Raw genomic sequence first — 57671 nt, 5'->3', positions numbered from 1 at the left:
TGGAAGAAAAATATCGCCAGCGCAATCTCAACAATGCCGCCCCATAAAGCAGGCCGCCAGCGTCGGTAGCGAACCACCACGGCAGAAGCAATTTGCAGTGCGCCATCAAATAAAAACAACAAACCAAAGATCATGGATAAAACGAAGTTACCGTGATGATGGCCCGCCAGAATCAATAGCGAAGCGACAGTAAATGCCCCGCCTTTTACGTAGCGCAGCACGCGTTGCCCGCCCATACCGCTGTGCGCCACCATCAATGTTGCAACACCTTCAAACAACAACAGGCAGGCAAAGGGTTGGATAGGGAAATAGAGCGAGCCATCCAAAGCATCAACAATAATCACCACTCCGGCAATAAGCGTGATCCAGCCAAAACGGCGTAGCCCGCGCCAGTGGGAGCGCAGGAAATCAACACCAAGCAGGATCATTGTTAGTCGCATCATGGATGTTATTCCGAGAATCAGTTCAACACATATATAGCCCACAAGACCGTGAAATGCGTGATTGGCGCTTCTGTAAGTCAGTTTTTTTGTGATTTTCACCGGAACTGGAAGATGTCTCTCAACACGATAATGCTCTGGATGACCGTTCATTAGGCGATACGTTATTAGTCGCGTGCTACAAGTTTGAAATCGACAGGCAACGACATTGTGGTCGAAAGGGAATCGCTAAAGAGAATGGTCTGTTTTGACGTTAGAAGCGAAGAAGTGACTTCAGAGGCGCAAACCCCAGAAAGCAAAAACCAGCCCTTAGACTGGTTTCTTTAAATAGTGGTGCCCGGACTCGGACAAAAACGTCGGGAACGTTTTTGAACAGCGCTTGCGCTGGCCCGCAGGGCGAGTCGCACGGAGGCGACGAGTAATCGAACGCAGTTCGATGGAGAGTCCGAATCCCAGAAAGCAAAAAACCAGCCCTTAGGCTGGTTTCTTTAAATAGTGGTGCCCGGACTCGGAATCGAACCAAGGACACGGGGATTTTCAATCCCCTGCTCTACCGACTGAGCTATCCGGGCAACGGGGCGCATTAAACCGTAAAGGCCGTTTGGCGTCAACGCTTTTGTGTTAATAAGCCGTGCGTTTGCACGAATAATGTGCTCTGCGTGGCAACTCGGGTTGAACGACAGGGCAGAAGGTGCCATGATTGCGCGAAATTTCACACATCTGCAACGGGGCGCTTATTGATGTTTATAGTCAATGTTCACCGGCATCTCTCGATGGCGCTCGTTCACCTTTCTACTATATCCCGAAGACCCTTGCTCACCATGCGGTGAGGGCAACGCACGCTCACTGCAGGACATCAGTAAAATTAGGCGATGCCTGGTTTTACTGATGTCTGGCGGTCGGAGTGGGTATCATCCTTCAGACCATCAAGACACATTCGCCGGGGAATGCTCCCTTTGCTGTGCCATAAGGCACTCACTCATCCTTGGCCTCTGGGATTTGTGCATATGAAATCTTTAAAAATTGCCGCCAGCCACGATGTGGTTGCAACTCTGTCCACGCATCGTGAAGTGGTTGCGCTTGATAGCACAGACTTCACCGATATTGCCGCTGTTGTTCTTTCTGAAGCCGATAGCCGCAGCGGTATTCTTGCGTTGCTTAAACGGACTGGTTTTTCGATACCCGTTTTTCTAGCGGCTGATACCTGCTCAGGCGAGCAGGAAGGTATTACGGGGTTGATCACCGGCAAAGCTCAGGACTATCTGGAGCTTGAAACCGCTGCTGTAGATTATGAAGAAAGCTTGCTCCCTCCGTTTTTCGATACATTGACGAAATATGTCGCGATGGAAAACAGCACTTTTGCCTGTCCTGGTCACCAACATGGTGAGTTTTTTAAAAAGCATCCAGCAGGGCGCCAGTTTTATGATTTCTTCGGTGAGAATCTATTCCGCGCTGATATGTGCAATGCGGACGTTAAACTCGGGGATTTGCTGATCCATGAAGGGTCGGCCAAACATGCGCAGAAGTTTGCCGCCAAAGTATTTAATGCCGATAAAACTTACTTTGTTTTAAACGGTACCTCGGCTGCAAATAAAGTCGTGACCAATGCGTTGCTGACTCGTGGCGATTTGGTCCTATTCGATCGCAATAACCATAAATCAAACCATCACGGTGCATTGATTCAGGCGGGGGCCACGCCGGTATATCTGGAGGCATCTCGCAACCCATTTGGTTTTATCGGCGGAATCGATGCGCACTGCTTTGATGAAAAGTATCTGCGTGAATTGATTGCAGAAGTTGCACCAGAACGTGCTCAGCAAAAACGCCCGTTCCGCCTTGCAATTATCCAGCTCGGTACTTATGACGGCACGGTTTATAACGCACGCCAGGTAGTGGATAACATCGGCCATCTTTGCGATTACATTCTGTTTGATTCAGCTTGGGTCGGTTATGAGCAATTCATCCCGATGATGGCTGATTGCTCGCCGTTGTTATTGGATCTTAATGAAAATGATCCTGGCATTTTTGTTACGCAATCGGTGCATAAACAGCAGGCTGGATTCTCGCAAACTTCGCAGATCCACAAGAAAGATAACCACCTGCGTGGGCAGGATCGTTTTTGCCCGCATAAGCGGTTGAACAATGCTTTCATGCTGCATGCTTCAACCAGCCCGTTCTACCCGCTGTTTGCGGCACTCGATGTGAATGCGAAAATTCACGAAGGGGAGAGCGGCCGCCGTTTGTGGGCTGAGTGTGTCGATCTGGGGATTGAAGCGCGTAAAGCGATCATCGCTAATTGCAAGATGATCAAACCGTTTATTCCACCGGTAGTTGCGGGCAGGCCGTGGCAGGATCACCCAACTACAGCAATTGCCCAGGAACGCCGTTTCTTTAGCTTTGAGCCGGGTGAAAAGTGGCATGGTTTTGAAGGCTATGCGCAGGATGAATATTTTGTCGATCCTTGCAAGCTGCTGCTGACTACGCCGGGGATCGATCCGCAAACTGGGCAATATACGGACTTCGGTGTACCTGCGGCGATTCTCGCAAACTACCTGCGTGAAAACGGTATTGTCCCCGAAAAAGCAGATCTCAACTCGATTCTATTCCTGCTCACGCCTGCGGAAAGCGCGGAGAAGATGGCTCATTTGGTAGCGATGCTGGCGCAATTTGAACAGCATATTGAAGACGATACGCCGCTGGTGGATGTGTTGCCGACGATCTATCAGAAGTATTCCCAACGCTATAAAGGCTACACGCTGCGTCAACTTTGCCAGGAGATGCACGATCTGTACGTCAGTTTTGAAGTGAAGGATCTGCAAAAAGCGATGTTCCGCAAAGCCAGTTTCCCTGCCGTTGCCATGAACCCGCAGGATGCCAACAGCGAGTTTATTCGCGGCAATGTGGAACTGGTACGCCTTAGTCAGTCAGAAGGGCGTATTGCAGCGGAGGGAGCGTTACCGTACCCGCCGGGCGTGCTTTGTGTGGTGCCAGGCGAAGTCTGGGGCAGTGCCGCGTTGCGTTATTTCCTGGCGCTTGAAGAGGGCGTGAATATGCTGCCGGGCTTCTCGCCGGAGTTGCAGGGCGTGTATAGCGAAACGGATGCTGATGGAATTAAGCGTTTGTACGGTTATATGATTCAGGCGTAAGAACAATGTCTCCCGTTTCTGAATGAAACGGGAGACATTGATTATCAGACTGCTGGCTGAACGGCCGCTGGCGTCCTGACATGTTTATATTTGAACAGTGCGACGAAGGCGAAGGCCAGCACCAGTGAATAACCGGCGAAAATCAGCCACACGCTTTGCCAGTCAGTAATACCTTGTAGCGTGAAGTGCTCTACCACTTTACCGCTGACAATCCCGCCAAGGATGCAACCAAAACCGTTTGTCATCATCAGGAACATGCCCTGTGCACTGGCACGGATTTCTGGTCTCACCTCTTTTTCAACGAATACTGAACCGGAAATGTTGAAGAAGTCGAAGGCGCACCCGTAGACGATCATCGACATCACCAGTAATACGGTACCCATTGGTGATGGGTCGCCAAAGGCAAACAGACCAAAGCGCAGCATCCACGCTACGATACTGATAAGCATCACGTTTTTAATGCCGTAACGAATCAGGAAGAACGGAATCGTCAGGATAAATACGGTTTCGGAAATCTGAGAAATCGACATCAGCACCGACGCGTGTTCGACGATAAAGCTGCTGGCGAACAGCGGGTTCTGGTCAAAGCTGTGCAGGAAGGTGTTACCGAACATATTGGTAATTTGCAGTTCGGCGCCCAACAGCATGGAGAAGATGAAGAAAATAGCCATGCGCTTGTTTTTGAATAACGCAAAAGCATCCAGGCCAAGCATTGAAGTCCAGCTCTGGTTTTTCTGCGCGTTGGCGACCGGGATGTGCGGCAGCGTCAGAGTGAACAGCGCTAAAACGACGGACAGTGTTGCGCCGATATAAAGCTGCATATGGCTTAATTCAAAGCCTGAGAAGCTAACGCCCCACATGGCGAAGATAAAGCCAATGGTTCCCCAGATACGAATTGGTGGGAAGTCCCTCACGATATCCATCCCCGCTGATTGCAGGCGATAGTAAGAGATGGTGTTCACCAACCCAAGCGTTGGCATATAGGCCAGAGAGTTCAGCAGAATGACGATAAACATCGCGCTTGGCGTTGTGACCTGTGCGGCGAAATACAAGGTTATGGCACCGACAATGTGGCAAGCCGCGTAGAGCCAGCGCGCACTAATCCATTTGTCCGCAATAATGCCGAGTAACGTCGGCATGAATACCGCAGCAATACCCAAAGAACTGTACACCGCGCCGATAGCTGCGCCATCGAACTTGAGGGTGACGAACATATAGGAGCCGAGCGTAGTGAGCCAACTCCCCCACAGGCAGAACTGCAGAAACGAAAGTATTTTTAGCTGCAGCTTAAGGTTCATGTAAATTTCCTCACAGGATTTTGGTGTTGAATGTTTCATTTCTAACATATGACATGAAATATGTTGTGAAAGTAACATTAGCAGTGCCGTGAAGTAATTTTTGGTACATTCAGCAAATAAATGAAAACATCCTCAAATTGCATTCGAGAATAGTGATTTGGGTTACACTTTTTGCGCAATCAGGCGATAAAACGGGAGAGGAGAGAGATATCTCCCACCGTAGAAACGGCTGGTGGGAGATAGGACAAGCATCAGAAGTTAGCGTCGGCGGTAACTCTTCTGTGCGGTATTCACTTTGTATAGATAGTTGCGTGATTCCGCTGAAGGGTGGCGTGTAGTAAGAGTCTGATACACATCGCCCGGATCCATACTGTTGATAATGTTGTAGGCACGGTTCTTGTCGTTGTTGAACACGCGCAGAACACTACCCGCACCGCCGTTATAAGCAGTTATCACAGCGTAGCGACGTGATGTTGGGTTATCAATTCCACTCAGGTAGCTGTTTTGCAGAATGGCCAGATAAGCAGTACCCGTATCGATATTGCTTTCAGGATCAAACAAATAGCTGCGGCTTGGCTTGCCCCATTTCCCCTGAGATTTAAATACATCAACCCCTGCGCTGTGCTGTACAACTTGCATCAAACCGAGCGCGTCGGCGTGGCTTACTGCGTAGGGGTTGAAGCTTGATTCCGTCTGCATAATGGCCAGAATCAACGATTCATCGACACCGTATTTCTTCGATGCTTTACGCACCATGCCGATATATTTATGTGCACGTTTATCAAGGTGGTTTGGTACCAGATTGATAGTCACGCTATAAACAATTTTAAGCCCGGTACTACGGCTTTTCAGGCGAGTTTGCAGCAGATAGTCAGCAAATTTGGCAGCGCGACCTTCCCAACGAATTGCCTGGCCGGTGTTATCGACAACCTGGCCATACAGGAATGGTTGTTTGGAGATCAACACATCGTTGGCATCGGAATAAAGATCGATAGAACCAGGATCGTCACCCATCAGCAAAGTCGTAATGATCGCCTGGCGCAGGTGCGCCGCAGGATCGGTACCAGCAATGGTTTCAATGGTAATCGTACCGTCGTCAAAGTTGATGTGGCTACGTGTCAGGTACTGGTCAGTATATTTTACGTAGTCTTTTGGACCCGCAATCAACACTTCCTTCATACCCCAGATATTTTCGATGTTGTGAGCAAATTGCCCCATCAAAATATCAAAACCATTAGTGTCCTTAACAAAAGCTTCGTTATAGGAATCATCTTTTTTGCTCGAACAGGAGATGAGCAACGGGACAACCAGAGCTAGCGCGAGAAATTTTTTCATCGTTCCGTGTATACGTATGCTTGTGCTTGTTGGTTTGCATAAGGGCCGATGGCCCTCGTATTGTTATTTTTCTGGCGGCGTGTAGCCTTCGATGTGGACTTCTTTGCCTTCGAACAGGAAATTGACCATTTCAGCTTCCAGCTCTTTGCGATGTTCTGGATTCATCATGCTCATTTTACGTTCGTTAATCAGCATGGTTTGTTTGGCCTGCCACAAAGCCCATGCTTCTTTAGATATTTCGTTATAAATACGTTTGCCTAGCTCGCCCGGGTACAGCTGGAAATCCTGGCCTTCGGCATCACGTTGCAGGTAGGTACAAAAAATAGTTCTGCTCATTTTTAATCCTCATTCTTCTTCAACAGCTCGCGCTGATTTAATCACTACCGGCTCGGCGTGTAATTGCTGTAATAAACGCTCTACAGGGGCGGCCAGTCCTACGGATGGTGGCTGCGCTAAGTTATACCAGAGAGCTGTCCCTTCATCCATGCACCCGCTGAATGAAGGCACGGGGAGCCACATTGGGACGATGTCCAAATGGAAGTGGCTGAATGTATGGCGGAAGGCGGTTAATTGCGTGAGATTATCTGCTGGAATCTGGTGTTGTGCCAGCCAGTCGCGTAGTTCATTTTCGGTATCGAATTGTGGGAAACAGTACAAGCCACCCCACAGACCAACCGGTGGACGCTGGGCAAGTAGTACGCTGTCCTGGTGCTGCATCATCAATAAATAGCCGGTGCGTTCCGGTATTGTAACTTTAGGCTTCTTACCTGGATAACTGGCCCAACTGTTATTGGCATAGGCCACGCAGATATTATTCACCGGGCAAAGTTCGCATTTTGGCTTCGAGCGGGTACAAACCATCGCTCCAAGATCCATCATTGCCTGGTTAAACTGGCTTACACCTTGCGCGGGCGTGACTTGCTCACTGATATCCCAAAGTTTCTTTTCAACATCTTTTTTACCGGGCCAGCCTCCAATGGCATAACAACGTGCAAGCACGCGTTTTACGTTGCCATCGAGAATCGGGAAGTGTTTACCAAGCGACAGAGAAAGAATAGCGCCCGCAGTCGAGCGCCCAACACCTGGCAATGCGGCCACTTCTTCAAAGGTTTCTGGAAACACGCCCATGTGAAGATTCGCCACCATTTGAGCAGCTTTATGCAGGTTTCGGGCGCGAGCGTAATAACCCAGCCCAGTCCACAGGTGTAGCACTTCATCAAGGGGGGCGTTGGCGAGATCTGTGATAGTCGGGAAGCGCTCCATAAAACGCTCAAAGTAAGGAATGACCGTGGCAACTTGCGTTTGTTGCAACATCACCTCAGACAGCCATACTTTATAAGGCGTTTTTTCGAGTTGCCATGGCAGTGTTTTGCGCCCGTATTTTTGGTACCAGTCGAGAACCTGGTGGGAGAATTGCGGCGCATGTGTCATTGTTACCCGGCATCCGATAAATAATAAGTGTGTGATTTAGGGGGCTGATTCCAGCACAGACGACTCTGTGCTGTAAACCGGAACTTTCTGGTGCTTGCTTCTCACCATTAACTTTGGATAATGCCCGTTTCCCGAAAACTAACTTAAGCCTGAACACCATGAAAAATGACGTCATCTCACCGGAATTTAATGAAGAAGGCCGCGCAATGCGCCGGATTCGTAGTTTTGTGCGCCGTCAGGGCCGCCTGACTAAGGGCCAGGAGTTCGCTCTGGAAAACTATTGGCCGGTGATGGGCGTTGAATATCAAGACGCGCCTGTTGATTTTACCGAGCTGTTTGGCCGCGAAGCGCCAGTCACGCTGGAAATCGGTTTCGGCATGGGTACGTCGCTGGTGGCAATGGCAAAGGCTAATCCACAGCAGAATTTTTTGGGCATAGAAGTGCATTCACCGGGTGTGGGTGCATGTCTCGCGACGGCTCACGAAGAAGGTGTCGAGAACCTGCGTGTGATGTGCCACGATGCGGTCGAAGTGCTGCAAAAAATGGTTCCTGACAATTCTTTATCCATGGTTCAGCTCTTTTTCCCTGATCCGTGGCACAAAGCGCGTCATAATAAGCGCCGTATCGTTCAAGTGCCGTTTGCCGAGTTCGTGAAAAGCAAACTGAAACTGGGTGGTGTGTTCCATATGGCAACCGACTGGGAACCTTATGCGGAACACATGCTCGAAGTGATGTCCTCTGTTGATGGTTATAAAAACCAGTCAGAGACTAACGACTACGTACCGCGCCCGGATTCACGTCCGGTGACCAAATTTGAACAACGTGGCCATCGTCTTGGTCACGGCGTATGGGACTTAATGTTCGAGAGGGTAAAGTAATGGCAATTAATCGTAGCCGTCGTTTGCGTAAGAAAATGCACATCGACGAATTCCAGGAAGTGGGGTTCTCTGTTGCATGGCGTTTCCCAGAAGGCACCTCCGAAGAACAAATCGATAAAATCGTTGATGAATTCATCGATGAAGTTATCGATAAAAATGGTCTGGCTTTTGATGGCGGCGGCCACCTTTCCTGGGAAGGCTTAATCTGCCTGCAGGAAATCGGCAAATGTACCGAAGAGCATCAGGCTCTGGTGCGCAAATGGCTTGAGGATCACAAGGCAGAAGACGTTCGCACTAGCGAGCTGTTTGATGTCTGGTGGGATTGATATATACCCTAATCTTTCAAGCTGCACGTGCGTTGGCTTTCCTCGCTCACCCCAGTCACTTACTTAAGTAAGCTCCTGGGGATTCACTGCGTCGCCGCCTTCCTGCAACTCGAAATCTGTGGGTATATGCAGAATAATCAGGTCGGTGAAAACCGGCCTTTTTTTTCTTAAATTTTTAGATGTTCAGGAGTCACTATGATTCGTAAGGCACTGATGGGCGTTCTGCTGCTAACTGCGATGCAGGCGCAGGCCGACTATAAATGCAGCGTCACGCCTCGCGATGACGTGGTAATCAACCCGCAATCCGTTCAGGTTGTTGGTGAGAATGGCAATCTGGTTATTGCCCCCGATGGCAGCCTGAAATTTAACGGCAAGCCACACACATTAAACGCAACGCAGCGCCAGTTGGCCCTGGATTACCAGAAAGCGTTGCGCACCGATCTCCCTTGGATCAACAACGGTGCACTGACACGTGTTGAAAAGGGTCGTGTCGCGCTGGATAAAATCATCGCTAAAGAAGTGGGTGAGAGCAGCAATATGCGTGGCCGTCTGACTAAACTCGACGCGCAGCTTAAAGAGCAGATGAACCGTATTATTGAAACCCGCCCGGATGGTTTAACCTTCCACTATAAAGCGATTGATCAAGTGCGCTCCGAAGGGCAACAGTTGGTGAATCAGGCGATGGGCGGCATCTTGCAGGACAGCATTAACGAAATGGGTGCTAAAGCGGTTCTGAAAGGTGGCGGCAATCCGCTGCAAGGCGTACTGGGAAGCCTTGGTGGCTTACAGACCTCGATTCAGAATGAGTGGAAAAATCAGGAAAAAGATTTCGAGCAGTTTGGCCGCGATGTGTGTAGCAAAGTGGTGACGCTGGAAGGGCAACGTAAAGGGCTGGTTGAGACACTTAAGTAATACCCTTCATACTTTAAGCTGACTCTTTGTTGGCTTCGTGCTCTCGCCCAGGTCACTTACTCATGTAAGCTCCCTGGGCCTCGAACACTTGCCGCCGCGATGCAGCTCGAATTATTTTGGGTATAAGACTTGCTGCTTATTAACGCATAAACGCCGGTTGTTTCTGCTCGTAAGCTGAAATTGAACCTTCGTGCTGTAACGTCAGACCGATACTATCGAGCCCTTCTAACATGCAGTGGCGGCGGAAAGTATCGATATTAAACGAATAGCTTTTCTCTCCCGCAATCACAGTTTGTGCTTCCAGGTCGACCACGAATTTAATCCCCGGATTTGCCGCGACCAGCTTAAACAGCTCATCGACTTCTGCTTCGCTCAGCGTAACCGGCAGCAACTGATTATTGAATGAGTTGCCGTAGAAGATATCCGCAAAACTTGGCGCGATAACCACCTTGAAGCCGTAATCAGTTAATGCCCACGGCGCATGCTCACGCGAAGAACCACAGCCGAAGTTTTCACGCGCCAGTAAAATTGAAGCGCCTTTAAATTCCGGGAAGTTCAGCACGAACTCTGGGTTTGGCTGCTGGCCGGCATCGTCCAGAAAACGCCAGTCGTTAAACAAGTGAGCACCAAAACCAGTGCGGGTCACCTTCTGCAAAAACTGCTTAGGAATAATTGCGTCGGTATCAACGTTTGCGGCATCCAGCGGAACGACCAGGCCGGTGTGTTGAACAAATTTCTCTGCCATGGTGTTTCCCTTATTTCAATGTACGGATGTCAGCAAAATGACCAGAAACAGCGGCGGCTGCTGCCATTGCCGGGCTAACCAGGTGCGTACGACCACCGCGGCCCTGACGGCCTTCAAAGTTACGGTTGCTGGTGGATGCACAGCGTTCACCCGGCTCCAGGCGGTCGTTGTTCATCGCCAGACACATGGAGCAACCAGGTAAGCGCCATTCAAAGCCAGCTTCAATAAAGATCTTATCCAGACCTTCTGCTTCGGCCTGCGCTTTAACCGGACCGGAACCTGGAACTACCAACGCCTGCACGCCTGGTGCAACTTTACGGCCTTTGGCAATTTCTGCCGCAGCGCGCAAATCTTCAATGCGTGAGTTGGTGCATGAACCGATAAACACTTTATCGATAGCGACTTCGGTTAATGGAATGCCTGGTTTCAGGCCCATGTATGCCAGAGCTTTTTCAGCAGAGGCACGTTCAACCGGATCAGCGAAAGATTCAGGATTCGGGATGTTTTCGGTGACGGAAATGACCTGACCTGGGTTGGTGCCCCAGGTGACTTGCGGTGCAATGTCAGCCGCATCCAGGGTCACAATGCTGTCGAACTTAGCGCCTTCATCAGTGCTAAAGGTTTTCCAGTAGGTGACGGCGTCATCCCAGCTTTCTGCTTTCGGTGCGTGCAGACGGCCTTTCACGTAGTTAAACGTGGTTTCGTCTGGTGCAACGATGCCCGCTTTGGCACCCATTTCGATTGCCATGTTGCACAATGTCATGCGGCCTTCCATCGACAGCGCCTGAATCGCACTACCACAGAATTCCACTACATGACCGGTGCCACCCGCACTGCCGGTTTTGCCAATGATTGCCAGCACGATATCTTTCGCGGTAATGCCCGGTGCAGCGGTGCCAGTCACTTCAATCTTCATAGTTTTGGCGCGGCCCTGTTTCAGGGTTTGCGTTGCCAGAACATGTTCAACTTCCGAAGTACCGATACCGAACGCCAATGCGCCAAATGCGCCGTGGGTTGCGGTGTGCGAGTCGCCACAAACGATGGTCATGCCAGGCAAAGTAATACCCTGCTCTGGGCCCATCACGTGGACGATGCCCTGGAACGGGTGGTTCAGGTCATATAATTCAACGCCGAACTCTTTGCAGTTTTTCATCAATTCCTGCATCTGAATGCGGGCCATTTCGCCGGAAGCGTTGATGTCTTTAGTCTGCGTAGAAACGTTGTGGTCCATGGTGGCAAATGTTTTACCTGGCTGACGCACCGGGCGCTTATGCGCACGCAAACCATCGAACGCCTGCGGGGAGGTCACTTCGTGCACCAGATGACGGTCGATGTACAACAGTGGTGTTTCATCGACTGCTTCGTAGACGACGTGGGCATCGTACAACTTTTGATATAACGTCTTCGCCATGATTATTTCCCCTCTGCCACGAAGCGAGCAATGGTATCGCCCATTTCGTCGGTGCTGATTGCATTGCCATCACGAGCCAAATCGCCGGTACGGAAACCTTCTTCCAGCGCAAGGTTGATAGCGTTTTCGATGGCCAAAGCGGCCTCTTCAGCATCCAGGCTGTAGCGCAGTAACAGAGCCAGAGAAAGGATCTGCGCAATTGGGTTAGCAATATTTTTACCGGCGATATCAGGCGCGGAACCGCCCGCAGGTTCGTACAGGCCGAAACCTTGCTCGTTCAGGCTTGCGGAAGGCAGCATGCCCATAGAACCGGTGATCATCGCGCATTCGTCAGACAGAATGTCACCAAACAGGTTGGAGCACAGCAGCACGTCAAACTGGGACGGATCTTTAATCAGCTGCATGGTGGCGTTGTCGATATACATGTGTGACAGCGCAACGTCCGGGTATTCTTTCGCGATTTCACCAACGATTTCGCGCCACATCACCGACGATTGCAACACGTTCGCTTTATCAATTGAGGTGACGATGCTGCGACGTTTACGAGCAGATTCAAAAGCGATGCGCGCAATACGCTCGATCTCAAAACGGTAATACACTTCGGTATCAAATGCTTTCTCGTGCATACCGGAACCTTCACGGCCTTTCGGCTGGCCGAAGTAGATCCCGCCAGTCAGTTCACGCACACACAGAATGTCAAAACCGTTCGCGGCGATGTCAGCACGCAGTGGGCAAAACTCTTCCAGACCCTGGTACAGGCGAGCAGGGCGCAGGTTACTGAACAACTTAAAGTGCTTACGCAGCGGCAATAATGCGCCACGCTCTGGCTGCTCGGCCGGAGGCAGGTGTTCCCACTTAGGGCCGCCCACGGAGCCGAACAGAATTGCGTCTGCTTGCTCGCAGCCTTCAACGGTAACGGGTGGCAGCGGGTTGCCGTGGCGGTCGATAGCAATGCCACCCACGTCATATTGACTGGTGGTAATGCGCATATCGAAGCGCGTACGAACTGCATCCAGCACTTTCAGCGCCTGAGCCATAACTTCTGGGCCAATGCCGTCACCCGGCAATACTGCTATATGATGAGTTTTTGACATGTCACACGGTTTCCTGATTATTTTCTTTATTATGAGCTTTGCGTTGCAATTCTTTTTCAACGATACCTGCACGCCAGATGTTGTTCAGCACGTTAATCATCGCTTTTGCCGAAGATTCAACGATATCAGTCGCCAGACCAACGCCATGGAAACGGCGGCCTTTATGGGTCACAACAATATCTACCTGACCCAACGCATCTTTACCCTGACCTTTCGCAGACAATTGGTATTTCACCAGTTCGACATCGTAATTGGTGATGCGGTTAATCGCCTGGTAAACCGCATCGACCGGGCCGTTACCTGTTGCTGCTTCAGACTGCGTTTCTTCACCGCACTGCAACTGGACAGAAGCGGTAGAAATCACGCTTGAGCCGGACTGCACGTTGAAGTATTCCATGCGGAAATGTTCTGGTTCTTCTTGCTGTTTGCCGATAAAGGCCAGTGCTTCCAAATCGTAATCAAAGACCTGACCTTTTTTGTCGGCCAGTTTCAGGAAGGCGTCGTACAAAGAATCCAGGTTGTAATCTTCTTCTTTATAGCCCATCTCTTCCATGCGGTGTTTCACCGCCGCACGGCCAGAACGGGATGTCAGGTTCAACTGCACCTGATTCAGACCGATAGTTTCCGGGGTCATGATTTCGTAGTTTTCGCGGTTTTTCAGCACGCCATCCTGGTGAATACCGGAGGAGTGTGCGAAAGCATTGGAGCCGACGATTGCTTTGTTGGCAGGGATTGGCATGTTGCACAGCTGGCTGACAATCTGGCTGGTGCGGTAGATTTCATGGTGATTAATATTGGTATGCACGTCTAACATTTGGCCGCGTACTTTAATCGCCATGATGACTTCTTCCAGCGCAGTGTTACCTGCACGTTCGCCTATACCGTTCAGTGTGCCTTCAACCTGACGGGCACCGGCCTGAATCGCAGCGATAGAGTTGCCGGTCGCCATGCCTAAATCGTCGTGGCAGTGCACAGAGATAATTGCTTTATCAATGTTAGGGACGCGGTTATACAAAGTCTGAATAATGCCGCCGAACTGCACTGGCGTGGTGTAACCCACAGTATCAGGGATGTTGATGGTTGTAGCACCTGCGCCAATAGCGGCTTCAACAATACGGCACAGGTTATCGATTGGAGTACGGCCAGCATCTTCACATGAGAACTCTACGTCATCGGTGTAGTTACGGGCGCGTTTAACAGAATTGACTGCACGAGCTAAAACATCATCGAAGGTACTGCGTAATTTGGTTTCGATGTGCATGGTGGAAGTGGCCAAAAACACATGAATACGGAATGCTTCGGCAATCTTCAGCGCCTCGGCGGCAACATCGATATCTTTATCTACACAGCGAGCGAGGCCACATACACGGCTATTTTTGATATTGCGAGCGATGGTCTGTACAGATTCGAAGTCGCCAGGAGAGGAAACCGGGAAACCAACTTCCATTACGTCAACACCCATACGTTCCAGTGCCATCGCAATTTGCAGCTTCTCTTTTACACTCAGGCTTGCCTGTAATGCCTGCTCACCATCACGCAAAGTGGTATCGAAAATAATGACTTGTTGGCTCATGTTATGGTCCTTTCTCGTCTTAGGGGCCCTTGCTACGAGCATAAAAAAACCCGCGCAGTGGCGCGGGTTTTTTCTGTCTGATGGCTTGAATCAACGCTCGATTTCGCCCACCAGCCTACCGCGCAAAGAAGTTGCGTTTAGTAGTAGACCTAGTAGGCGAATGGTGCGAATCATGTTTTCAAGCCCCAAGTGAATTCGTTATGCATTTATTGGTACTTGATCTGCCTTGCTGTGTCAACAATCGATTCTCTCAGGCACAGTTTTGGCGATAGTAAGGTGGGTGTGACGGTCAGTTATTTATGCTGGTATATCAATTTTTCATAATATTTATAAAAGGTATGAAAAAGGACTGTTTACCGTTTTATGTAAAAATGAAATCGTCAGAAACAATTAAAAATAATATGTTTATTACCAGTATCATTCATCATGATTATGATTTACGAGGGTTAAAAAAGGCAAGAATCCAATTTTAGGAATTTATCTCCTTTCCTTATCACTCGATTATCAGTAGAAGTATTGTTTCAGACCCGCGATGTCATCCAAGATTGATATATAATTCATTGGGCGAATCATTGTGCGCTAAGTCATTTTGTGATTTCATTAGCATGTTCAGGAAATCAACTGACACAAAAAGTTATACACATCTTTATAGTTATAGCAGACTTGTCAGTAGCTGAAGCCGTATTGGCGTGTCAGGAAGCGTGAATTAAAAATTCTATTTTTAAATAATGTTTTCAATTGTATTGATCAGCATGCTCTGCTTAGCAAGTGATAATAGGGATAGCCCGCAGAGTTAATCTGTGAAAAAGGACGAACCATCTTAGTGGAGTTTGCCATGCCTGATAATTATGTAGAACAACCAACAGTACATGATGGGTTAAAACCTCAACTACGCTCTGTTGATTTAAATTTATTAACTGTATTCGATGCTGTTATGCAAGAGCAGAATATTACCCGTGCTGCTCAAACCCTGGGGATGTCTCAGCCCGCAGTGAGTAATGCGGTAGCCCGATTGAAAATAATGTTCAATGATGAGCTATTCGTACGTTATGGCCGAGGTATACAGCCTACGGCTCGCGCCTTCCAACTGTTTGGCGCCATTCGCCAGGCATTGCAGCTGGTACAGAATGAGTTACCAGGAGCAGGTTTTGACCCGAGCAGCAGTGAAAGGGTGTTTAACATTTGTGTCAGCAGCCCTTTAGATAATTTTTTAACCTCTGTTATCTTTAATAATGTGAAACGGTTTGCGCCAGGTATTCAGTTACTCTTTAAGTCGTCTTTAAATAAAGATATTGAACATCAATTACGTTATCAGGAAACAGAGTTTGTTATTAGCTATTCTGAATTTCGTCGTCCTGAGTTTACATGTATTCCACTATTTGAAGATGAAATGGTTCTGGTGGCGAGTAAGAAAAACCCACGCTTAGTTAACCCATTAACTGAAGAAGACGTTTATAACGAAAAACATGCGGTTGTTTCCCTGGATCGCTTTGCATCATTCAGTTCACCATGGTATCAAACAGCAGATAAACTAGCCTGTATTGCTTATCAAGGGATGGCAATGATCAGCGTTTTAAATATTGTGTCGCAGACTCAACTGGTTGCGATAGCTCCACGCTGGTTAGCTGAGGAGTTTTCTGAGTCACTTAATTTACAAACATTTCCACTGCCGCTTAAAGATAATACAGCTACTTGTTATTTATCGTGGCATGAAGCAGCAGGGCGCGATAAAGGGCATCAATGGATGGAAAAATTACTGACTACAGTGTGCAGTAAGTAGATTTAGAGTACCTGTCTGAGTAAGCCGGATGGTTAAAACTATCCGGTTATCCTTCATTTATTAGCCTTTGTAGTATTTTCCTCTTTAGTTGGTTTTGTTCCTTCTCTCCAGAACATATGATAAATCGTCCGCTAATTAGATTTATCCTGCAAAGCCATCATCCATAATATTTTCATTCATAGTTTCCGCTTATGGTCAGAGCATAACTCTGTCAGCAGAGGGTTTTGTAGTGTTCGTAAGAAAATCCTTGTTTGAGACTTGAAGATTGGCAATTGATTGCCTGATTTTCAACGGTTATGTTAGGCAACTATCAATAATAAAAAGACATATGCAGGGCGCAATAACCTGCCTCAACGACTTAGCTGAAATGATTTCGGTGGTCGGTCAAACACGTAAGCCTGGAGGCAAACCATGGAGATGTTGTCAGGAGCCGAGATGGTCGTCCGATCGCTTATCGATCAGGGCGTTAAACATGTATTCGGTTACCCAGGAGGCGCAGTACTCGATATTTATGATGCGCTTCATACTATTGGCGGCATTGATCACGTGCTGGTACGCCATGAACAAGCGGCAGTGCATATGGCTGATGGCCTGGCACGTGCAACCGGTGAAGTGGGGGTCGTGCTGGTGACATCCGGTCCCGGTGCTACAAACGCAATCACCGGCATTGCTACGGCTTACATGGACTCCATTCCAATGGTGGTGCTTTCTGGTCAGGTTGCAACATCGCTGATTGGCTATGATGCATTCCAGGAATGCGACATGGTGGGGATTTCTCGCCCGGTCGTGAAACACAGCTTTTTAGTCAAACAAGCAGAAGACATTCCTGGCATCATCAAGAAAGCCTTCTGGCTTGCAGCAAGTGGCCGCCCAGGTCCGGTTGTGGTCGATTTGCCAAAAGACATTATGAGTCCGGCAAATAAGTTCCCTTATAGTTATCCCGAAACCGTCAGTATGCGTTCTTATAACCCGACCACTCAAGGTCACAAGGGGCAGATTAAGCGCGCATTGCAAACCTTGCTGGCGGCGAAAAAACCGGTCATGTATGTCGGTGGCGGTGCGATCACTTCTGCCTGTCATGATGAACTGCTTGAACTAGCCCAGAAGCTGAATATTCCGGTCGTATCCTCGTTAATGGGTCTTGGTGTGTTTCCAGGGACTCATCGGCAGGCTTTAGGCATGCTGGGGATGCACGGAACCTACGAAGCTAACATGGTGATGCACAACTCCGACGTGATTTTCGGGGTAGGTGTGCGCTTTGATGACCGTACCACCAACAATCTCGCGAAGTACTGTCCGAATGCGACGGTGCTGCATATTGATATCGACCCAACTTCTATTTCTAAAACTGTCGGTGCGGATATTCCTATTGTTGGCGATGCGCGCCAGGTTTTACAGCAAATGCTGGAGCTGATGGCGCAGGAAGATACGTCGCAGTCCTGCGATGATATCCGTGACTGGTGGCAACAGATTGAGCAATGGCGTGCGCGCCAGTGTCTGGAGTTTGACAGAACAAGCAATAAGATTAAGCCACAGGCGGTGATTGAAACTATCTACCGTTTGACCAAAGGCGAGGCCTACGTCACTTCAGATGTCGGTCAACACCAAATGTTTGCTGCACTTTATTACACCTTTGATAAACCTCGCCGTTGGATTAACTCTGGCGGCCTCGGCACTATGGGCTTTGGTTTGCCAGCCGCACTGGGTGTGAAGCTGGCATTGCCAGACGAGACCGTGGTTTGCGTTACGGGTGATGGCAGTATTCAAATGAATATCCAGGAACTCTCTACCGCGCTGCAATATGGTTTGCCGGTATTGGTGCTTAACCTCAACAACCGCTATCTCGGTATGGTGAAACAGTGGCAGGACATGATTTATTCTGGCCGCCATTCTCAATCCTATATGGAGTCGTTACCTGATTTTGTGCGCGTTGCGGAAGCTTATGGGCATGTAGGTATCAACATTAACCAGCCGCATGAGTTGGAAAGCAAGTTGATCGAAGCGCTGGAGGCCGTGCGTAACCAGCGTCTGGTATTTGTCGACGTCGCAGTTGATGGCACTGAGCATGTGTACCCAATGCAGATCCGTGGCGGTGGTATGGATGAGATGTGGTTAAGCAAAACGGAGAGAACCTGATTATGCGCCGGATATTATCTGTATTACTCGAAAATGAGTCCGGGGCGCTGTCCCGTGTAATAGGCTTATTTGCTCAGCGCGGTTACAACATTGAAAGTCTGACCGTGGCTCCGACTGATGATCCCACACTGTCTCGCATGACTATCCAAACGGTTGGTGATGCGAAAGTGCTGGAGCAGATTGAAAAACAGCTGCATAAACTGGTGGATGTCCTGCGTGTCAGCGAACTGGTGCAAGGGGCGCATGTCGAACGTGAAATCATGCTGGTAAAAGTGCAGGCGAGTGGTTACGGGCGTGAAGAAGTGAAGCGCAACGCGGAAATCTTCCGTGGGCAAATCATTGATGTCACACCAACGCTCTACACTGTTCAACTTGCTGGAACTAGCGACAAACTGGACGCATTCCTGAATACCATTCGTGAAGTGGCTAAGATTGTCGAAGTAGCACGCTCAGGTATTGTAGGCGTGTCGCGTGGCGATAAGATTATGCGCTAGCCTGTAATGGCGGCTAAATAATAAACCCGGTAAAACACGTACCGGGTTTTTTTTTGCAAATAGCGCAGCAACTGCCAGCAAAAGCGGTTGCCCGAGGTATTATTCTGCGCTTAGATGATAAAAATGAAACCATGACCAGGGTATGGTTATGGAAATCCTAAATAAGGGGCTACTGTGAAATTGGATGAAATCGCGCGCCTGGCTGGAGTTTCGCGCACTACGGCGAGCTACGTCATCAACGGTAAGGCAAAACAGTATCGCGTTAGCGATAAGACCGTTGAGAAAGTCATGGCAGTTGTACGCGAACATAACTACCACCCGAATGCTGTGGCTGCAGGATTGCGTGCCGGGCGCACGCGTTCTATCGGATTAGTTATTCCAGACCTTGAAAACACAAGCTATACCCGTATCGCCAACTATCTGGAGCGCCAGGCTCGTCAGCGTGGATATCAGTTGCTTATCGCATGCTCGGAAGATCAGCCTGACAATGAAATGCGTTGTATTGAGCACCTGCTACAACGCCAGGTTGATGCGATCATTGTTTCAACGTCACTGCCGCCTGAACATCCATTCTATCAACGCTGGGCGAACGATCCTTTTCCCATCATCGCGCTCGATCGTGCATTAGATCGCGAAAATTTCATAAGCGTAGTCGGTGCAGACCAGGAAGATGCGGAAATGCTGGCCAGTGAGCTGCGTACTTTCCCTGCAGAAACGGTTCTTTATCTTGGCGCGTTGCCGGAGCTGTCAGTGAGCTACTTGCGCGAACAAGGTTTCCGTACCGCGTGGAAAGATGATCCACGTGAAGTGCACTTCTTATATGCCAACAGTTATGAGCGTGAAGCCGCAGCGCAGCTTTTTGACAAGTGGTTGGAAACGCACCCAATGCCACAGGCGCTCTATACCACCTCATTTGCATTATTGCAGGGTGTGATGGATGTAACTTTACGACGTGAAGGTCATTTGCCGTCAGAACTGGCTATTGCCACTTTCGGGGACAATGAATTGCTCGATTTCCTGCAATGTCCAGTCTTGGCTGTTGCGCAGCGCCACCGTGATGTAGCTGAGCGAGTACTGGAATTGGTATTGGCAAGCCTCGATGAGCCACGTAAACCTAAGCCTGGATTAACCCGTATTCGTCGTAATCTATATCGCCGTGGCAGTTTAAGTCGGCACTAACAAGAGATGGCAGTTACGGCTGCCATTCTTAATTAAGAATAATCCCGTTTTATATCCCATAGTTATTCAGGTAATTATTTTTCATTGATAATAGACACTTCTCTTAATTCCAGAATCGATATAATTCCTTCTTCTGAATTATTTTGTTACATAGCAGTGTGTAAAAGTGCCCGATAATTAAACAATAGTTCTCAGTGACCATTCAAACTAACCCGCAGCCCGCGTTTCGCCTACATCTGGCGCTGTTATCCTGCAGAGAAATACCTTAAAATGCCGACCGCGTCGCAAACTGAACACTTCATATTTTACCTTGCAGGTTTTCAGTCGATTTAACGATATTTATGCTTATTGATCTTTTTTCTTTCAAATATTCATAACGTTAATTTTGCATCGTGGATGTAGCGCCTTTTCACGCCAGTCATTTATCAATCGCTTAGGAGATGAAAATTATTTCCATTAGCGTTGTAGCTTGCTTGACAAGGTTTTCCTCCGCTCCGTAAACTCCTTTAGGTGGGATTTTGTGGGTCAAAGTGGTGGAAAGGGGAATTTAAGGGTGAGGCTGGCATGTTCCGTGGGGCAACATTAGTCAATCTCGACAGCAAAGGGCGGCTTGCCGTACCTACCCGTTACCGGGATGCGCTTGTCGAAACCTCTGAAGGTCAGATGGTTTGTACCATCGACATCCATCACCCATGCCTGCTGCTTTATACCCTTCCCGAGTGGGAAATTATTGAACAAAAGCTAGCTCGTCTGTCGAGCATGAACCCTGTTGAACGTCGCGTGCAGCGATTATTACTGGGGCATGCCAGTGAATGTCAGATGGATAGCGCCGGGCGATTATTGCTAGCACCTGTTTTGCGCCAATACGCCGGGCTAACCAAAGAAGTGATGCTGGTTGGGCAGTTCAATAAGTTTGAACTGTGGGATGAAACGACCTGGCATCAACAGGTCAAGGAAGACATCGACGCTGAGCAGGCTACGACAACCACCTTGTCGGACCGTCTGCAGGACTTGTCACTATAAATAATGATGGAAAATTTTAAACATACTTCAGTCCTGCTTGATGAGGCCGTGAATGGTCTCAACATTCGTCAGGATGGCATCTACATAGATGGCACTTTTGGCCGCGGTGGCCACTCTCGCTTGATTCTTTCCCAACTGGGACCAGAAGGGCGCCTGTTGGCAATTGACCGTGATCCTCAAGCGATTGAGGCTGCCCGGGCAATTGATGATCCGCGCTTCTCTATCATTCATGGGCCCTTCTCTGAATTAGCTGAATACGCACGCGAACGCGACTTGCTGGGCAAAATTGACGGCATACTGTTGGATCTTGGCGTTTCTTCCCCGCAACTCGATGATGCAGAACGCGGCTTCTCGTTTATGCGTGATGGCCCGTTGGATATGCGTATGGACCCGACTCGTGGTCAGTCAGCTGCCGAATGGTTGCTCAGTGCTGAAGAAGCAGATATCGCCTGGGTGATTAAAACCTTCGGCGAAGAAAAGTTCGGCAAACGTATTGCGCGCGCCATTATCGAGCGCAACCGCGAACAGCCAATGACACGTACTAAAGAACTTGCGACGGTTGTAGCAGCAGCAATGCCGGTTAAAGACAAATTCAAACACCCGGCCACGCGTACTTTCCAGGCAATTCGTATCTGGATCAACAGTGAACTTGATGAGATCGAGAAGGCACTGAAAGGCTCGATTGAAACGCTCGCAACGGGTGGCCGCCTGTCAATTATCAGTTTCCACTCTCTGGAAGACCGAATTGTTAAGCGCTTTATGCGTGAAAACACCCGTGGACCACAGGTTCCGGCCGGTATCCCAATGACTGAAGCCCAGTTGAATAAGCTTGGTGGCAGATATTTAAAATCAATTGGCAAAATGATGCCAGGCGATGAAGAAGTGGCGGAAAACCCGCGCGCGCGTAGTTCGGTTCTGCGCATCGCTGAAAGGACGAACGCATGATCAGCAGAGTGGCAGAAGCCCTGAATAAAGTTACTGGCCAGTTGAGCAGTGGCGAGCGGCATGCATTACCAACAGTGATTGGTGGTGATTTGCTGCGTCATGGGAAACTACCGCTGATCTTGTTCACCGCCATTATCGTTACCGCCATTTTTGTTGTGACAACCGCTCACCACACCCGTCTGCTTACCGCTCAGCGTGAGCAAATGGTTGTGGAACGTGATGCGCTGGATATCGAATGGCGAAATCTGATTTTGGAAGAAAATGCACTGGGCGATCATAGCCGGGTGGAGCGGGTCGCAACGGAAAAGCTGCAATTGCAGCATGTTGACCCATCGCAGGAAAACATTGTAGTTCAGCAATAAGGAATCGCGTGGCAGATGAGAGCAGCGGCAAAAACGCTTAAACCGAAACGCCAGGAAGAACAGGCCAACTTTGTAAGTTGGCGTTTTGCGTTGCTTTGCGGTTGCATTTTGCTGGCGCTGGTTTTCTTGCTGGGGCGCGTTGCCTGGCTGCAAATCATTGCGCCAGATATGCTGGTTCGCCAGGGAGACATGCGCTCTTTGCGTGTGCAGGAAGTCTCTACTTCTCGTGGCATGATTAGCGATCGCGCTGGTCGCCCATTGGCAGTAAGCGTGCCGGTGAATGCGATTTGGGCCGACCCGAAAGAGCTGCATGATGCAGGTGGTATTACGCTGGACAACCGCTGGAAAGCGCTGGCGGATGCTCTGAAAATCCCTCTTGACCAACTAGCTTCCCGTGTTAACAGCAACCCGAAAGGCCGATTTATTTATCTCGCTCGTCAGGTAAACCCTGATATTGGCGATTACATCAAAAAACTGAAACTTCCCGGCATTCATTTACGCCAGGAATCTCGTCGTTACTACCCTTCAGGCGAAGTAACCGCTCACCTCATTGGCTTCACTAACGTAGATAGCCAGGGTATCGAGGGCGTTGAAAAAAGCTTCGACAAATGGCTGACCGGCCAACCGGGCGAGCGCGTCGTGCGTAAAGACCGTTTCGGGCGTGTTATTGAAGATATTTCTTCAACCGATAGCCAGGCTGCTCATAACCTGGCTTTGAGCATTGACGAACGCTTGCAGGCTCTGGTTTATCGCGAACTCAACAACGCGGTGGCTTTCAACAAAGCAGAATCAGGTAGTGCGGTGTTGGTGGATGTCAGCACGGGTGAAGTATTAGCGATGGCAAACAGCCCATCCTATAACCCAAATAATTTAAGCGGAACCCCGAAAGACGTGATGCGTAACCGTACCATTACGGACGTTTTCGAGCCGGGTTCGACAGTGAAACCTATGGTGGTCATGACTGCGCTGCAACGTGGCGTGGTACGTGAGAATACCGTTCTGAATACCGTGCCGTACCGCATTAATGGTCATGAGATCAAAGATGTGGCGCGCTACAGCGAATTGACCCTTACCGGGGTGCTACAGAAGTCGAGTAACGTCGGGGTTTCTAAACTGGCGTTAGCGATGCCCTCCTCAGCGTTGGTAGATACTTACTCGCGTTTTGGATTGGGAAAAGCGACCAACTTGGGGCTGGTCGGAGAACGCAGTGGCTTATATCCGCAAAAACAACGGTGGTCTGACATAGAGAGGGCCACCTTCTCTTTCGGCTACGGGCTAATGGTAACCCCGTTACAGTTAGCGCGAGTCTACGCAACGATTGGCAGCTACGGTGTGTATCGCCCACTGTCGATTACGAAGGTTGATCCACCGGTTCCAGGTGAACGTATTTTCCCTGAACAGTTGGTTCGTACCGTCGTTCATATGATGGAAAGTGTGGCATTGCCTGGTGGTGGTGGTGTTAAAGCCGCCATCAAAGGCTACCGCATTGCAATTAAGACCGGTACGGCGAAAAAAGTCGGTCCGGACGGAAAATACGTCAACAAATACATTGCTTACACCGCAGGCGTAGCGCCAGCAAGTAACCCTCGATTTGCGCTGGTTGTGGTGATTAACGACCCACAAGCAGGGAAATATTACGGTGGTGCCGTCTCTGCACCTGTGTTCGGTGCCATTATGGGCGGCGTTCTGCGCACCATGAATATCGAACCGGATGCTCTGGCGACAGGTGAAAAAAGTGAATTTGTAATCAATCAAAATGAGGGATCAGGTGGCAGATCGTAATTTGCGCGACCTTCTTGCTCCGTGGGTGCCACAAGCGCCAGAGAGAGCTCTGCGAGAAATGACACTCGATAGCCGCGTGGCGGCATCGGGCGACCTTTTTGTGGCTATAGTCGGTCATCAGGCGGACGGGCGTCGATATATCCCGCAGGCAATAGCGCAAGGTGTAGCCGCTATCGTTGCTGAAGCTGAAGGCGAAGCAGTAGATGGCGAAATCCGTGAAATGCACGGTGTGCCGGTTATTTATTTGAGCCAATTGCATCAACGACTTTCTGCTTTGGCCGGGCGTTTTTACAACGAACCCTCAAGTGCATTACGCCTGGTTGGCGTAACGGGCACAAATGGCAAAACCACGACCGCTCAGTTGCTCGCGCAGTGGAGCCAGCTGTTGGGCGAAACCAGTGCCGTTATGGGTACTGTGGGTAACGGTTTACTCGGAAATGTGAAACCTACCGAAAACACCACTGGTTCTGCAGTCGACGTGCAGCACGTGCTGGCGGCCCTGGCTGATGAAGGCGCGAGCTTTGCAGCGATGGAAGTTTCCTCACACGGGTTGGTTCAGCATCGTGTTTCCGCATTGAAATTTGCCGCCAGCGTATTCACCAATCTCAGCCGCGATCATCTTGATTACCACGGTGATATGGCAGGCTATGAAGCCGCCAAATGGCTGCTGTTCTCAGAACATGATTACGGGCATGCGGTTATCAATGCTGATGATGAAGTCGGACGCAATTGGTTAGCGCGTTTGCCTGACGCTGTTGCCGTTACGATGGAAGATAATTTACAGCCTGGCTGTCGTGGCCGTTGGTTGAAAGCAACCAACGTGCATTATCACGATGGCGGGGCCACTATCCAGTTCAGCTCTTCATGGGGCGATGGTGAAATCGAAAGTCGCCTGATGGGGGCTTTCAACGTCAGCAACTTGTTGTTAGCGCTGGCCACTCTGTTAGTGCTGGATTACTCACTCGAAGAATTGCTGAAAACGGCTCCGAGCCTGCAACCTGTTTGCGGTCGCATGGAAGTTTTCGCAGCTCCTGGTAAGCCGACGGTTGTAGTGGATTATGCCCATACGCCAGATGCGCTGGAAAAAGCCCTGCAGGCAGCTCGTTTACATTGTAGCGGCAAGCTGTGGTGTGTCTTCGGCTGCGGCGGTGACCGTGATAAAGGTAAGCGCCCAATTATGGGTGGTATCGCTGAACAGTATGCCGATGTTGTTGTTGTTACCGATGACAACCCTCGCACTGAAGAGCCAAAAGCGATCGTTGCCGATATTCTTGTCGGTATGCTGGATGCTGGTCGTGTACATGTGGTTTCAGGCCGTGCCGAAGCTGTCACTAACGCAGTTATGCAAGCGCAAGAGAATGATGTGGTTCTGGTGGCCGGGAAAGGTCATGAGGATTATCAAATTGTGGGTGTACGCCGTCTGGACTACTCCGACCGTGTCACTGTCGCCCGTCTGTTGGGGGTTGTGGCATGATCCGCGTTTCCTTGAGCCAACTTGCCACTGTCCTGAAGGGAGAGTTGCATGGTGCTGACGCTGATATCATTGATGTCACTACCGACACGCGCAAATTAACGCAGGGCTGTCTGTTCGTCGCACTGAAAGGTGAGCGTTTTGATGCTCATGATTTTGCGCAAGATGCCGTGAATGGTGGGGCAGGGGCGTTATTGGTTAGCCGCAAGTTAGCTATCAATGTTCCACAGCTAGTAGTGGCCGATACGCATCAGGCATTTGGCGAGCTCGGAGCCTGGGTGCGTCAGCAAGTTCCAACACGTATTGTCGCGCTGACCGGTTCTTCCGGTAAAACCTCTGTAAAAGAGATGACCGCATCTATTTTGCGTGAGTGCGGTAACACCTTATATACCGCTGGCAATCTGAATAACGATATTGGCGTGCCAATGACGTTGTTACGCCTGACGCCAGAACATGAATATGCGGTTATTGAGCTCGGTGCGAATCACCAGGGTGAAATCGCCTGGACTGTGAACCTCACACGCCCGGAAGCTGCGTTGGTCAATAACCTGGCAGCTGCACACCTGGAAGGGTTTGGGTCGCTTGCCGGTGTGGCGAAAGCAAAAGGTGAAATCTTCACTGGTTTGCCTGAGAACGGCATCGCTATTCTCAACGCAGATAACAATGATTGGCTGAACTGGCAGGAAGTGATTGGTGAGCGCAAAGTATGGCGCTTCTCGCCTAATGCCACAGGCAGTGATTTTACTGCAACCAATGTGCACATTACTGCGCATGGCACCGATTTCACCATCAAAACACCAATGGGTGACGTTGATGTTACGCTCCCACTTCCTGGTCGCCATAACATTGCTAATGCGCTGGCTGCGGCCTCACTTGCGATGTCAGTGGGCGCTTCTCTGGAAGCGGTTAAAACCGGCCTGGCAGGTCTTAAAGCCGTTCCCGGGCGTCTGTTCCCGATTCAACTTTCTGAAAACCAATTGCTCCTCGACGACAGTTACAACGCCAATGTGGGGTCGATGACCGCTGCAGCACAGGTGCTGTCTGAAATGCCGGGTTACCGCGTGATGGTGGTCGGTGATATAGGGGAGTTGGGTGCAGAGTCTGTTGAATGCCATCGTCAGGTGGGTGAAGCAGCAAAAGCGTCAGGCATTGATTGCGTACTAAGTGTGGGCACACTGAGCGAAACAATCAGTACCGCCTCTGAAGTTGGCGAACATTTTACCGATAAGCCTTCTTTAATTATGCGCCTGAGGGCGCTACTCGCTGAGCATTCAATGATTACCATTTTAGTGAAGGGTTCACGTAGTGCCGCCATGGAACAGGTAGTACACGCATTACAGGAGAATGGAACATGTTAGTTTGGCTGGCCGAACACTTGGTCAAATATTATTCCGGCTTTAACGTCTTTTCCTATCTGACGTTTCGCGCCATTGTCAGCCTGCTGACCGCTCTGTTCATCTCGTTATGGATGGGGCCGCGTATGATTGCTCGTTTGCAGCAACTCTCCTTCGGCCAGGTTGTGCGTAACGACGGCCCGGAATCTCACTTCAGCAAACGCGGTACACCAACGATGGGCGGGATTATGATCCTGACTTCTATCGTTATCTCCGTGTTGATGTGGGCATATCCATCAAATCCTTATGTCTGGTGTGTGTTGTTCGTGCTGATCGGTTACGGGGTGATTGGCTTTATCGATGACTACCGCAAAGTGGTGCGTAAAGACACTAAAGGTCTGATTGCACGATGGAAATACTTCTGGATGTCGGTCATCGCGCTGGCTGTAGCTTTCACGATGTACAGCGTAGGAAAAGGAACGCCAGCCACCGAGCTGGTTGTGCCGTTCTTTAAAGATGTAATGCCGCAGCTTGGTCTTTTCTACGTGCTGTTGGCGTACTTTGTTATTGTCGGCACTGGTAACGCAGTAAACCTGACTGATGGCCTGGATGGGTTGGCGATTATGCCAACCGTGCTGGTGGCATCAGGTTTTGCGCTGGTTGCCTGGGCGACCGGTAACATTAAGTTTGCAGAGTATCTGCATATTCCTTATCTACGTCATGCCGGGGAACTGGTCATCGTCTGTACGGCGATTGTTGGTGCGGGGCTTGGTTTCTTATGGTTCAACACCTACCCGGCGCAAGTATTTATGGGCGATGTGGGTTCATTAGCTCTGGGCGGTGCGCTCGGAACAATCGCTGTACTGTTGCGTCAGGAATTCCTGCTGGTAATCATGGGCGGCGTGTTTGTGGTTGAAACGCTATCGGTCATCTTGCAAGTCGGCTCCTTCAAATTGCGCGGGCAGCGCATTTTCCGCATGGCCCCAATTCATCACCATTATGAATTGAAAGGTTGGCCGGAGCCGCGAGTCATTGTGCGCTTCTGGATTATTTCGCTGATGCTGGTCCTGATTGGCCTGGCTACCCTGAAGGTACGTTAACTATGACTGATTACCAGGGTAAAAATGTCGTCATTATCGGATTAGGCCTCACGGGCCTGTCCTGCGTGGACTTTTTCCTTGCGCGTGGTGTTACACCACGTGTGATGGACACCCGCATTTCACCGCCGGGTCTTGAGAAATTGCCTGAATCGGTGGCGCGACATACTGGCTCACTCAACGAAGACTGGTTGTTAGCGGCTGACTTGATTATTGCCAGCCCTGGTATCGCCGTAGCCCATCCTGCTTTGACCCGTGCGGCAGATGCCGGTGTTGAAATTGTGGGTGATATCGAACTCTTTTGCCGCGAAGCACAAGCTCCGATTGTGGCGATTACTGGCTCGAATGGTAAAAGCACTGTCACCACTTTAGTCGGTGAAATGGCTAAAGCAGCTGGTGTGAATGTGGGTGTCGGTGGAAATATCGGCCTGCCCGCGTTAATGCTGCTGGAGCCAAATCGTGAGCTTTACGTGCTTGAGTTATCCAGCTTTCAGTTAGAAACCACCTTTAGCCTGAAAGCTGCTGCAGCGACGATTCTTAACGTCACTGAAGACCATATGGACAGGTATCCGTTTGGTCTGCAGCAGTATCGTGCAGCCAAATTACGTGTTTATGAAAACGCCGCTGTCTGTGTAGTCAACGCCGATGATGCGCTGACGATGCCTGTGCGTGGTGCAGATGAACGCTGCATCAGCTTTGGCGTAGACGTAGGTGACTATCACCTTAATCACCAGCAAGGCGATACCTGGCTGCGGGTGAAAGGCGAGAAAATACTGAACACCAAAGAAATGAAAGTGGTTGGTCGTCATAACTACACCAACGCACTTGCTGCACTTGCGCTGGCTGATGCAGTAAAACTTCCGCGCTCCAGCAGCCTAAAAGCACTTACAACATTTACCGGCCTTGCTCATCGCTTCCAGCTTGCCTGGGAACGTAACGGCGTGCGCTGGATTAACGATTCTAAAGCAACCAATGTTGGCAGCACTGAAGCGGCGCTAAATGGCTTGAAAGTTGAAGGTACGCTGCATCTGTTGTTAGGGGGTGACGGCAAATCTGCTGATTTCTCTTCACTTGCTCAATACCTGCAAGGCTCTGCAATTCGTCTTTACTGTTTTGGCCGCGATGGTGCTGAACTTGCTGCATTGCGTCCGGATGTTGCTGAGCAAACTGAAACGATGGAACAGGCGATGAAATTAATCGCTTCTCGTGTCAAGACAGGTGATATGGTTCTGCTTTCCCCTGCTTGTGCAAGCCTCGATCAGTTCAAAAACTTTGAGCAACGTGGTGACCAATTCACCTTACTTGCGAAGGAGCTTGGCTGATGCGCTTATCTCTCCCTCGCCTGCGTATGCCTCGCGTGCCTGGATTTGCCATCCTGGCCTGGTTGGGTTCGGCGCTTAAAGGCTGGGTGATGGGCACCAAGGAAGCAGATTCCAATAACATCGTGATGTATGACCGCACGTTGTTATGGCTGACTTTCGGGTTAGCAGCTGTCGGTTTCATTATGGTGACATCTGCATCTATGCCAGTAGGGCAGCGCCTGGCCAATGATCCCTTCCTGTTTGCGAAACGCGACGGGTTGTACATCATTCTGGCGTTTGCTCTGGCAATGGTGACATTGCGCCTGCCGATGGATTTCTGGCAGCGTCACAGTACCGCAATGCTGTTGCTCTCTATCGCTATGCTATTGATTGTACTGGTTGTCGGTAGCTCGGTTAACGGTGCATCACGTTGGATTGCTTTCGGCCCGTTGCGTATTCAGCCAGCTGAGTTCACTAAGCTGTCGTTGTTCTGTTATCTCGCCAACTATCTGGTTCGTAAGGTTGATGAAGTGCGTAATAACCTGCGCGGCTTCCTCAAACCGATGGGCGTGATTCTGGTATTAGCCGTGCTGCTGCTGGCGCAGCCTGACCTTGGTACGGTGGTTGTGCTGTTTGTTACTACGCTTGCGATGCTGTTCCTGGCGGGAGCCAAACTCTGGCAGTTCCTGGCGATTATCGGTATGGGTATCTCAGCCGTTATTTTGCTGATCCTTGCTGAACCGTATCGTATCCGCCGCGTAACGTCATTCTGGAATCCATGGGATGACCCATTTGGTAGTGGTTACCAGCTAACACAGTCTCTGATGGCATTTGGCCGCGGCGAATTGTGGGGGCAGGGCTTAGGTAACTCGGTTCAAAAACTTGAATATTTACCAGAAGCACATACCGACTTCATCTTCTCGATTATCGGAGAAGAGCTGGGATATATCGGTGTGGTACTAGCTTTATTGATGGTATTCTTCGTGGCTTTTCGTGCGATGTCCATTGGCAAACGTGCATTAGAAATGGACCAGCGTTTTGCGGGCTTCTTAGGTTGCTCAATTGGAGTCTGGTTTAGTTTCCAGGCACTGGTAAACGTGGGTGCAGCAGCGGGTATGCTGCCAACGAAAGGCCTGACATTACCACTGATCAGTTACGGTGGTTCGAGTCTATTAATTATGTCTACAGCAATCATGATGTTGCTGCGTATCGATCATGAAACACGTCTGGCCAAAGCGCAGGCGTTTACGAAGGGTGTGCGATGAGTAATCAAACCCGGCGGTTAATGGTGATGGCAGGCGGGACCGGTGGGCATGTGTTCCCGGGTCTTGCAGTGGCTCATCATTTAATGGCTCAGGGCTGGCAAGTACGCTGGCTCGGAACCGCCGATCGTATGGAAGCTGACTTAGTTCCTAAGCATGGGATTGAGATCGATTTTATTCGTATTTCAGGCTTGCGTGGTAAAGGCCTGAAAGCAATGTTGCTGGCGCCGGTTCGTATTTTCAATGCCTGGCGTCAAGCGCGGGCCATCATGAAAGCCTATCGTCCGGACGTGGTTCTGGGGATGGGTGGTTATGTGTCAGGTCCTGGTGGTCTGGCGGCATGGTCACTGGGTATTCCGGTGGTGTTGCATGAGCAAAACGGTATTGCCGGGTTAACCAACAAATGGCTGTCAAAGATCGCTAAAAAAGTGATGCAGGCGTTTCCGGGTGCATTCCCAAATGCTGACGTAGTGGGCAACCCGGTACGTACCGATGTGCTGGCTTTACCATTGCCACAAGAACGTTTTGCCGGGCGCGAAGGCCCTGTGCGGGTATTAGTTGTTGGTGGTTCTCAGGGCGCGCGCGTGCTGAACCAGACCATCCCGCAAGTTGCCGGTCGCCTGGGCGATGCTGTCACCATTTGGCACCAGAGTGGCAAAGGTGGCGAAGAGTTTGTTACGCAAGGTTATGCAGATGCAGGACAGCCTCAGCATAAAGTAACCGAGTTTATTGATGATATGGCCGCCGCCTACGCGTGGGCCGATGTCGTGGTCTGCCGCTCCGGTGCATTAACCGTTAGCGAAGTCGCGGCCGCAGGGTTACCTGCACTGTTTGTTCCCTTCCAGCACAAAGACCGGCAGCAATACTGGAATGCGCTGCCGTTGGAAAAAGCTGGAGCGGCAAAAATACTGGAGCAACCGCAGTTTACCGTGGATGCCGTTACCCAAACTCTCGCCGGATGGGACAGAGCAACGTTATTGGCAATGGCTGAGCGTGCGCGTGCTGTATCCATTCCTGATGCCACAGAGCGGGTAGCAAAAGAAGTGAGCGCCGCAGCACTGGCGTAATCATTGTGGGCGGCTGTGTTGCCCATGAATATTTGAAGTAATGGCGTTCGACGCTGCAGGTTAGAGAATGAATACACAACAACTGGCGAAACTGCGTTCTATCGTGCCCGAGATGCGTCGCGTCCGGCACATTCACTTTGTTGGCATCGGCGGCGCCGGTATGGGCGGTATTGCCGAAGTTTTAGCTAACGAAGGTTACCAGATTAGTGGGTCTGATCTGGCTCCGAACCCGGTCACTCAACAGTTGTCGGCGCTGGGCGCCACGATTTATTTCAACCATCGCCCGGAAAACGTGCTGGATGCGAGCGTTGTGGTGGTTTCGACCGCAATCTCTATGGATAACCCGGAAATTGTTGCGGCTCATGAAGCCCGTATCCCGGTTATCCGCCGTGCTGAAATGTTGGCTGAGTTGATGCGCTTCCGTCACGGCATTGCGATTGCCGGTACGCACGGCAAAACAACCACCACGGCGATGGTTTCCAGCATCTATGCAGAAGCAGGCCTGGATCCTACTTTTGTGAACGGTGGCTTGGTGAAAGCCGCAGGAACCCACGCGCGTTTAGGTCACAGTCGTTACCTGATTGCAGAAGCAGATGAGAGTGATGCGTCATTCCTCCACCTGCAACCGATGGTTTCTGTGGTGACGAATATCGAAGCAGATCACATGGATACTTACCAGGGTGACTTCGAGAATTTAAAGCAGACATTTATTAACTTCCTGCACAACTTACCGTTCTACGGCCTGGCCGTAATGTGTGTCGATGATCCAGTTATTCGCGAGTTGTTGCCGCGCGTAGGTCGCAAAATCACTACGTACGGTTTTAGCGAAGATGCGGACGTGCGCATTGAAAGCTATCAGCAGAAAGGCCCGCAGGGGCATTTTACGATTGTGCGCCAGGACAAACCTGCTCTGCATGTCACGCTGAACGCACCAGGTCGTCACAACGCGTTAAATGCGGCTGCGGCGGTTTCTGTTGCAACAGAAGAAGGCATTGATGATGCAGACATTCTGCGTGCTCTGGAAAGCTTCCAGGGGACAGGTCGCCGGTTTGATTTCTTAGGCGAATATCCGCTTGCAGCGGTCAACGGCAAAGAGGGCACCGCAATGCTGGTGGATGACTACGGTCACCATCCGACAGAGGTCGATGCAACCATTAAAGCGGCGCGCGCGGGCTGGCCGGATAAAAACCTGGTCATGATTTTCCAGCCACACCGTTTCACTCGTACCCGTGATTTGTACGATGACTTTGCTAACGTATTGTCGCAAGTGGATTCATTGCTGATGCTGGACGTTTATTCTGCTGGTGAAGCTGCGATTCCCGGTGCTGATAGTCGTTCACTTTGCCGCACCATTCGTGGACGCGGAAAAGTGGACCCGATTCTGGTCCCAGATGCCAGCCAGATTGCTGACGTTTTAGCACCAGTTTTGTCGGGAAATGACTTGATCCTGGTGCAAGGTGCAGGAAATGTCGGGAAAGTTGCCAGAAACCTGGCTGAATTTAAATTGCAGTCCCACACTAAGGAAGGAGACCAACATGGCTGATAAAATCGCTGTCCTGCTGGGCGGTACTTCCGCTGAACGTGAGGTGTCATTGCAATCAGGCGCTGCAGTACTTGCGGGTCTTCGAGAAGCAGGAATTGATGCGCACGAAGTTGATCCTAAAAACACGCCAGTGACTGAGCTAAAAGCGCAGGGGTTCGACAAAGTATTTATTGCCTTACATGGTCGTGGTGGGGAAGACGGAACGCTGCAAGGATTGCTGGAATTCTTAAAGTTGCCTTACACCGGTAGTAGCGTGATGGCTTCTGCTGTCACTATGGATAAATTGCGTACCAAATTGCTGTGGAAAGGTGCTGATTTACCGGTTGCTCCGTGGGTTGCGCTAACTCGTCGTGACGTTGAAGCGGGCATTAGTGCAACCACAGTTGAACGCATCGCAAGCTTAGGGTTGCCTGTCATCGTTAAGCCAAGCCGTGAAGGCTCAAGCGTTGGTATGTCTAAGGTTGATAACGTTTCAGCACTGCCTGCAGCGCTTGAATTAGCCTTTGAGCATGACGAAGAAGTGCTAATTGAAAAATGGTTAAGTGGCCCTGAGTACACGGTTGCGATTCTTGGCGAAGAAATATTACCGTCAATTCGTATCCAACCCGCTGGAATTTTCTATGATTATGAGGCGAAGTATCTCTCTGATGAGACACAATATTTCTGCCCGAGCGGTTTAATTGAGCAGCGCGAACAAGAATTGCAGGCTTTAGTGCTGCAAGCCTGGCAAGTTTTGGGCTGCAGTGGCTGGGGGCGCGTAGACGTCATGCTAGATAGCGACGGCCAGTTTTATCTGCTGGAGGTTAATACCTCTCCAGGTATGACCAGCCATAGCCTGGTGCCAATGGCGGCACGTCAGGCTGGGATGACCTTCTCTCAACTGGTAGTGCGTATTCTGGAGTTGGCAGACTGATATGTCGCAAGCAGCTCTGAATACGCGTAATCGCCAGGAAGAAGAAGAAACCAGTACTCGTCGCAGTAACGGTGGGCGACTGGCCGGGATAATTTTCCTGAGCGCAGTACTGTTTACGGTATTTATCGGCGGCTGGATTGTGGTCGGCTGGATGGAAGATGCTCAGCGCCTGCCGCTCTCGAAGTTGGTGGTTACTGGTGAACGTCATTACACCCGCAACGATGATATTCGTCAGTCAATTCTGGCACTTGGGCCCCCGGGCACCTTTATGACCCAGGATGTGAATATCATCCAGCAGCAAATTGAACGCTTACCATGGATTAAGCAGGCGAGCGTAAGAAAGCAGTGGCCGGACGAATTGAAGATTCATCTGGTTGAATATGTGCCCATCGCGCGCTGGAATGATCAGCATATGATTGATGCGCAAGGAAATTCGTTTAGTGTTCCTGCAGAACGTTCTGCAAAGCAGACTTTACCTATGTTATCCGGGCCAGAAGGCAGTGAAGGTGAAGTGTTGGAAGGCTTCCGCGACATGGGCGCAGTGCTGGCAAAGGATAAATTTACGTTGAAAGAAGCGGCGATGACCGCTCGTCGTTCCTGGCAATTGACGTTGAATAATGGCATTAAGCTCAACTTGGGCCGGGGCGATACGATGAAACGCTTGAGTCGCTTTGTAGAACTTTACCCTGTTCTGCAGCAGCAAGAGCAAGCCGACAACAAAAGGATTAGTTATGTCGACTTGCGTTATGACTCAGGCGCGGCAGTAGGCTGGCAGCCTGCTCCCGTAACAGAACAACCTAATCCTAATCAGCAACAGAATCAGGCACAGGCAGAATAACAATGATCAAGGCGACGGACAGAAAACTGGTAGTAGGACTGGAGATCGGTACCGCAAAGGTTGCCGCTTTAGTAGGGGAAGTTCTGCCTGACGGTATGGTCAATATTATTGGCGTGGGCAGTTGCCCATCGCGTGGTATGGACAAAGGTGGCGTAAACGATCTTGAGTCAGTCGTGAAATGCGTTCAGCGCGCGATTGACCAGGCCGAATTAATGGCGGACTGCCAGATATCTTCGGTCTACCTTGCGCTGTCAGGTAAGCATATTAGCTGTCAAAACGAGATTGGCATGGTGCCGATTTCAGAAGAAGAAGTGACACAGGAAGACGTTGAGAACGTTGTTCACACCGCGAAGTCAGTACGCGTACGTGACGAACATCGTGTTTTGCACGTAATCCCGCAAGAATATGCAATTGACTACCAGGAAGGCATCAAAAATCCTGTAGGTTTATCAGGTGTTCGCATGCAGGCTAAAGTGCACTTGATTACCTGCCACAACGACATGGCTAAAAACATCGTCAAAGCTGTTGAACGTTGTGGTCTGAAAGTTGACCAACTGATCTTTGCAGGCCTTGCAGCAAGCTACGCAGTTTTGACCGAAGATGAGCGTGAATTAGGGGTCTGCGTAGTCGATGTCGGTGGTGGTACAATGGATATCGCGGTCTACACTGGCGGCGCACTGCGCCACACCAAAGTTATCCCTTATGCAGGGAACGTGGTGACCAGCGATATCGCTTATGCCTTCGGCACACCACCGAGTGACGCAGAAGCTATTAAAGTGCGCCATGGCTGCGCGCTAGGTTCGATGGTGGGTAAAGATGAAAACGTTGAAGTGCCAAGTGTCGGTGGACGTCCACCGCGTAGCCTGCAACGCCAGACGCTCGCTGAAGTTATCGAGCCTCGTTATACCGAATTATTGAACCTGGTAAACGAAGAGATTTTGCAGTTACAAGAACAACTTCGTCAGCAAGGTGTGAAGCACCACCTGGCCGCTGGGATTGTTCTGACAGGTGGCGCCGCGCAAATTGAAGGGCTGGCAGCTTGCGCGCAACGGGTGTTCCATACGCAAGTACGTATCGGACAGCCGCTCAATATTACAGGCCTGACTGATTATGCCCAGGAGTCTTATTACTCCACAGCAGTCGGCTTGCTGCACTACGGGAAAGAAACACATCTCAGTGGTGAAGCAGAAGTGGAAAAACGAACCTCTGTCGGCTCATGGATTAAGCGAATCAACAGCTGGCTGAGAAAAGAGTTTTAAATTTTATAAGAGACCAGACAAAATTAGCGGTCTCAGGCGACAGGCACAAAACGGAGAGAAACTATGTTTGAACCTATGGAACTGACCAACGACGCGGTGATTAAAGTCATCGGCGTCGGTGGTGGCGGCGGTAATGCCGTTGAACACATGGTGCGCGAACGCATCGAAGGTGTTGAATTCTTTGCAGTGAATACTGATGCTCAAGCGTTACGTAAAACTGCTGTAGGCCAGACTATCCAGATTGGTAATGGTATTACCAAAGGTCTGGGTGCTGGAGCGAACCCTGAAGTGGGTCGTACCGCTGCGGAAGAAGACCGTGAAGCGTTACGTGCGGCCCTTGAAGGCGCAGACATGGTATTTATCGCTGCAGGTATGGGCGGTGGTACAGGTACAGGTGCTGCACCTGTAGTTGCAGAGGTTGCTAAAGATCTGGGCATTCTGACCGTTGCTGTTGTGACTAAGCCATTCAATTTTGAAGGCAAGAAGCGCATGGCATTCGCGGAGCAGGGTATTGCTGAGCTCTCTAAGCACGTCGATTCCTTGATCACTATCCCTAACGACAAATTGTTGAAAGTACTGGGCCGTGGTATTTCTTTGCTTGACGCTTTTGGCGCAGCAAACGATGTGCTCAAAGGCGCGGTGCAGGGTATCGCAGAACTGATTACTCGTCCGGGCCTGATGAACGTCGACTTTGCTGACGTGCGCACAGTAATGTCCGAAATGGGTTATGCCATGATGGGCTCTGGTGTGGCAAGTGGTGAAGACCGTGCTGAAGAAGCGGCAGAAATGGCGATTTCCAGCCCGCTGTTGGAAGACATCGATCTGTCCGGCGCTCGTGGCGTTCTGGTTAACATCACCGCTGGCTTCGACCTGCGTCTGGATGAGTTCGAAACGGTGGGTAACACCATTCGTGCGTTCGCATCTGATAACGCGACTGTGGTTATCGGTACTTCTCTGGACCCAGAGATGAACGACGAACTGCGTGTAACTGTTGTTGCAACCGGTATTGGCATGGACAAACGTCCAGAAATTACCCTGGTGACCAACAAGCAGACTCAACAGCCAGTTATGGATCGCTACCAACAACACGGTATGGCTCCGCTTCAGCAAGAGCAGAAACCTGTTGCCAAGGTAGTTAATGACAATACGCCACAAACGACGAAAGAGCCTGATTATCTGGATATTCCAGCGTTTTTGCGCAAGCAAGCTGATTAAGAATAAACCGGAATTTGGGGAACTGCGCTCTTTGTGCTAAACTGGCCCACCGATTGTGATATACACTTCGGTTGGATAGTTAATTTGGCGAGATTATACGATGATCAAACAAAGGACTCTTAAACGTATCGTTCAGGCGACTGGTGTCGGTTTACATACCGGCAAGAAAGTCATGCTGACGTTACGCCCTGCGCCGGCAAATACCGGGGTCATCTATCGTCGCACTGACTTGAATCCTCCGGTAGATTTTCCGGCAGATGCCAAATCTGTGCGTGATACCATGCTCTGTACTTGCCTGGTGAACGAGCACGATGTGCGGATTTCTACCGTTGAGCATTTGAATGCCGCCCTTGCGGGATTAGGTATTGATAACATCATTGTTGAAGTCAATGCCCCTGAAATCCCAATCATGGACGGTAGTGCAGCGCCATTCGTCTACCTGCTGCTTGATGCCGGGATTGACGAATTAAACTGTGCGAAGAAATTTGTACGCGTCAAAGAAACAGTTCGTGTTGAAGACGGCGACAAATGGGCTGAATTCAAGCCGTATAATGGTTTCTCTTTGGATTTCACCATCGACTTTAACCATCCGGCGATTGATGCCAGCACCCAACGCTACAGCATGAATTTCTCTGCCGACGCGTTTATGCGCCAGATTAGTCGTGCTCGTACCTTCGGTTTCATGCGTGATATCGAATATCTGCAGTCCCGTGGTTTGTGCCTGGGCGGTAGCTTCGATTGTGCCATCGTTGTTGACGATTATCGCGTACTGAACGAAGACGGCTTGCGTTTTGAAGATGAATTCGTTCGTCACAAAATGCTTGATGCGATTGGTGACTTGTTCATGTGTGGCCATAACATTATCGGCGCGTTTACCGCCTATAAATCTGGTCATGCACTAAATAACAAATTGCTTCAAGCGGTTCTGGCGAAGCAGGAAGCCTGGGAATGGGCAACCTTCGAAGACGATGCTGAGCTTCCGCTAGCGTTCAAAGCACCGAAAATGGTTCTGGCATAACACCAGAATTATTTATTGCGACTGGTTTCATTGGTACTCTCTCCGGCCAATGACGCCAGTCGTTCTATTATTGCCTTTAATTTTTCCGGGCTACGTTCAGCCACCATTCTTAATGCCTCTGCACTTTGCTGACTCAGAACTCTGTTGACCCCTTCAGTTTTACCCTTCACTGTTTGAATGCTGTTTTCTTGTACTGATTCTTGCCCAATTGCAGCCAGTGATGGATTAATCCTGATGTCGATTGATGTCAATGATGGTAATATTTGTGCACGTAATGCACTCAGTAGCGTGGCTTGTTCATAGCGTAAACGCATCAGCCAGCTAGCATTTGCAGTTTCAAGTACGAGAATGCCTTGTCGGAAATTTGCTACCCGGCACCAGGGATGTAGTTGAGCGGGTAATATCCCTTTCACAGCCCTGTTGAGCCTAAGTAGTGCAGTTGCGCGTTGTTGCACGTTTTGCAACACGCTTTCGGCTCCAGCATCATCGAACAAATGATCTAAAGATTGTGGGCGACTATCACGCATACATAATGCTCCGGCGGATAAAGTGATTGGTATTCTAAATTGTTGGCGACAGTTTGGCAGACGTTATTTCTGGCCGCATCTCTTGTTAGGGATGGTCGCGGCGAGTTTTGGTATGCCTGCGCTCAGCCAAAATACCGAGCCAACAGCCCCTGCTGAAACATCCACCAGTAGCCACGATTACCTCAACAAGGTCAGCTTCAATAGTCTGGCATTATTGCAGGAAAGTACCCGCCGACCATCATTTAGTGTCGATTACTGGCATCAGCATGCAATTCGAACTGTAATTCGTCACCTTTCTTTTGCTATGGCGCCGCAAACGCAGCCAGCAGCACAAGAGAGTTTGCCACTTCAGGCACATAAACTCGCTTTACTGGACACGCTCAGTGCGCTGCTCACCCAGGAAAGCAAACCCCCAGTTATTGTGCGCCACACTGCACTTTGGCAATCGCCAGCTGTCGAGACTTTTAGTCCTGCCATTTGGATAAGCCAGGTCCAGGGTATCCGCGCTGGCCCACAACGCCTCAGCTAACTCCATTTCCTTTAATTATAACGTTATTTTAGCTCTGCCCTGACGGTAGGCGTTTGAGAATTAATTATGCTAATCAAATTATTAACTAAAGTTTTCGGTAGCCGCAACGACCGCACCCTGCGTCGTATGCGTAAAGTTGTAAATATTATCAATAGCATGGAACCGGAAATTGAAAAACTTTCGGATGATGAATTAAAAGCAAAAACTGGCGAATTCCGTGCGCGTCTTGAGAAAGGCGAAGTGCTGGAGAATCTGATCCCAGAAGCTTTTGCTGTTGTTCGTGAGGCGAGTAAACGTGTATTCGGCATGCGCCACTTCGACGTGCAGTTGCTGGGCGGTATGGTTCTGAACGAACGCTGCATCGCAGAGATGCGTACTGGTGAAGGTAAAACACTGACTGCAACTCTGCCTGCATACCTGAACGCATTAAGCGGCCGTGGTGTTCACGTTGTTACTGTGAACGACTATCTGGCCCAGCGCGATGCTGAAAACAACCGTCCTTTGTTCGAATACCTTGGCCTGAGCGTTGGTATCAACTTGCCAAACATGCCAGCACCTGCAAAGCGCGAAGCTTATGCAGCTGACATTACTTACGGCACCAACAACGAGTACGGCTTTGACTACCTGCGCGACAATATGGCGTTCAGCCCTGAAGAACGCGTTCAGCGCAAACTGCACTATGCATTGGTGGATGAGGTTGACTCAATTCTTATCGATGAAGCACGTACGCCGCTGATTATCTCCGGCCCTGCTGAAGATAGCTCCGAGATGTACCGTAAAGTAAACAAAATCATCCCGAGCCTGATCCGTCAGGAAAAAGAAGATTCTGATACTTTCCAGGGCGAAGGCCACTTCTCGGTGGACGAAAAATCTCGTCAGGTAAACATTACCGAACGCGGTCTGGTGCTGGTTGAAGAGTTGCTGGTACGCGAAGGCATCATGGAAGAAGGTGAGTCTCTGTACTCCCCGACGAACATTATGCTGATGCACCACGTGACTGCTGCATTGCGTGCGCACGTGCTGTTCGCCCGTGACGTTGATTACATCGTTAAAGATGGCGAAGTTATCATCGTTGATGAACACACCGGTCGTACCATGCAAGGTCGCCGCTGGTCTGATGGCCTGCATCAGGCTGTTGAAGCTAAAGAAGGCGTCGACATTCAGAACGAAAACCAGACGCTGGCATCCATCACCTTCCAGAACTACTTCCGCCTGTATGAAAAACTGGCCGGTATGACGGGTACTGCGGACACCGAAGCATTCGAATTTAGCTCTATCTACAAACTCGATACCATTGTTGTGCCGACTAACCGTCCAATGATCCGTAAAGACATGCCTGATCTGGTCTATATGACCGAAGCAGACAAGATTATGGCAATCATTGAAGATATTAAAGAGCGCACGATCAACGGTCAGCCTGTTCTTGTCGGTACTATTTCAATCGAGAAATCCGAAGTGGTTTCTGCTGAATTGACCAAAGCCGGTATCAAACACAACGTTCTGAACGCCAAATTCCACGCCAACGAAGCAGGTATCGTTGCTCAGGCCGGTTACCCAGCCTCTGTGACCATCGCAACCAACATGGCTGGTCGTGGTACGGATATCGTGTTGGGTGGTAGCTGGCAGGCAGAAGTTGCTGAGCTTGAAGACCCAACGCCTGAGCAAATCGCGCAGATTAAAGCTGACTGGCAGATTCGCCATGACGCAGTTCTGGCATCAGGTGGCTTGCACATTATCGGTACCGAGCGTCACGAATCTCGCCGTATCGATAACCAGTTGCGTGGCCGTTCCGGCCGTCAGGGCGATGCGGGTTCATCTCGTTTCTACCTGTCCATGGAAGATTCACTGATGCGTATTTTCGCATCGGATCGTGTTTCAGGCATGATGCGTAAACTCGGTATGAAGCCGGGCGAAGCGATTGAACACCCATGGGTTACTAAGGCAATTGCTAACGCCCAGCGTAAAGTTGAAAGCCGTAACTTCGATATCCGTAAACAGCTTCTGGAATATGATGATGTGGCCAACGATCAGCGTCGTGCGATCTACAGCCAGCGTAACGAATTGCTGGATGTGAGCGACGTTAGCGAAACCATCAACAGCATCCGCGAAGACGTCTTTAAAGTGACTATCGACGCACACATTCCACCGCAATCACTGGAAGAAATGTGGGATGTTGAAGGCCTGGAAGAACGCCTGAAAAACGATTTCGACCTTGAACTGCCAATTAAAGAGTGGCTGGATAAAGAGCCTGAACTGCACGAAGAAACTCTGCGTGAGCGTATTTTGCAGAACGCTATTGAAGTGTATAAGCGTAAAGAAGAGGTTGTTGGCATTGAAATGATGCGCCACTTCGAAAAAGGCGTCATGTTGCAGACTCTGGATTCACTGTGGAAAGAGCACCTTGCAGCGATGGATTACCTGCGCCAGGGTATCCACTTGCGTGGTTATGCGCAGAAAGATCCTAAGCAAGAATACAAGCGTGAATCCTTTGCGATGTTTGCATCAATGCTTGAAGCGCTGAAATATGAAGTGATCAGTACGCTCAGCAAAGTGCAGGTTCGTATGCCTGAAGAAGTAGAGGCAATGGAGCAGCAGCGTCGTGAAGAAGCTGAACGTTTGGCGCAGATGCAACAGTTGAGCCATCAGGATGCTGACACACTTGCTGCTGAAGAGTTGGCTGCGGAAACAGGTGAGCGCAAAGTGGGCCGTAACGATCCGTGCCCATGCGGTTCAGGTAAGAAATTCAAACAGTGCCATGGCCGTTTAAGCTAAGAATGTAATTGTCGATAAAGGCGCAGCTTGCTGCGCCTTTTTTCTATGGAGCAGCTGCACAAAAATGAAACAACTAGAAATCGCCGTTGGCATAATCCGCAATCAAGCGGGTGAGATTTTTATTACTCAAAGAGCCGCCGATGCTCACATGGCCAATAAGCTTGAATTTCCCGGTGGGAAGATTGAAGCCGATGAAACGCCTGAGCAGGCATTGGTTCGTGAGCTTCAGGAAGAGACAGGTATCACGGCTACCGGCTTTACTCTTTTTGATAAACTGGCTTATGAGTTCCCGGACCGGCATATCACGCTGTGGTTTTTCATGGTGGAAAGTTGGGAAGGTGAACCGTGGGGTAAAGAAGGGCAACCGGGTCAATGGATTGCGCAAAATGCGCTGGTGGCGTCAGATTTTCCACCAGCCAATGAACCAGTAATTAGCAAACTAGTTATTAACAAACTACAGCAAGGTTAACGCAGGTCTTCTTCACTCCAGTCGTCGCTTTCTGATAAATCGCCGCTGCTAGGAATTCGTTTTTCCTCGGCGGCCCATTCACCTAAGTCAATCAACTGGCAGCGTTTGCAGCAAAATGGGCGATATGGGCTGGTTTCATCCCAGATGACAACTTTACCGCAACCCGGGCAATTCACTTTTATTGTTTCAGTCATATTCGCTCCTTAACAGCACGCGAGCTCAAAATCGAGACGTTCAGGGATGAGTCCATTTTCGCTATCCAGTGGTAAGAAACGGATCGCAAAACGGCTCTTATGACCAGAAACCTGCGGATAAAGCTGTGAGGAAAGGTCCAGCTGTAAACGCAGTAAATCGGCGTCATCCCCGTTATTCTGATAAAAACCATTGAGGCTGGTTTGTCTACGTAATGGTGCAGAATTACGAATAATATCGAGTACCAGATCCAGCGCTTGTTTTAATGGCTGCAACGTCGCAAGCCAGCTATTAATTTGCGCATCACGCTGATCCTGGGGGGAATATAGCCAGATGTGCAATGTTGGCAAATCAAAACTACAGCACCCGCCTGGGATACTCAGGCGCTGGCGAACGAGGGCAATCAAACGGTCTTCACGTAATGCTTGTCCCAAGCGAGGGGCTGCCATTAAAACACCACCACGTTCTTTGAGTTGGCTACGCAGTGAATCAATGCGCTGCATATCTACGCCTGGAACTTCAGACCAGTTCAATAATTTACGCTGCTGGCGTTCCAGCTCTTTAAGAATATCTGTGCGAATCTCACCACGCTCAAAGACATCGAGCAGGTCACCGATATTGCGGAAAAAATGAAGTGCTTTGGCTGTTTCGTCTACCGGTAATGAACTTTCGAGTTGTTGGATTAAGAACTCGATACGCAACCAGGTACGCATTTTTTCATTAAGTGGGTGCTCAAAAAGAATCTGGGTGCTCATTATTCATTTTCCTGCTGTGCGGCCTGGGCTGCCAGTTGCAGATACTGGCGGTGCAGACGGTCAACATGTGCGGCCACCTGTGCAGTACCACCATCATTATTAATTACATCATCGGCGGCGCTTAAGCGTGCCTCGCGTGTCGCCTGTGCAGCAAGGATTTGCAGCACATGTTCGCGACTAACTTTATCGCGCGCAATAGTACGTGCGATTTGCACTTCTGGCGAGACATCAACAACCAGAACACGATCTGCCTTTTGTTGTAGGTTATTCTCAATTAATAAAGGAACAACCCACAAAACGTAGGGAGAAAGAGCCTGGTTGATTTCGGCTTGGGTGCGCTGATGGATAAGTGGGTGTAGCAGAGCATTGAGCCATTTTTTCTCTTCCTCGGAAGAAAAGATCTTTGCGCGAAGAGCTCGACGGTTGAGAGTGCCATCCTGAAGGAGGATCTCATCACCAAAATGGTCAGAAATAATGCGAAGAGCGGGCTGACCGGGCTCTACGACCTGACGCGCAATGACGTCAGCATCAACAACGGTAATACCTAAGCGGGAAAAGTTATCGGCGATAGTACTCTTACCACTGCCAATACCACCCGTTAATGCAACCGTATAAACCATAAGAGTCGGACCCTGAAGCGATTTTATATTTCTAAGGTAAATTTTAACGATTGTAGCGTAAAAAAGACTGTTTTCGCAGTCTTGCGGCTGCATTAATAGTGCGTATGATAGCGTCACTGGAATTGGTAGTTATACCCGCCATACTTCAAGCCGCAGATGCGTTGGCCGCAATCCTGCAACTCGAATTATCCAGGGTATGTATTGCCGATTGCGTTCACGCGTCCTTCGCCATTCGACCCAGGAATCTGCAACATGCGTATTGAAGAAGATTTGAAGTTAGGTTTTAAAGACGTTCTTATCCGCCCGAAACGTTCCACACTGAAAAGCCGCTCTGATGTAGAGCTCGAGCGCCAGTTCACTTTCAAACACTCCGGTATTGCATGGTCAGGTGTTCCGATCATTGCTGCTAACATGGACACCGTTGGTACATTCGGCATGGCCCAGGCATTGGCCTCGTTTGATATCCTCACCGCCGTGCATAAGCACTACTCTGTTGAAGAGTGGAGCAACTTCGTTAAGTCTGCTTCAGACGACATCCTGAAGTTCGTGATGGTTTCAACCGGTACATCAGACGCTGATTTCCAGAAGACCAAACAGATTCTTTCTTTGAACCCAGCGCTGAAATTTATCTGTATCGATGTAGCTAATGGCTATTCCGAACACTTCACTCAGTTCGTTTCTAAAGCGCGTGAAGCGTGGCCGGACAAAGTTATCTGTGCAGGTAACGTTGTTACTGGTGAAATGTGCGAAGAGCTTATCCTTTCGGGTGCGGACATCGTTAAAGTTGGTATCGGTCCAGGTTCTGTGTGTACTACTCGAGTGAAAACAGGTGTCGGTTACCCGCAACTTTCTGCTGTTATTGAATGTGCTGATGCTGCTCATGGCCTCGGTGGCCAGATTGTTAGTGATGGCGGTTGTACTATGCCGGGCGATGTTGCTAAAGCATTTGGCGGCGGCGCAGATTTCGTGATGCTGGGCGGTATGCTGGCTGGTCATGACGAAAGTGGCGGCACAATCGTTGAAGAAAACGGCGAGAAATTCATGCTGTTCTATGGCATGAGCTCCGAATCTGCAATGACCCGCCATGTTGGTGGTGTTGCACAGTACCGTGCAGCAGAAGGCAAAACCGTTAAGCTGCCATTGCGTGGCCCTGTTGAAAATACTGCCCGCGATATTATGGGCGGCCTGCGTTCTGCATGTACTTACGTTGGTGCTTCTCGCCTGAAAGAGTTGACCAAGCGTACTACGTTCATTCGTGTGAATGAGCAGGAAAACCGCGTTTTCAATAGCCTCTAAGCTATCAGCGACATACGGCGTGGCATTTTCGCTACGCCGTCATCCCGCGCTCATTGCATCGCCTAACTGAAAAATAGGCAGATACATCGCGATGACCAGCGTCCCAATGATAATCCCCACAACTAACATCATTACTGGCTCCAGAGCGGCGGCAAGATTGTCTGCCAGTTCCTCGGTATGGTTATGATGCCAACTCGCCAGCTTCTCGAGCATTAAATCCAGGGCGCCTGACTCTTCTCCTATTCTTATCAATTGGCAACACAATGGCGTGAAGCGCTCGCTTTGTGAGAGTGTTTGCCATAGTGGTATTCCTTGAGTCACCTGGTAGTTTATTTGCAGAATAACCTGCTTCCACAGTAGTTGCGGCAAAGTGGTTTCTACAGCTTTAAGCCCTTGTAGCAAGGGAATTCCTGCCTGCTGGGAAAGGGATAGTGTGGTGTAGATTTGGCTAAGGATTTGCCCACGCCATAGCGGAGCGAGCAATGGGATTTGCAGCATCAGACGTTGTTCGTACTCTTGCCAATGAGGTTTCTTTGTTCGCAAAATATAGCCAAAGGCCGTGAGTATAAGAGTGACTAACAGCCACCATGCTCCCTGTGTTGTTACCCAGTTTGATACTGCCATTACCGCCACTGTAATAGCGGGTAATGGGGCATTAAATGAACGATAAATATTGGCAAATTCGGGCAGTACAAAACTCATCATCCCGATTGTCACCAGTAGTGCTACCGCTACGATAAATAGTGGATAACGCAGGGCTTTCATGACCTTTTTACGTAGCTGGTACAGTTTTTCTTGTTGATCAGCTAGCTTCTGGCAGCACTCGTCTAGCTTCCCGGTTAGCTCACCAATATGAATCAGAGCGATGAACAACGGTGGGAAAATCCCTGGCCATTGCTGTAAGGCGGCAGAGAAAGAGATGCCATTAGAAACGCGATGCCCGATATCCTTTAGTAATGCCCGCCATTCACCAAAAGGGTGTTGCTGCGCGATAAGTAATAGCCCGTCAGACAAAGATATTCCCGCCTGAAGCAACGTCGCCAGCTGGCGGAATATCTGTATTTTTTGCTGAATATGCCAGCAGCCTCGGCGGGTGTGCGATATTTTCCGCAACTGTAAAAGCTGGAGGTCCCAAGTGAATAACTTTTCACTGACAGATTCCGCGTCATCTGCAAGCACATCCCCTTGTTGAATTTGCCCGTGTTGATCGACTGCTTTCCAGTGCCAGAGTACAAATTTAGCCATGAGGAACACCAAGCACCCGATATAGCTCTTCAAGAGTGGTTAGCCCTTGTTCAACAGCCTGGCAGCCACTTTCAAATAGCGTCATCATGCCTTGTTCCCTTGCCAGAGTTTCGATTTCATGGGCTGGCATGCCGGCAATAATTGCTGATTGAAGTGCTGTATCGATAAGCAAAATTTCAAATAATGCACTTCGCCCGTAGAACCCTCCATAACAGCGCTCGCAGCCAGTTGCTTGCCAACGAGGCAAAGCTGTGGCCCAAAGCGATGTGGGTAGGATGATGTCTTCAGGGAGTTGTTCTTTACAGTGTGGGCAGAGTTTACGTACCAGGCGCTGTGCAACGACCATATTCAGTGCAGATGCTAACATCCATCGCTCGACTCCCATTTGTTCGAGGCGAACGACAGTCTCAGTCGTGGAATTAGTATGCAATGTTGAAAGTACCAGATGCCCTGTTTGCGCTGCTTTAATGGCTATTTCTGCCGTATCGCCATCACGAATTTCACCCACCATGATGATATCCGGATCCTGACGTAGTAAGGCGCGTAAAACACTTTGAAAATTAAGCCCCGCTTTAGTGTTAATTTGCGTTTGATTAAGACCTTGCATAGGGATTTCTATCGGGTCTTCAACACTACATAGATTGGTTGAGACTTGGTTGAGTATCTTTAATGCACTGTAAAGCGTGATTGTTTTCCCACTCCCTGTGGGGCCGGTGACAAGAATCATGCCCTGGGGATTGGCTAAAGCGCTTTGAAAGCGAGAGCTATCCTCTGGTGACATGCCTAACTCCGATAGCTCAAAGGTCTGCTCTGTTTGAGCCATCAAACGTAACACAACTTTTTCACCGTGATATACCGGCAGTGTCGCTATGCGAAATGAACATTTGCGTTGTTCGATTTCGATCTCCATTTGCCCATCTTGGGGAAGGCGGCGTTCTGCTATATCCAGATTTCCCAATACCTTAAGTCGCGCGGTTAGTGGTGCAGCCAGATGTGATGGCAGCAGTGGTTGAAGTTGCAACACGCCATCAACGCGAAAACGAATTTGATACCCTTGCTCTAACGGTTCGAAGTGAATGTCTGATGCCCTGAGTTGCAGGGCTTTGTGGAGCGTATCTTGCAACAGTTGAACCACTGGAGCTGTATTCTCAAGAGGTTCCTCCGCGCTAACAGACGGCCGCGAGTGCCTTGCTTTTTCCAGCTGTTCAACTGGCCAGTATTCAACATTGGCAGGCTTATCACAGATAAAACGCAATGCTTCAAAAAACTGTACGGGTGGGTTTGGCGCAATAGCGATATGCAGCAATGGAGCTTCAGAAAGCAATATCGCCTGATATTGGTTACACAGTGCGAGAATCTGCTGATTTGCCATGGTTTAATTTCCCGCTTGTGTATTATCAAAACGGAAGACTTCTTCGCAGGTTTGTTGAAGAGAATTATTACTGCCAGCGCTACAGGTTCGTGACCAGCCTTCAATTCCTTCTACATCACTCCAGCGTGGAGACAGGGAAATGGTTAGTCCGTTGAGACTTTCTTGCCCCGCAAGCGTAACAGCACCTTGTTCGATGCTCATGCTGCTTATGTAGCGGGTGGTTTTAGGTGTAGGAATACTGTTGCTCCCCGCGTCACATTGGCTAATCCCACCCCTTTCAATCGCGCAAAGTTCAATGGCGGTACGATAGGGCAGGAAGGTTTGCAACACGTCAGTCAGAGCCGCTTTGCGCAGGTAGTTTTGATAGGTGGGAATACCGATGGCGCTAAGAATCGCAATAATACCGATGACTACCATTAGCTATGCTAAATTAAAGTAATTATTCAAAGTAGATAAGATAAAAGTACATGAGTGTCCAAAACATTAAGAAGGCGTATTGTTATTGCCGTGTTTCACAGAAAGGGCAAAGCACAGCTAACGGCGGTTTCGGTATGACTCGACAGCAGAACTTGCTGTTGAGTTACGTGCAAGAGTACGAAGCCAAAGAAAAAGACAAGCCAAAAGACAAGACAAAAGATGATTTGTCTTATGATCTGAGCATTGATCACATGGAGTATCTGAACGCCGAAGGCGTGAGCGGCTTTAGCGGTAAGAACATCGATAAAGGGTCAGTTCTATTTAACTTTATAGAACAATGCATATCAGGAGCAATTTCAAACGCGGTGTTGATAGTTGAGAATCTTGATCGCTTTTCCAGAGCAAACCCACAAAGAGCTGCCCGCATTTTAATGGACTTACTTTGGGCAGATTGCCACATTCATGAAACCGAACTGGACATAATTCACACAAAAAATTCGAAATTGATTGATATAGCCACAGGGTTGGAGCGAAGCCATAAGGAATCACTCAGGAAGCAGAAGCTATCAACAAAGAACTGGGACAAACGCTTTCAAAATGTAGTCACCGATCAGAAAGCATTGACTGCTAAGTGTCCTGCATGGCTGCACGTTGAAAGTGGGAAGTATCAGGTCAATGAGTACCACGCAGAGCAGATTAGGTTGATTTTTGAGCTATACAATAGTGGATATGGTCAAGCATTTATACGCGATACACTTAACGATAAAGGCTATCTGTATAACAGCAACACTTGGGGTAGTTGGTTAGTTCATCGGATATTGAATGACAGGCGTGTAACTGGTTCACACGTCACACAATCATCATTACGCGGTGAGTATGATGGTTTGAAGATGTATCCAGTGATCATAAGTGATACAGACTTCAGTGCTGTGCAGCAACGACTGAAGTCACCAGGACGTGACAAAAAGATCAACCGCAATGCGAATAACCTTTTTGCTGGTCTCACTGTATGCAGTTATTGCAACACAGCACACTTATCAGTGATGACAGATTCAAAAAATAACCAACGCTATTTTTATTGCACAAACAAAACCGCTGGCAATGGTCGGTGTAATACTCGGGGTTTTAAGTATGACATTGTAGAAAATGCTGTATTGCAATACATTCGTAATATTGAGTTTGAAATCGTAGATGATAAGAATATCAACGCAGAACTACATGCTTTGAAAACAGACCTGATTACTAAAATGCAATACCGTGATGAAGTGTTAGCTGATATCAATAAGGTCGATATACCAGATCCCATCGACCGTAGGGCATATAAAGCCTTGCAAGCAACTATTATCAATCTTGAAACTCAGATAAAAAATCTGGAATCATTGGATGATGTGTCTACAGAAGTAAAGGCTATTGGGAATGCAATCAGCCCTGAATTGCTGGATCGTAAAAACGTAGCGATGAGACAGGACTTTAATGCAAGGCTTCGGCGTGTTGTTAAAGAAATTGGAGTTTTTAGAAACGAAAATACATTACTAATCCGTATTGAGTATTTCAGTAAAATTAATATGCAGATGATTATTGTTGATGCTAAAACAGGCAGGGTAATATTGCAATCGATCAGTGATGAGGGAGGTTTGATAATTGATACTATCAGTGGTAATAGGGAAAGGCATAATGATGGTAAGTGGGTTAAAATTGAGTAGCTACATATACGTATTAGCCGACACTTGATCTGAAATATAGCCATGAAAAATTGAGAATTATCGGTTTTGATGTGGATGAAGATCCTTATCAAAAACACAAGATAACCCTCATGCATCATACTACATAATTACATCACAATTCGATTTGCAGCCCTTTGAGCAATTTATCCAGCAACAGGGGCTCTGGATCACGACTGAGAGGCCTATCTCGTCTATTTACAGCACACTCAATAATCAGTACTCAATTGCTATGGCATCACAAATCACGTGAGCACAGCTCCTTGTATATGGGTCTAAACCAGAATGTTTAACACACTTTTAAGTGTCTTATAAATGTGAACGCGATTAAAGTAATTGCCTTAAGATTGATGAATTAATTTTGCTATGGTATGTAATTTTTCAGTTGAATAAACTTAAGGGATTACCTATTCAATTAAAATACTACATTTTTTAATTGTGTGCTAATTTTAATTTTGGTTAAGGATCTTGCTTAGAAGGAGCATGCAAATATCTCTCTTATTTTAAAGCTACTTCAAATTTTTTAACACTAACTTTCTCAAATGAACAGAAATCAATAGCAAAGACTTTATTTTATTTTGAAAAAAGAATTATAAACCCCTGTTGAGTATGATATTTTTTGTAAAGCCTTTTTCCATTTAATCAGTTCAGGCATAAGTTCATTTACATCTTCATAAAAGTTAGTTTTAGCCTCCTCATAAATTACATCTTTAAAATCTCCGACCCTATTTAATTTATGGGCTTCTAATGCAAGGTAAGAGTAACTGATATTATCATCATAGCTTTCAATCCATTCATCTATACCCAGGAAATCAAGTATTTCAACATTGAACTCATTCTTAAAATTCCAACCGAATCTATGAAGCTTTATCAGTGATTCATTTAAAATTTTAGAATTTTTTGAAGTGTTTCCCATGGATGAATTGAATTCTGTTATATATCTATTATTATCTCTTTTCTTTAAGAATCCATTTTCTGAATCAACAATTTTTATTAGGTGTTCAAGATTGAACATTGCTTTATCTAACTCGAGCAACGCATCTTCCACTTGAATATTGATAAAACACTGGGCAAGCTCTCCACCTCCTTCAATATTTTTCCTGTTAATCCAATCTGGTGCAGCCTTATAAGCCATGCATGCCACAACTAAAGTACCTAAAGAACTCAAGGAGCTGACCAATCACTAATACTTCCCCATTGCATTCGTTCATCCTTGCCATACCGAACAGAAAATAATTATTAAATTAAGAAAAAAAATAATATAGTACTATAAATCTTTACCAAATGAATAATCGCTATCAATGTTTTTTCTCCCTAACTCCTTTTCGAAAATGGTGGCTATTTTTTTCTGGAAGTCGATTACCTGGGCTTCAGCTTTTTTGACCTCGTCGCACTCTATAAAATTTATGTTTTTTGCGAGTAACAGTAAGTAGTCATAATGTGATTCAAGATAATTAGTACGTAATGATACAATTTTTGTAATCATTTCATTAAATGAACCATTTATTGTAATGTTAAACCGCCCTAGCAATGTTCTTTCGGTGTATAGTTCACTTAACTCATCAAGGTCAGAAGTTGTAATCCGTGCAATCTCCGATATGATTTTTTTATTAATCTCAACATGTGATTCTTCATTAAGAATATCACTAACTATTCTTCTTCGAAACAATGCATCAGCATAAAGGCGAGAATTTATAGACCACAATTTCTTATCAAATTGAATTGCTATTTGATGTGCTGAGTCAAGAGTATTCATTCTTTTTTTCTGTTGTAACCAATGGCTGGCAATATGACCGGCCCAAATAGCGGAACATAAGATTCCTATATTGCATATAGCACTAATCCAATCACTAACTGATCCCCATTCCACTCCTTTTTCATCGACAAACAATACATTCAGCAATACTAATCCTGCTAAAGATAAGAGAATAGCAACCAATCCTAACAAACCACGATTCCAGTATTTTAGTTCCATATCATAATCTCTTTTAGAAAAATGAAAGTAAAAAATCAACGCTAAAAACATCATTGTCAAAGTTATAATATATAATGCTTAGGGATATTATTAAACAGTAAGTAGAGAAAAAAAGGAAATAACCACAGGTTTTTTATGATTATTTTGAAAGAACTGTTTAAGCTATCCTTATGTATAATAAGAAATATAAAACGCAATAAGCACATCTTGATTTTTGTTTTCAGAGAAAGTAAAAATCACTATGTATACCATAGATAACGTCAGTACAATGAATAATGGGAAGATTATGTTTTTATTTTCTTTTAGTACAAACCCAATATTACTAACCAACATGCATATAGAACCATAAAGAAAAGAAGTAACATTCTTGAAATTAAACAAAGTCGTTTAGGTAAAAATACACGGTCTAGAGGCACTGTTAGATAACAAATACTAGATCCTTTTAACAATCTCAATATTGTGATATGCATTAACTATAAATCACTTAAGGATTTATATACGTCAATTCCAATTGAATATTTAATGATTAAAAGAATTTCATGATCATTGTGAGTGTTTAGTGCTTGATAATGATGTTAGTTTTTAACCAATGGGAAATTTAATAAGAGAAGCATCGCGTTAAGAGGCTGTTTTCTGTGGATACTCAACATATGTGTGCTTTCTAAATTTGAAGTATCTCGGGATATTACTTTCATTCTTAGAGATTATTTTTTCGACGGATTTCCAACAGAGGGTGATTGTTAACCCAACAAGTGATAGATATATACAAAATGATATAATCATAAAGTTGATATCATTAATATATGATTGAAAAACAGACGCTGCAAAACATAATGACCAACTGACAAATATTATTATGCTTATTATAGAATTGATATCAGATACAGATGGACGTAAAGGTACTTTAGGGTCATAAAATAAACTTTATAAAGGTTTCCAGTGACATAGTATTCGAGTTTGTCTATAATATATTCCCAATTACATTGCCAGTACTTACTACCAATGTTAACGAAATAAAAACAAACTGAAAATAATGAACCTATGAGTGCTGCTGCGGGGGCATAGAAATTAAAATCTTTAGAGGTAAATAGGAAACCAAAGGCGGCTGTGATCACAGTAAAGAATGCAAAAAAATAGGTTGCACGTTTCCAGTATAATTCTATTTCAAATTTTCGTATGTCGTGAGCCTTATCTAACGCAAGTTGTAGCATCATATGCGTTCTCGATTTTTCTTTAAAACTATCAATTTTTCTATCAAAAAATAAATTAAAGAAAATTTTATCATCTTCTTTAATTTTAATTATTTCCCTTCTACTCATTGACTTTCCCTTCCAGAGCTAAATAACAAAATTCTTACTTGGTTAGTTACTGCATTACAAAGAAGCTATTATATTACATGTATATAGAGACCTGATTTGTCAGACCAATCAGGGCATTCTAAAGTAAGACCAAATACATTAAAAATAGAGTCTATGGCAGCTGTAATATTACTAAAATCATTGTAACCTTCTATGTTATTATTTTTATATCTTTCTGTTAATTTTTCAAAGGCATTATCGAGGTCAGCTAATGATTTTTTTAATTTTGAGTTGGAAAGTGTAGCAGCTAGTTCCGGTAAGTATATTTCAAGGTTGATATTGAGGGCATGCACATAACCCATAGCGTATCCGTATGAATTTGCAATTAGTTTTACTCTTTTTTTGACTTCAAAAAACATTATATCTAACGGGATTATGTGATTCTTATAGTTCCAGATTAATGTCTCAATCTCATGAGGAACTTCAATCATGACGATGTTAAGATTATCTAGAAAATCATCAACAATTTCCTGTGGAGCAGATAGTGAGGACATAAAGTTAGCAAGATACTCAGACCATGCTTTGGTCGCGGAAATAAGAAGTACTTCGCCATATTCATTAACATTAAAGCTTTGATCTAAACATGTAAGTGTATTTTTTTCATGGACGTGTACTAGCTCATGATGAATGCGATGAATGACAGCTCTAATTCCTTTTTCGTTAAGGGAAATCTTTCCCTCATCATTAAACAGTTCAACAAAAAAGTTAACAGACAAGACTAGTGTGTATTCATCACACTGCCCATTTGAGCCTATTTTAGAAACTAATTGCCCGACAGCCGTACCCTGTTTGCTATCGGTAAATGAGCTAGATGATTTATGGTTGTAGCTAGAGGCTACCCGTTGTAGGGCAGTTCCAAAATCATAGGAAATGACTATCGACTTCAGCTTAGAAATGCTCATATTATGCTGTTCTGCAAGAGCTTTTGTAGCGGTAAGCACTAAATTACCTATGTCATTTGCTTCTTCAACAGTATTAAACCCTTCTACTGAGATATTAAAATCAGGTTCCAAGTAGCAATCCTCCAGGCCATTAATTCAAAGTGTCGGGACACTATAACGTTACCCTGGAAGGGTCTCAATAGTATGGTGCCTAGAAGTTCAAACATGCATGATGACTGAGTGAGCAGTTTGTGTTCACTTTTAGATATGGAGAGGTCAAATACTCCAGTACATTAAAATAAATAGAAATTTCTCATTTGGGTACTCCCTAGCGATACAATTTTTTCAGTACTTCGTTTAGTATCATATGTACCTTGAAACCAAGTATCTGATACTGTATCATTTCATTAATTCAAATGATACTTTTGGGTGCGTATATGATTTTCGGGTATTGCAGAGTCTCAAGTATTGAACAGCGGTTGGATCGTCAACTGGTAGTTCTTGAACCATTATGTGATGAGGTACTTTCTGAGAAGGTATCAGGGAAATCCACTAGCGACAGGCCAGTACTTCAAAGCCTACTTTCCCGGTTACGTAAAGGCGATACCCTTCGAGTTTTATCGATCGATAGATTAGCCAGAAATACAAAAGATCTTCTTGAATTGGTCGATGAGTTAACAAAGCGAGATGTAAGAGTAGAATTTGTTGATAACAAGATGAGTTTTGACAATTCACCTTCATCAAGATTAATTCTTACTATGATGGGTGCAGTTGCCGAATTTGAAAGGGGAATCATTGCGTCCAGACGTAATGAGGGTATAGCTGTTGCTAAAGAAGCTGGAAGGTACAAGGGCAAGCAAAAGAATCTTGCCTTACACAGTAAAATTATTGAAATGCTTCAGGTAGGGAAGAACACACCGGATGAGATCGCAAAGTTGTGTGACTGCGGTAGAGCAACAGTTTTTAGAGTAAAAAAATCCATGCTCAGTACTAACGACGTACTTAAATTGAACTCAGCGGAGTTTAATGTATGAATACTCAAAAATCAGATTACTTTTCTGCGGCAGAGTGTGCCTTGCATGAAGTAATTCACCGATATTTCAAAGAGGATTCAGAACGGTTGCTTTTCGGTGTACTACTTTGTGAATTTAGTACCAAAAACACGTTGAAGGTGGTGAACTCTGGATTCCCACCAGCTTTATCTATCTGTTCCAATTAACAAAAGGCATACCTTTGCGGTTATGCCTTTTCCATAAATTAATAATTTTAATTACCATACCTGATAAGGTGCATTCATACTGAATTCGTACGGACCCCATGTAGCGTACAGTACTGAATTATTTCTGGGATTATCTGGATTTGGTTTTGCGATGAATGTTGGCTGCAAGAGCATATTATTATTAGGATCTTCACACGTATAGTATGTATTACGTGCTGCGATCATCCGTTCACAGTTTTTCTTAACATAAGCATATTGTTGCATGAACTCTTCAATAGTGGCATTGTTTTGGTCACCATGTGAGGCACATCCACTAAGACTAAGAAAAATTAACAACATGTAGGATTTCATCATTATCTTCCTGGTAACGAACAAAAATAGAACAGGCTATAAGTATTTTCTTCTAATTATAAGAGGTCATTAGCATGACCTCTTATATAATCTAAGGACTTCATTTACATGCAAATAGTGTAATTGTGAATCTTATATGATTAAAACTTGTATCACTAAAATTCTTTAATAAATAATTACCATTTTTGTATTTTTTATAGGCCGTGACCGAACCATCATTTTCTAACCCACCAGTACCAATCAATTCATTCTCTTTTCGTAAGGACGTATCTAAATTTGGACTTGCCATTTTTTTAGGGATATTATAATAATCACCTGTCGTTACAGTAAACTGTTTTCCATTGTCCTTCACATGCATTCTTGCAGTATTAATAACTAATCCATTTTCTTGTATGCTTTTATCACCCTCCATGACAAACTTACAAGTGAACTCACCTTTAGATAGGGAGTCATCAGATGTTGGTATAACTGCTGTGTTATCCGCTATTTTTTTATTTCCACTTTCATTATTTATTTCAGGTTCTATTTGAGCATTAGCATCTTTTTTAATGATATTGGTACTATTAGTTATTGAAACATCTGTACTATTTCTCAGACGATATAGATCGATAGCTTTATCTCGAGTTATCGACATCTTTGATTCTAGAGCGACCAAACCCCAAGTAGTCCCTTCTTGCTGTTTGTAGTACTGATTCATAGTCTCTGCATATGAATCACGATATTTGATCCATAAACGCTGAGTGTTTTGTAATGCAGTACGAACACTTTCAGGCTGATCTTTAATTAATTCTTTATACTGCTTATTAAGCTCAGAATCCCAAGCCGATGTCGCGGTGTTATAACAATTTTGAGAATCAATCGTTGATATAGCATTTTTCTTGCAGTTATCCAAAACATTATCAATATTAGCACCCACTACTCCAGCCTGTACAACACCTGAAAATACTGTCAGTAATAATAGTGAACATAATTTATATTTCATATAGAGACTCTACTTTATTAAGAATTTACGGTTTAGTTATGTGAGTATACTTACTATTTTTGATAAAGATTATTCATTATGCAATTCATGATTTCCCAATTTTGCAAGTTTATTACATGTTATCCCTATTTCAATTTTAGTAGTGAATAATTTCTTTTTAAGAACCTCTGGCATATCGTTATTATATTTCAAAAGAAACTGTTGAAATTGCTTGGTAGATTCTATTATATCGTTTGACATCTGGTTGGTTTTAGATATTTCACTAAACATTAATGCATAAGCATTACCATTTTTCTCTTGGTCACCTCCGAACTCAAAGCAGTAATAAACTTTCATAGCATTTGAATTTTCATACTGAACGTATAATTCATCAAAATTTCTT

At 47.4% G+C, this 57671-nt stretch carries 53 protein-coding genes and 1 tRNA gene (2 of these 54 running past the window's edge); 30 read left to right on the top strand and 24 right to left on the bottom strand.

Annotated elements, in window-relative coordinates; genetic code table 11:
- Both EDF88_RS21420 and EDF88_RS21415 read right to left on the bottom strand, forming a co-directional pair.
- Positions 1-443 carry the 5' end (the start) of a DUF308 domain-containing protein gene (locus EDF88_RS21420; RefSeq protein WP_134187130.1) on the bottom strand. The gene continues 919 nt to the left of window position 1, outside the view, so only the first 443 of its 1362 coding nucleotides appear in the window; the start codon lies at positions 441-443; its stop codon lies beyond the left edge, outside the window.
- Positions 444-936: 493 nt separating this feature from the next.
- Positions 937-1012: transfer RNA gene (locus EDF88_RS21415), tRNA-Phe, on the bottom strand.
- Positions 1013-1447: 435 nt separating this feature from the next.
- On the opposite strand from EDF88_RS21415, the gene EDF88_RS21410 reads away from it, so the two are divergent.
- On the top strand, positions 1448-3586 hold the full coding sequence (locus tag EDF88_RS21410) for an ornithine decarboxylase (protein ID WP_134187128.1): 2139 nt from the start codon (positions 1448-1450) through the stop codon (positions 3584-3586).
- 44 nt (positions 3587-3630) lie between these two features.
- On the opposite strand, the gene EDF88_RS21405 is transcribed toward EDF88_RS21410, so the two are convergent.
- From EDF88_RS21405 to mutY, 4 genes are all read right to left on the bottom strand, one after another.
- Entirely contained in the window at positions 3631-4884 is a 1254-nt protein-coding gene (locus EDF88_RS21405) for a nucleoside permease (RefSeq protein ID WP_134187126.1), read from the bottom strand.
- A 258-nt stretch (positions 4885-5142) separates the two neighbouring features.
- Positions 5143-6219 (bottom strand): membrane-bound lytic murein transglycosylase MltC, encoded by a 1077-nt coding sequence (mltC, locus tag EDF88_RS21400; protein WP_064516152.1) that lies wholly within the window; start codon positions 6217-6219, stop codon positions 5143-5145.
- Between the two features lie 63 nt (positions 6220-6282).
- The gene (locus tag EDF88_RS21395) at positions 6283-6555 is read right to left on the bottom strand and encodes an oxidative damage protection protein (RefSeq protein WP_034460971.1); all 273 of its coding nucleotides are present in this window, start codon (positions 6553-6555) and stop codon (positions 6283-6285) included.
- Between the two features lie 9 nt (positions 6556-6564).
- Positions 6565-7650, bottom strand: a complete 1086-nt coding sequence (gene mutY / locus EDF88_RS21390) for an A/G-specific adenine glycosylase (protein ID WP_134187124.1) — start codon at positions 7648-7650, stop codon at positions 6565-6567.
- A gap of 158 nt (positions 7651-7808) precedes the next feature.
- Between mutY and trmB the strand changes: the two genes are divergently transcribed.
- From trmB to EDF88_RS21375, 3 genes are all read left to right on the top strand, one after another.
- A complete protein-coding gene (gene trmB / locus EDF88_RS21385; protein WP_134187122.1) occupies positions 7809-8528 on the top strand; it encodes a tRNA (guanosine(46)-N7)-methyltransferase TrmB in 720 nt (239 codons plus the stop codon).
- Entirely contained in the window at positions 8528-8854 is a 327-nt protein-coding gene (locus tag EDF88_RS21380) for a YggL family protein (protein WP_120063048.1), read from the top strand. The genes trmB and EDF88_RS21380 overlap by 1 nt, the downstream gene beginning before the upstream one ends.
- 195 nt (positions 8855-9049) lie before the next feature.
- Positions 9050-9766: a DUF2884 domain-containing protein gene (locus tag EDF88_RS21375; RefSeq protein WP_064516157.1), complete on the top strand. Its 717-nt coding sequence runs from the start codon at positions 9050-9052 to the stop codon at positions 9764-9766.
- Positions 9767-9905: 139 nt separating this feature from the next.
- Here the strand turns inward: EDF88_RS21375 and leuD are convergent, their stop codons facing one another.
- From leuD to leuA, 4 genes are read right to left on the bottom strand one after another with little or no spacing between them, the layout of a single operon-like run.
- The gene (gene leuD, locus EDF88_RS21370) at positions 9906-10511 is read right to left on the bottom strand and encodes a 3-isopropylmalate dehydratase small subunit (RefSeq protein ID WP_134187120.1); all 606 of its coding nucleotides are present in this window, start codon (positions 10509-10511) and stop codon (positions 9906-9908) included.
- 10 nt (positions 10512-10521) lie between these two features.
- On the bottom strand, positions 10522-11922 hold the full coding sequence (gene leuC / locus EDF88_RS21365) for a 3-isopropylmalate dehydratase large subunit (protein ID WP_134187118.1): 1401 nt from the start codon (positions 11920-11922) through the stop codon (positions 10522-10524).
- 2 nt (positions 11923-11924) lie between these two features.
- On the bottom strand, positions 11925-13016 hold the full coding sequence (leuB, locus tag EDF88_RS21360) for a 3-isopropylmalate dehydrogenase (RefSeq protein ID WP_064516163.1): 1092 nt from the start codon (positions 13014-13016) through the stop codon (positions 11925-11927).
- Between the two features lies 1 nt (position 13017).
- Positions 13018-14589, bottom strand: coding sequence for a 2-isopropylmalate synthase (gene leuA, locus EDF88_RS21355; protein WP_064516165.1), 1572 nt, complete (start codon positions 14587-14589; stop codon positions 13018-13020).
- A gap of 835 nt (positions 14590-15424) precedes the next feature.
- Here leuA and leuO point away from each other — a divergent pair.
- From leuO to lpxC, 20 genes are all read left to right on the top strand, one after another.
- Positions 15425-16369, top strand: a complete 945-nt coding sequence (leuO, locus tag EDF88_RS21345; RefSeq protein ID WP_134187116.1) for a transcriptional regulator LeuO — start codon at positions 15425-15427, stop codon at positions 16367-16369.
- Between the two features lie 411 nt (positions 16370-16780).
- On the top strand, positions 16781-18505 hold the full coding sequence (gene ilvI / locus EDF88_RS21340) for an acetolactate synthase 3 large subunit (protein WP_134187114.1): 1725 nt from the start codon (positions 16781-16783) through the stop codon (positions 18503-18505).
- Positions 18506-18507: 2 nt separating this feature from the next.
- Positions 18508-18999: an acetolactate synthase small subunit gene (ilvN, locus tag EDF88_RS21335; protein ID WP_034460956.1), complete on the top strand. Its 492-nt coding sequence runs from the start codon at positions 18508-18510 to the stop codon at positions 18997-18999.
- Positions 19000-19173: 174 nt separating this feature from the next.
- Positions 19174-20178 (top strand): catabolite repressor/activator, encoded by a 1005-nt coding sequence (gene cra / locus EDF88_RS21330; RefSeq protein ID WP_064516171.1) that lies wholly within the window; start codon positions 19174-19176, stop codon positions 20176-20178.
- Positions 20179-20742: 564 nt separating this feature from the next.
- Positions 20743-21201, top strand: a complete 459-nt coding sequence (mraZ, locus tag EDF88_RS21325) for a division/cell wall cluster transcriptional repressor MraZ (RefSeq protein ID WP_064516173.1) — start codon at positions 20743-20745, stop codon at positions 21199-21201.
- A 3-nt stretch (positions 21202-21204) separates the two neighbouring features.
- Positions 21205-22146, top strand: coding sequence for a 16S rRNA (cytosine(1402)-N(4))-methyltransferase RsmH (gene rsmH, locus EDF88_RS21320; protein ID WP_064516175.1), 942 nt, complete (start codon positions 21205-21207; stop codon positions 22144-22146).
- Entirely contained in the window at positions 22143-22508 is a 366-nt protein-coding gene (gene ftsL / locus EDF88_RS21315) for a cell division protein FtsL (protein ID WP_134187112.1), read from the top strand. Before rsmH ends, ftsL begins: the two co-directional genes overlap by 4 nt.
- A 15-nt stretch (positions 22509-22523) precedes the next feature.
- Positions 22524-24290, top strand: coding sequence for a peptidoglycan glycosyltransferase FtsI (locus EDF88_RS21310; protein ID WP_064516179.1), 1767 nt, complete (start codon positions 22524-22526; stop codon positions 24288-24290).
- Positions 24277-25764, top strand: a complete 1488-nt coding sequence (gene murE, locus EDF88_RS21305; protein WP_134187110.1) for a UDP-N-acetylmuramoyl-L-alanyl-D-glutamate--2,6-diaminopimelate ligase — start codon at positions 24277-24279, stop codon at positions 25762-25764. The genes EDF88_RS21310 and murE overlap by 14 nt, the downstream gene beginning before the upstream one ends.
- A complete protein-coding gene (gene murF, locus EDF88_RS21300) occupies positions 25761-27119 on the top strand; it encodes a UDP-N-acetylmuramoyl-tripeptide--D-alanyl-D-alanine ligase (protein ID WP_134187108.1) in 1359 nt (452 codons plus the stop codon). Before murE ends, murF begins: the two co-directional genes overlap by 4 nt.
- Entirely contained in the window at positions 27113-28195 is a 1083-nt protein-coding gene (mraY, locus tag EDF88_RS21295) for a phospho-N-acetylmuramoyl-pentapeptide-transferase (RefSeq protein WP_034460947.1), read from the top strand. Before murF ends, mraY begins: the two co-directional genes overlap by 7 nt.
- Positions 28196-28197: 2 nt before the next feature.
- Positions 28198-29514 carry a UDP-N-acetylmuramoyl-L-alanine--D-glutamate ligase gene (gene murD, locus EDF88_RS21290; protein WP_134187106.1) on the top strand — a complete coding sequence of 439 codons (1317 nt, stop codon included), beginning with the start codon at positions 28198-28200 and terminating at the stop codon, positions 29512-29514.
- Positions 29514-30758 carry a cell division protein FtsW gene (gene ftsW / locus EDF88_RS21285; protein WP_064516187.1) on the top strand — a complete coding sequence of 415 codons (1245 nt, stop codon included), beginning with the start codon at positions 29514-29516 and terminating at the stop codon, positions 30756-30758. The genes murD and ftsW overlap by 1 nt, the downstream gene beginning before the upstream one ends.
- Positions 30755-31822: an undecaprenyldiphospho-muramoylpentapeptide beta-N-acetylglucosaminyltransferase gene (murG, locus tag EDF88_RS21280; protein WP_134187104.1), complete on the top strand. Its 1068-nt coding sequence runs from the start codon at positions 30755-30757 to the stop codon at positions 31820-31822. Before ftsW ends, murG begins: the two co-directional genes overlap by 4 nt.
- Before the next feature lie 67 nt (positions 31823-31889).
- Complete coding sequence (gene murC / locus EDF88_RS21275; protein ID WP_134187102.1) at positions 31890-33365, top strand: UDP-N-acetylmuramate--L-alanine ligase; 1476 nt, start codon at positions 31890-31892, stop codon at positions 33363-33365.
- Positions 33358-34278 (top strand): D-alanine--D-alanine ligase, encoded by a 921-nt coding sequence (locus EDF88_RS21270; RefSeq protein ID WP_064516192.1) that lies wholly within the window; start codon positions 33358-33360, stop codon positions 34276-34278. Before murC ends, EDF88_RS21270 begins: the two co-directional genes overlap by 8 nt.
- Before the next feature lies 1 nt (position 34279).
- Positions 34280-35116: a cell division protein FtsQ gene (gene ftsQ, locus EDF88_RS21265; RefSeq protein WP_064516194.1), complete on the top strand. Its 837-nt coding sequence runs from the start codon at positions 34280-34282 to the stop codon at positions 35114-35116.
- Between the two features lie 2 nt (positions 35117-35118).
- Positions 35119-36375 carry a cell division protein FtsA gene (gene ftsA, locus EDF88_RS21260; RefSeq protein ID WP_064516196.1) on the top strand — a complete coding sequence of 419 codons (1257 nt, stop codon included), beginning with the start codon at positions 35119-35121 and terminating at the stop codon, positions 36373-36375.
- Between the two features lie 63 nt (positions 36376-36438).
- A complete protein-coding gene (ftsZ, locus tag EDF88_RS21255) occupies positions 36439-37590 on the top strand; it encodes a cell division protein FtsZ (RefSeq protein WP_134187100.1) in 1152 nt (383 codons plus the stop codon).
- Between the two features lie 100 nt (positions 37591-37690).
- Positions 37691-38608: a UDP-3-O-acyl-N-acetylglucosamine deacetylase gene (gene lpxC / locus EDF88_RS21250; protein WP_064516200.1), complete on the top strand. Its 918-nt coding sequence runs from the start codon at positions 37691-37693 to the stop codon at positions 38606-38608.
- A gap of 8 nt (positions 38609-38616) precedes the next feature.
- On the opposite strand, the gene EDF88_RS21245 is transcribed toward lpxC, so the two are convergent.
- On the bottom strand, positions 38617-39135 hold the full coding sequence (locus EDF88_RS21245; RefSeq protein WP_034460935.1) for a DciA family protein: 519 nt from the start codon (positions 39133-39135) through the stop codon (positions 38617-38619).
- 22 nt (positions 39136-39157) lie between these two features.
- Here EDF88_RS21245 and secM point away from each other — a divergent pair, with 22 nt between their 5' ends.
- From secM to mutT, 3 genes are all read left to right on the top strand, one after another.
- Positions 39158-39664, top strand: coding sequence for a secA translation cis-regulator SecM (gene secM / locus EDF88_RS21240; RefSeq protein WP_064516203.1), 507 nt, complete (start codon positions 39158-39160; stop codon positions 39662-39664).
- A 66-nt stretch (positions 39665-39730) separates the two neighbouring features.
- Positions 39731-42436, top strand: a complete 2706-nt coding sequence (secA, locus tag EDF88_RS21235) for a preprotein translocase subunit SecA (protein WP_064516205.1) — start codon at positions 39731-39733, stop codon at positions 42434-42436.
- Positions 42437-42500: 64 nt separating this feature from the next.
- Entirely contained in the window at positions 42501-42905 is a 405-nt protein-coding gene (mutT, locus tag EDF88_RS21230; RefSeq protein ID WP_064516207.1) for an 8-oxo-dGTP diphosphatase MutT, read from the top strand.
- Here the strand turns inward: mutT and yacG are convergent.
- Genes yacG through coaE form a run of 3 tightly spaced genes read right to left on the bottom strand, consistent with a single transcriptional unit; the run spans position 42902 to position 44472 of the window.
- A complete protein-coding gene (yacG, locus tag EDF88_RS21225; RefSeq protein WP_034460927.1) occupies positions 42902-43099 on the bottom strand; it encodes a DNA gyrase inhibitor YacG in 198 nt (65 codons plus the stop codon). The two genes, mutT and yacG, sit on opposite strands and share 4 nt — an antisense overlap.
- Positions 43100-43108: 9 nt before the next feature.
- Positions 43109-43852 carry a cell division protein ZapD gene (zapD, locus tag EDF88_RS21220; protein WP_064516209.1) on the bottom strand — a complete coding sequence of 248 codons (744 nt, stop codon included), beginning with the start codon at positions 43850-43852 and terminating at the stop codon, positions 43109-43111.
- Positions 43852-44472 carry a dephospho-CoA kinase gene (gene coaE, locus EDF88_RS21215; protein WP_134187098.1) on the bottom strand — a complete coding sequence of 207 codons (621 nt, stop codon included), beginning with the start codon at positions 44470-44472 and terminating at the stop codon, positions 43852-43854. The genes zapD and coaE overlap by 1 nt, the downstream gene beginning before the upstream one ends.
- Before the next feature lie 252 nt (positions 44473-44724).
- Here coaE and EDF88_RS21210 point away from each other — a divergent pair, with 252 nt between their 5' ends.
- Positions 44725-45768, top strand: coding sequence for a GMP reductase (locus tag EDF88_RS21210; protein WP_064516213.1), 1044 nt, complete (start codon positions 44725-44727; stop codon positions 45766-45768).
- Positions 45769-45807: 39 nt separating this feature from the next.
- Here EDF88_RS21210 and hofC read toward each other — a convergent pair whose 3' ends face one another.
- The 3 genes from hofC to ppdD are packed head-to-tail and all read right to left on the bottom strand — an operon-like array spanning position 45808 to position 48802.
- Positions 45808-47013, bottom strand: coding sequence for a protein transport protein HofC (hofC, locus tag EDF88_RS21205; protein WP_134187096.1), 1206 nt, complete (start codon positions 47011-47013; stop codon positions 45808-45810).
- On the bottom strand, positions 47006-48385 hold the full coding sequence (gspE, locus tag EDF88_RS21200) for a type II secretion system protein GspE (protein ID WP_134187094.1): 1380 nt from the start codon (positions 48383-48385) through the stop codon (positions 47006-47008). Before gspE ends, hofC begins: the two co-directional genes overlap by 8 nt.
- A 3-nt stretch (positions 48386-48388) precedes the next feature.
- On the bottom strand, positions 48389-48802 hold the full coding sequence (gene ppdD, locus EDF88_RS21195) for a prepilin peptidase-dependent pilin (protein WP_134187091.1): 414 nt from the start codon (positions 48800-48802) through the stop codon (positions 48389-48391).
- A gap of 50 nt (positions 48803-48852) precedes the next feature.
- Between ppdD and EDF88_RS21190 the strand changes: the two genes are divergently transcribed.
- Positions 48853-50505: a recombinase family protein gene (locus tag EDF88_RS21190; protein WP_134187089.1), complete on the top strand. Its 1653-nt coding sequence runs from the start codon at positions 48853-48855 to the stop codon at positions 50503-50505.
- A 586-nt stretch (positions 50506-51091) separates the two neighbouring features.
- On the opposite strand, the gene EDF88_RS21185 is transcribed toward EDF88_RS21190, so the two are convergent.
- The 4 genes from EDF88_RS21185 to EDF88_RS21170 all read right to left on the bottom strand — a co-directional run bounded on the left by EDF88_RS21185 (position 51092) and on the right by EDF88_RS21170 (position 54869).
- Positions 51092-51658 carry a hypothetical protein gene (locus tag EDF88_RS21185; protein WP_134187087.1) on the bottom strand — a complete coding sequence of 189 codons (567 nt, stop codon included), beginning with the start codon at positions 51656-51658 and terminating at the stop codon, positions 51092-51094.
- Positions 51659-51790: 132 nt separating this feature from the next.
- Positions 51791-52498: a hypothetical protein gene (locus EDF88_RS21180; protein ID WP_134187085.1), complete on the bottom strand. Its 708-nt coding sequence runs from the start codon at positions 52496-52498 to the stop codon at positions 51791-51793.
- Between the two features lie 863 nt (positions 52499-53361).
- Positions 53362-53817: a hypothetical protein gene (locus EDF88_RS21175; RefSeq protein ID WP_134187083.1), complete on the bottom strand. Its 456-nt coding sequence runs from the start codon at positions 53815-53817 to the stop codon at positions 53362-53364.
- 68 nt (positions 53818-53885) lie between these two features.
- The gene (locus EDF88_RS21170; protein WP_243839650.1) at positions 53886-54869 is read right to left on the bottom strand and encodes a hypothetical protein; all 984 of its coding nucleotides are present in this window, start codon (positions 54867-54869) and stop codon (positions 53886-53888) included.
- 305 nt (positions 54870-55174) lie between these two features.
- Between EDF88_RS21170 and EDF88_RS21165 the strand changes: the two genes are divergently transcribed.
- Positions 55175-55771: a recombinase family protein gene (locus tag EDF88_RS21165; protein ID WP_134187079.1), complete on the top strand. Its 597-nt coding sequence runs from the start codon at positions 55175-55177 to the stop codon at positions 55769-55771.
- A gap of 236 nt (positions 55772-56007) precedes the next feature.
- On the opposite strand, the gene EDF88_RS21160 is transcribed toward EDF88_RS21165, so the two are convergent.
- From EDF88_RS21160 to EDF88_RS21150, 3 genes are all read right to left on the bottom strand, one after another.
- Entirely contained in the window at positions 56008-56310 is a 303-nt protein-coding gene (locus EDF88_RS21160; protein ID WP_134187077.1) for a hypothetical protein, read from the bottom strand.
- A 97-nt stretch (positions 56311-56407) separates the two neighbouring features.
- Positions 56408-57289 (bottom strand): lysozyme inhibitor LprI family protein, encoded by an 882-nt coding sequence (locus EDF88_RS21155; RefSeq protein ID WP_134187075.1) that lies wholly within the window; start codon positions 57287-57289, stop codon positions 56408-56410.
- Positions 57290-57358: 69 nt separating this feature from the next.
- On the bottom strand, positions 57359-57671 hold the 3' portion of the coding sequence (locus EDF88_RS21150) for a hypothetical protein (protein WP_134187073.1). The gene runs 275 nt beyond the window's last position; only the last 313 of its 588 coding nucleotides appear in the window; its start codon lies off the right edge, out of view; its stop codon occupies positions 57359-57361.

It is taken from the genome of Buttiauxella sp. BIGb0552, from assembly GCF_004366275.1.
GTDB classification, from domain to species: domain Bacteria; phylum Pseudomonadota; class Gammaproteobacteria; order Enterobacterales; family Enterobacteriaceae; genus Buttiauxella; species Buttiauxella gaviniae.
The sequence above is the reverse complement of the archived record's forward strand: the minus strand, read 5'-3'. Positions and strand labels throughout refer to the sequence as shown.

What these genes read in the sequence shown, in the direction of transcription:
- EDF88_RS21410 (WP_134187128.1), top strand. Translation starts at nt 1,448, where the DNA reads ATGAAATCTTTAAAAATTGCCGCCAGCCACGATGTGGTTGCAACTCTG.
- EDF88_RS21405 (WP_134187126.1), bottom strand. Translation starts at nt 4,884, where the DNA reads ATGAACCTTAAGCTGCAGCTAAAAATACTTTCGTTTCTGCAGTTCTGC.
- mltC (WP_064516152.1), bottom strand. Translation starts at nt 6,219, where the DNA reads ATGAAAAAATTTCTCGCGCTAGCTCTGGTTGTCCCGTTGCTCATCTCC.
- EDF88_RS21395 (WP_034460971.1), bottom strand. Translation starts at nt 6,555, where the DNA reads ATGAGCAGAACTATTTTTTGTACCTACCTGCAACGTGATGCCGAAGGC.
- mutY (WP_134187124.1), bottom strand. Translation starts at nt 7,650, where the DNA reads ATGACACATGCGCCGCAATTCTCCCACCAGGTTCTCGACTGGTACCAA.
- trmB (WP_134187122.1), top strand. Translation starts at nt 7,809, where the DNA reads ATGAAAAATGACGTCATCTCACCGGAATTTAATGAAGAAGGCCGCGCA.
- EDF88_RS21380 (WP_120063048.1), top strand. Translation starts at nt 8,528, where the DNA reads ATGGCAATTAATCGTAGCCGTCGTTTGCGTAAGAAAATGCACATCGAC.
- EDF88_RS21375 (WP_064516157.1), top strand. Translation starts at nt 9,050, where the DNA reads ATGATTCGTAAGGCACTGATGGGCGTTCTGCTGCTAACTGCGATGCAG.
- leuD (WP_134187120.1), bottom strand. Translation starts at nt 10,511, where the DNA reads ATGGCAGAGAAATTTGTTCAACACACCGGCCTGGTCGTTCCGCTGGAT.
- leuC (WP_134187118.1), bottom strand. Translation starts at nt 11,922, where the DNA reads ATGGCGAAGACGTTATATCAAAAGTTGTACGATGCCCACGTCGTCTAC.
- leuB (WP_064516163.1), bottom strand. Translation starts at nt 13,016, where the DNA reads ATGTCAAAAACTCATCATATAGCAGTATTGCCGGGTGACGGCATTGGC.
- leuA (WP_064516165.1), bottom strand. Translation starts at nt 14,589, where the DNA reads ATGAGCCAACAAGTCATTATTTTCGATACCACTTTGCGTGATGGTGAG.
- leuO (WP_134187116.1), top strand. Translation starts at nt 15,425, where the DNA reads ATGCCTGATAATTATGTAGAACAACCAACAGTACATGATGGGTTAAAA.
- ilvI (WP_134187114.1), top strand. Translation starts at nt 16,781, where the DNA reads ATGGAGATGTTGTCAGGAGCCGAGATGGTCGTCCGATCGCTTATCGAT.
- ilvN (WP_034460956.1), top strand. Translation starts at nt 18,508, where the DNA reads ATGCGCCGGATATTATCTGTATTACTCGAAAATGAGTCCGGGGCGCTG.
- mraZ (WP_064516173.1), top strand. Translation starts at nt 20,743, where the DNA reads ATGTTCCGTGGGGCAACATTAGTCAATCTCGACAGCAAAGGGCGGCTT.
- rsmH (WP_064516175.1), top strand. Translation starts at nt 21,205, where the DNA reads ATGATGGAAAATTTTAAACATACTTCAGTCCTGCTTGATGAGGCCGTG.
- ftsL (WP_134187112.1), top strand. Translation starts at nt 22,143, where the DNA reads ATGATCAGCAGAGTGGCAGAAGCCCTGAATAAAGTTACTGGCCAGTTG.
- EDF88_RS21310 (WP_064516179.1), top strand. Translation starts at nt 22,524, where the DNA reads ATGAGAGCAGCGGCAAAAACGCTTAAACCGAAACGCCAGGAAGAACAG.
- murF (WP_134187108.1), top strand. Translation starts at nt 25,761, where the DNA reads ATGATCCGCGTTTCCTTGAGCCAACTTGCCACTGTCCTGAAGGGAGAG.
- mraY (WP_034460947.1), top strand. Translation starts at nt 27,113, where the DNA reads ATGTTAGTTTGGCTGGCCGAACACTTGGTCAAATATTATTCCGGCTTT.
- murD (WP_134187106.1), top strand. Translation starts at nt 28,198, where the DNA reads ATGACTGATTACCAGGGTAAAAATGTCGTCATTATCGGATTAGGCCTC.
- ftsW (WP_064516187.1), top strand. Translation starts at nt 29,514, where the DNA reads ATGCGCTTATCTCTCCCTCGCCTGCGTATGCCTCGCGTGCCTGGATTT.
- murG (WP_134187104.1), top strand. Translation starts at nt 30,755, where the DNA reads ATGAGTAATCAAACCCGGCGGTTAATGGTGATGGCAGGCGGGACCGGT.
- murC (WP_134187102.1), top strand. Translation starts at nt 31,890, where the DNA reads ATGAATACACAACAACTGGCGAAACTGCGTTCTATCGTGCCCGAGATG.
- EDF88_RS21270 (WP_064516192.1), top strand. Translation starts at nt 33,358, where the DNA reads ATGGCTGATAAAATCGCTGTCCTGCTGGGCGGTACTTCCGCTGAACGT.
- ftsQ (WP_064516194.1), top strand. Translation starts at nt 34,280, where the DNA reads ATGTCGCAAGCAGCTCTGAATACGCGTAATCGCCAGGAAGAAGAAGAA.
- ftsA (WP_064516196.1), top strand. Translation starts at nt 35,119, where the DNA reads ATGATCAAGGCGACGGACAGAAAACTGGTAGTAGGACTGGAGATCGGT.
- ftsZ (WP_134187100.1), top strand. Translation starts at nt 36,439, where the DNA reads ATGTTTGAACCTATGGAACTGACCAACGACGCGGTGATTAAAGTCATC.
- lpxC (WP_064516200.1), top strand. Translation starts at nt 37,691, where the DNA reads ATGATCAAACAAAGGACTCTTAAACGTATCGTTCAGGCGACTGGTGTC.
- EDF88_RS21245 (WP_034460935.1), bottom strand. Translation starts at nt 39,135, where the DNA reads ATGCGTGATAGTCGCCCACAATCTTTAGATCATTTGTTCGATGATGCT.
- secA (WP_064516205.1), top strand. Translation starts at nt 39,731, where the DNA reads ATGCTAATCAAATTATTAACTAAAGTTTTCGGTAGCCGCAACGACCGC.
- mutT (WP_064516207.1), top strand. Translation starts at nt 42,501, where the DNA reads ATGAAACAACTAGAAATCGCCGTTGGCATAATCCGCAATCAAGCGGGT.
- yacG (WP_034460927.1), bottom strand. Translation starts at nt 43,099, where the DNA reads ATGACTGAAACAATAAAAGTGAATTGCCCGGGTTGCGGTAAAGTTGTC.
- zapD (WP_064516209.1), bottom strand. Translation starts at nt 43,852, where the DNA reads ATGAGCACCCAGATTCTTTTTGAGCACCCACTTAATGAAAAAATGCGT.
- coaE (WP_134187098.1), bottom strand. Translation starts at nt 44,472, where the DNA reads ATGGTTTATACGGTTGCATTAACGGGTGGTATTGGCAGTGGTAAGAGT.
- EDF88_RS21210 (WP_064516213.1), top strand. Translation starts at nt 44,725, where the DNA reads ATGCGTATTGAAGAAGATTTGAAGTTAGGTTTTAAAGACGTTCTTATC.
- hofC (WP_134187096.1), bottom strand. Translation starts at nt 47,013, where the DNA reads ATGGCTAAATTTGTACTCTGGCACTGGAAAGCAGTCGATCAACACGGG.
- gspE (WP_134187094.1), bottom strand. Translation starts at nt 48,385, where the DNA reads ATGGCAAATCAGCAGATTCTCGCACTGTGTAACCAATATCAGGCGATA.
- ppdD (WP_134187091.1), bottom strand. Translation starts at nt 48,802, where the DNA reads ATGGTAGTCATCGGTATTATTGCGATTCTTAGCGCCATCGGTATTCCC.
- EDF88_RS21190 (WP_134187089.1), top strand. Translation starts at nt 48,853, where the DNA reads ATGAGTGTCCAAAACATTAAGAAGGCGTATTGTTATTGCCGTGTTTCA.
- EDF88_RS21185 (WP_134187087.1), bottom strand. Translation starts at nt 51,658, where the DNA reads ATGGCTTATAAGGCTGCACCAGATTGGATTAACAGGAAAAATATTGAA.
- EDF88_RS21180 (WP_134187085.1), bottom strand. Translation starts at nt 52,498, where the DNA reads ATGGAACTAAAATACTGGAATCGTGGTTTGTTAGGATTGGTTGCTATT.
- EDF88_RS21175 (WP_134187083.1), bottom strand. Translation starts at nt 53,817, where the DNA reads ATGAGTAGAAGGGAAATAATTAAAATTAAAGAAGATGATAAAATTTTC.
- EDF88_RS21165 (WP_134187079.1), top strand. Translation starts at nt 55,175, where the DNA reads ATGATTTTCGGGTATTGCAGAGTCTCAAGTATTGAACAGCGGTTGGAT.
- EDF88_RS21160 (WP_134187077.1), bottom strand. Translation starts at nt 56,310, where the DNA reads ATGATGAAATCCTACATGTTGTTAATTTTTCTTAGTCTTAGTGGATGT.
- EDF88_RS21155 (WP_134187075.1), bottom strand. Translation starts at nt 57,289, where the DNA reads ATGAAATATAAATTATGTTCACTATTATTACTGACAGTATTTTCAGGT.